This window comes from Pseudomonas palleroniana (assembly GCF_003031675.1).
In the GTDB taxonomy this organism is placed as follows: Bacteria; Pseudomonadota; Gammaproteobacteria; order Pseudomonadales; family Pseudomonadaceae; genus Aquipseudomonas; species Aquipseudomonas palleroniana.
In genome coordinates, this window is the sequence record NZ_PYWX01000048.1 from 112,606 (window position 1) to 170,276 (window position 57,671).

At 61.4% G+C, this 57,671-nt stretch carries 53 protein-coding genes (2 of these 53 only partly in view); 27 read left to right on the forward strand and 26 right to left on the reverse strand.

All coding sequences use genetic code 11. The features are described 5' to 3' along the window. Positions 1-830, reverse strand: the 5' portion of a protein-coding gene (bioB, locus tag C9383_RS16045) for a biotin synthase BioB (RefSeq protein WP_090368395.1). It extends 226 nt beyond the left edge of the window; 830 of the gene's 1,056 nt are visible here — the first part of the coding sequence; the start codon lies at positions 828-830; its stop codon lies beyond the left edge, outside the window. 92 nt (positions 831-922) lie between these two features. On the opposite strand from bioB, the gene C9383_RS16050 reads away from it, so the two are divergent. From C9383_RS16050 to rarD, 5 genes are all read left to right on the forward strand, one after another. Next, positions 923-1,660: a ComFC family protein gene (locus C9383_RS16050; protein WP_090368392.1), complete on the forward strand. Its 738-nt coding sequence runs from the start codon at positions 923-925 to the stop codon at positions 1,658-1,660. Positions 1,661-1,717: 57 nt separating this feature from the next. Continuing rightward, the gene (locus tag C9383_RS16055) at positions 1,718-2,482 is read left to right on the forward strand and encodes a TOBE domain-containing protein (protein WP_090368389.1); all 765 of its coding nucleotides are present in this window, start codon (positions 1,718-1,720) and stop codon (positions 2,480-2,482) included. Between the two features lie 81 nt (positions 2,483-2,563). Beyond that, entirely contained in the window at positions 2,564-4,462 is a 1,899-nt protein-coding gene (locus tag C9383_RS16060; RefSeq protein WP_090368387.1) for a PhoX family protein, read from the forward strand. 166 nt (positions 4,463-4,628) lie between these two features. Continuing rightward, positions 4,629-5,603, forward strand: a complete 975-nt coding sequence (locus C9383_RS16065) for a serine/threonine protein kinase (protein ID WP_090368385.1) — start codon at positions 4,629-4,631, stop codon at positions 5,601-5,603. A 113-nt stretch (positions 5,604-5,716) separates the two neighbouring features. Then, positions 5,717-6,601: an EamA family transporter RarD gene (rarD, locus tag C9383_RS16070; RefSeq protein ID WP_060753338.1), complete on the forward strand. Its 885-nt coding sequence runs from the start codon at positions 5,717-5,719 to the stop codon at positions 6,599-6,601. A gap of 223 nt (positions 6,602-6,824) precedes the next feature. On the opposite strand, the gene C9383_RS16075 is transcribed toward rarD, so the two are convergent. Then, positions 6,825-7,337 (reverse strand): glycine cleavage system transcriptional repressor, encoded by a 513-nt coding sequence (locus C9383_RS16075; protein ID WP_060753339.1) that lies wholly within the window; start codon positions 7,335-7,337, stop codon positions 6,825-6,827. A gap of 267 nt (positions 7,338-7,604) precedes the next feature. Here C9383_RS16075 and C9383_RS16080 point away from each other — a divergent pair, with 267 nt between their 5' ends. Continuing rightward, positions 7,605-9,782: a malate synthase G gene (locus tag C9383_RS16080; protein ID WP_090368383.1), complete on the forward strand. Its 2,178-nt coding sequence runs from the start codon at positions 7,605-7,607 to the stop codon at positions 9,780-9,782. Positions 9,783-9,881: 99 nt separating this feature from the next. Here C9383_RS16080 and C9383_RS16085 read toward each other — a convergent pair whose 3' ends face one another. Then, on the reverse strand, positions 9,882-10,328 hold the full coding sequence (locus C9383_RS16085) for a response regulator (protein WP_060753342.1): 447 nt from the start codon (positions 10,326-10,328) through the stop codon (positions 9,882-9,884). A 246-nt stretch (positions 10,329-10,574) separates the two neighbouring features. On the opposite strand from C9383_RS16085, the gene C9383_RS16090 reads away from it, so the two are divergent. The 8 genes from C9383_RS16090 (at position 10,575) to C9383_RS16120 (ending at position 19,450) form a co-directional block, all read left to right on the forward strand. Further along, complete coding sequence (locus tag C9383_RS16090; RefSeq protein WP_090368380.1) at positions 10,575-12,497, forward strand: putative nucleotidyltransferase substrate binding domain-containing protein; 1,923 nt, start codon at positions 10,575-10,577, stop codon at positions 12,495-12,497. Further along, complete coding sequence (locus tag C9383_RS16095; protein ID WP_090368378.1) at positions 12,494-13,201, forward strand: 3'-5' exonuclease; 708 nt, start codon at positions 12,494-12,496, stop codon at positions 13,199-13,201. Before C9383_RS16090 ends, C9383_RS16095 begins: the two co-directional genes overlap by 4 nt. A gap of 100 nt (positions 13,202-13,301) precedes the next feature. Beyond that, a complete protein-coding gene (locus C9383_RS16100) occupies positions 13,302-13,820 on the forward strand; it encodes an RNA polymerase sigma factor (protein WP_060753345.1) in 519 nt (172 codons plus the stop codon). Further along, the gene (locus tag C9383_RS16105) at positions 13,787-14,779 is read left to right on the forward strand and encodes a FecR domain-containing protein (protein ID WP_090368375.1); all 993 of its coding nucleotides are present in this window, start codon (positions 13,787-13,789) and stop codon (positions 14,777-14,779) included. The genes C9383_RS16100 and C9383_RS16105 overlap by 34 nt, the downstream gene beginning before the upstream one ends. Before the next feature lie 233 nt (positions 14,780-15,012). Beyond that, positions 15,013-17,442 (forward strand): TonB-dependent siderophore receptor, encoded by a 2,430-nt coding sequence (locus C9383_RS16110; RefSeq protein WP_090368373.1) that lies wholly within the window; start codon positions 15,013-15,015, stop codon positions 17,440-17,442. Between the two features lie 62 nt (positions 17,443-17,504). Beyond that, positions 17,505-18,608: a PepSY-associated TM helix domain-containing protein gene (locus tag C9383_RS16115; RefSeq protein WP_090368371.1), complete on the forward strand. Its 1,104-nt coding sequence runs from the start codon at positions 17,505-17,507 to the stop codon at positions 18,606-18,608. Continuing rightward, a complete protein-coding gene (locus tag C9383_RS28020) occupies positions 18,605-18,781 on the forward strand; it encodes a hypothetical protein (RefSeq protein ID WP_090368369.1) in 177 nt (58 codons plus the stop codon). Before C9383_RS16115 ends, C9383_RS28020 begins: the two co-directional genes overlap by 4 nt. 36 nt (positions 18,782-18,817) lie before the next feature. Then, entirely contained in the window at positions 18,818-19,450 is a 633-nt protein-coding gene (locus C9383_RS16120) for a glutathione S-transferase family protein (protein ID WP_090368367.1), read from the forward strand. Between the two features lie 206 nt (positions 19,451-19,656). On the opposite strand, the gene creD is transcribed toward C9383_RS16120, so the two are convergent. Genes creD through rloA2 form a run of 4 tightly spaced genes read right to left on the reverse strand, consistent with a single transcriptional unit; the run spans position 19,657 to position 23,687 of the window. Continuing rightward, positions 19,657-21,018: a cell envelope integrity protein CreD gene (gene creD / locus C9383_RS16125; RefSeq protein ID WP_090368365.1), complete on the reverse strand. Its 1,362-nt coding sequence runs from the start codon at positions 21,016-21,018 to the stop codon at positions 19,657-19,659. A gap of 52 nt (positions 21,019-21,070) precedes the next feature. Then, on the reverse strand, positions 21,071-22,510 hold the full coding sequence (gene creC / locus C9383_RS16130; RefSeq protein ID WP_090368363.1) for a two-component system sensor histidine kinase CreC: 1,440 nt from the start codon (positions 22,508-22,510) through the stop codon (positions 21,071-21,073). After that, complete coding sequence (gene creB, locus C9383_RS16135; protein ID WP_090368361.1) at positions 22,510-23,178, reverse strand: two-component system response regulator CreB; 669 nt, start codon at positions 23,176-23,178, stop codon at positions 22,510-22,512. The genes creC and creB overlap by 1 nt, the downstream gene beginning before the upstream one ends. 8 nt (positions 23,179-23,186) lie before the next feature. Beyond that, complete coding sequence (rloA2, locus tag C9383_RS16140; RefSeq protein ID WP_060753353.1) at positions 23,187-23,687, reverse strand: retropepsin-like aspartic peptidase RloA2; 501 nt, start codon at positions 23,685-23,687, stop codon at positions 23,187-23,189. Between the two features lie 171 nt (positions 23,688-23,858). On the opposite strand from rloA2, the gene C9383_RS16145 reads away from it, so the two are divergent. Then, entirely contained in the window at positions 23,859-24,752 is an 894-nt protein-coding gene (locus C9383_RS16145) for a 1-acylglycerol-3-phosphate O-acyltransferase, YihG family (protein WP_090368359.1), read from the forward strand. On the opposite strand, the gene C9383_RS16150 is transcribed toward C9383_RS16145, so the two are convergent. Then, a complete protein-coding gene (locus C9383_RS16150; RefSeq protein ID WP_090368357.1) occupies positions 24,749-25,108 on the reverse strand; it encodes a hypothetical protein in 360 nt (119 codons plus the stop codon). The genes C9383_RS16145 and C9383_RS16150 overlap by 4 nt on opposite strands. A gap of 145 nt (positions 25,109-25,253) precedes the next feature. Beyond that, positions 25,254-25,817: a DUF2780 domain-containing protein gene (locus C9383_RS16155; RefSeq protein WP_060753356.1), complete on the reverse strand. Its 564-nt coding sequence runs from the start codon at positions 25,815-25,817 to the stop codon at positions 25,254-25,256. 211 nt (positions 25,818-26,028) lie between these two features. Between C9383_RS16155 and C9383_RS16160 the strand changes: the two genes are divergently transcribed. Next, positions 26,029-26,487, forward strand: a complete 459-nt coding sequence (locus tag C9383_RS16160) for an anti-sigma factor domain-containing protein (RefSeq protein ID WP_060753357.1) — start codon at positions 26,029-26,031, stop codon at positions 26,485-26,487. 171 nt (positions 26,488-26,658) lie between these two features. Beyond that, entirely contained in the window at positions 26,659-27,009 is a 351-nt protein-coding gene (locus C9383_RS16165; RefSeq protein WP_235863212.1) for a hypothetical protein, read from the forward strand. Positions 27,010-27,056: 47 nt separating this feature from the next. On the opposite strand, the gene fdhA is transcribed toward C9383_RS16165, so the two are convergent. The 8 genes from fdhA to C9383_RS16210 all read right to left on the reverse strand — a co-directional run bounded on the left by fdhA (position 27,057) and on the right by C9383_RS16210 (position 37,007). After that, positions 27,057-28,256, reverse strand: coding sequence for a formaldehyde dehydrogenase, glutathione-independent (gene fdhA, locus C9383_RS16170; protein ID WP_060753358.1), 1,200 nt, complete (start codon positions 28,254-28,256; stop codon positions 27,057-27,059). Positions 28,257-28,438: 182 nt separating this feature from the next. Beyond that, on the reverse strand, positions 28,439-29,296 hold the full coding sequence (purU, locus tag C9383_RS16175; RefSeq protein ID WP_005792124.1) for a formyltetrahydrofolate deformylase: 858 nt from the start codon (positions 29,294-29,296) through the stop codon (positions 28,439-28,441). 123 nt (positions 29,297-29,419) lie between these two features. Continuing rightward, the gene (locus C9383_RS16180) at positions 29,420-30,052 is read right to left on the reverse strand and encodes a sarcosine oxidase subunit gamma (protein WP_090368355.1); all 633 of its coding nucleotides are present in this window, start codon (positions 30,050-30,052) and stop codon (positions 29,420-29,422) included. Between the two features lie 131 nt (positions 30,053-30,183). After that, a complete protein-coding gene (locus C9383_RS16190; RefSeq protein WP_090368351.1) occupies positions 30,184-33,201 on the reverse strand; it encodes a sarcosine oxidase subunit alpha in 3,018 nt (1,005 codons plus the stop codon). Further along, positions 33,198-33,500: a sarcosine oxidase subunit delta gene (locus C9383_RS16195; protein WP_027605979.1), complete on the reverse strand. Its 303-nt coding sequence runs from the start codon at positions 33,498-33,500 to the stop codon at positions 33,198-33,200. Before C9383_RS16195 ends, C9383_RS16190 begins: the two co-directional genes overlap by 4 nt. Before the next feature lie 15 nt (positions 33,501-33,515). Next, the gene (locus tag C9383_RS16200; RefSeq protein WP_010207084.1) at positions 33,516-34,766 is read right to left on the reverse strand and encodes a sarcosine oxidase subunit beta; all 1,251 of its coding nucleotides are present in this window, start codon (positions 34,764-34,766) and stop codon (positions 33,516-33,518) included. 22 nt (positions 34,767-34,788) lie between these two features. Then, a complete protein-coding gene (gene glyA / locus C9383_RS16205) occupies positions 34,789-36,042 on the reverse strand; it encodes a serine hydroxymethyltransferase (RefSeq protein WP_060753361.1) in 1,254 nt (417 codons plus the stop codon). Between the two features lie 236 nt (positions 36,043-36,278). Then, complete coding sequence (locus C9383_RS16210; RefSeq protein WP_090368349.1) at positions 36,279-37,007, reverse strand: TraX family protein; 729 nt, start codon at positions 37,005-37,007, stop codon at positions 36,279-36,281. A gap of 90 nt (positions 37,008-37,097) precedes the next feature. On the opposite strand from C9383_RS16210, the gene C9383_RS16215 reads away from it, so the two are divergent. The 3 genes from C9383_RS16215 to C9383_RS16225 all read left to right on the forward strand — a co-directional run bounded on the left by C9383_RS16215 (position 37,098) and on the right by C9383_RS16225 (position 39,136). Beyond that, positions 37,098-38,138: a threonine aldolase family protein gene (locus C9383_RS16215; protein ID WP_090368347.1), complete on the forward strand. Its 1,041-nt coding sequence runs from the start codon at positions 37,098-37,100 to the stop codon at positions 38,136-38,138. Between the two features lie 172 nt (positions 38,139-38,310). Next, entirely contained in the window at positions 38,311-38,511 is a 201-nt protein-coding gene (locus tag C9383_RS16220; protein WP_090368345.1) for a hypothetical protein, read from the forward strand. Between the two features lie 91 nt (positions 38,512-38,602). After that, positions 38,603-39,136: an REP-associated tyrosine transposase gene (locus C9383_RS16225; protein WP_090368343.1), complete on the forward strand. Its 534-nt coding sequence runs from the start codon at positions 38,603-38,605 to the stop codon at positions 39,134-39,136. Positions 39,137-39,897: 761 nt separating this feature from the next. Here C9383_RS16225 and gbcB read toward each other — a convergent pair. Beyond that, entirely contained in the window at positions 39,898-40,998 is a 1,101-nt protein-coding gene (gbcB, locus tag C9383_RS16230) for a glycine-betaine demethylase subunit GbcB (RefSeq protein ID WP_060753366.1), read from the reverse strand. A gap of 282 nt (positions 40,999-41,280) precedes the next feature. Here gbcB and gbcA point away from each other — a divergent pair, with 282 nt between their 5' ends. Continuing rightward, positions 41,281-42,576: a glycine-betaine demethylase subunit GbcA gene (gbcA, locus tag C9383_RS16240; RefSeq protein WP_060753367.1), complete on the forward strand. Its 1,296-nt coding sequence runs from the start codon at positions 41,281-41,283 to the stop codon at positions 42,574-42,576. Positions 42,577-43,249: 673 nt separating this feature from the next. On the opposite strand, the gene etfB is transcribed toward gbcA, so the two are convergent. The 6 genes from etfB to C9383_RS16270 all read right to left on the reverse strand — a co-directional run bounded on the left by etfB (position 43,250) and on the right by C9383_RS16270 (position 51,007). Continuing rightward, positions 43,250-44,020, reverse strand: a complete 771-nt coding sequence (etfB, locus tag C9383_RS16245; RefSeq protein WP_090368341.1) for an electron transfer flavoprotein subunit beta — start codon at positions 44,018-44,020, stop codon at positions 43,250-43,252. Between the two features lie 10 nt (positions 44,021-44,030). Beyond that, positions 44,031-45,251 (reverse strand): electron transfer flavoprotein subunit alpha, encoded by a 1,221-nt coding sequence (etfA, locus tag C9383_RS16250; protein ID WP_090368339.1) that lies wholly within the window; start codon positions 45,249-45,251, stop codon positions 44,031-44,033. Next, complete coding sequence (gene dgcB, locus C9383_RS16255) at positions 45,251-47,194, reverse strand: dimethylglycine demethylation protein DgcB (protein ID WP_090368337.1); 1,944 nt, start codon at positions 47,192-47,194, stop codon at positions 45,251-45,253. Before dgcB ends, etfA begins: the two co-directional genes overlap by 1 nt. 153 nt (positions 47,195-47,347) lie before the next feature. Further along, complete coding sequence (dgcA, locus tag C9383_RS16260; RefSeq protein WP_060753371.1) at positions 47,348-49,408, reverse strand: dimethylglycine demethylation protein DgcA; 2,061 nt, start codon at positions 49,406-49,408, stop codon at positions 47,348-47,350. A 15-nt stretch (positions 49,409-49,423) separates the two neighbouring features. Next, a complete protein-coding gene (locus C9383_RS16265) occupies positions 49,424-49,954 on the reverse strand; it encodes a DUF5943 domain-containing protein (protein WP_027606002.1) in 531 nt (176 codons plus the stop codon). Positions 49,955-50,029: 75 nt separating this feature from the next. Further along, positions 50,030-51,007, reverse strand: a complete 978-nt coding sequence (locus C9383_RS16270) for a dipeptidase (RefSeq protein WP_060753372.1) — start codon at positions 51,005-51,007, stop codon at positions 50,030-50,032. Between the two features lie 218 nt (positions 51,008-51,225). On the opposite strand from C9383_RS16270, the gene C9383_RS16275 reads away from it, so the two are divergent. Continuing rightward, positions 51,226-51,627 carry a lysozyme inhibitor LprI family protein gene (locus C9383_RS16275; RefSeq protein WP_090368335.1) on the forward strand — a complete coding sequence of 134 codons (402 nt, stop codon included), beginning with the start codon at positions 51,226-51,228 and terminating at the stop codon, positions 51,625-51,627. 40 nt (positions 51,628-51,667) lie between these two features. Next, positions 51,668-52,084: a DUF3010 family protein gene (locus C9383_RS16280; protein WP_090368333.1), complete on the forward strand. Its 417-nt coding sequence runs from the start codon at positions 51,668-51,670 to the stop codon at positions 52,082-52,084. Positions 52,085-52,196: 112 nt separating this feature from the next. On the opposite strand, the gene C9383_RS16285 is transcribed toward C9383_RS16280, so the two are convergent. Further along, positions 52,197-53,375 (reverse strand): ATP-binding protein, encoded by a 1,179-nt coding sequence (locus C9383_RS16285; protein WP_090368331.1) that lies wholly within the window; start codon positions 53,373-53,375, stop codon positions 52,197-52,199. A 68-nt stretch (positions 53,376-53,443) separates the two neighbouring features. Then, positions 53,444-54,388, reverse strand: coding sequence for a GlxA family transcriptional regulator (locus C9383_RS16290; protein WP_060753676.1), 945 nt, complete (start codon positions 54,386-54,388; stop codon positions 53,444-53,446). 194 nt (positions 54,389-54,582) lie between these two features. Here C9383_RS16290 and C9383_RS16295 point away from each other — a divergent pair, with 194 nt between their 5' ends. From C9383_RS16295 to C9383_RS16310, 4 genes are all read left to right on the forward strand, one after another. After that, the gene (locus C9383_RS16295; protein WP_060753376.1) at positions 54,583-55,527 is read left to right on the forward strand and encodes a choline ABC transporter substrate-binding protein; all 945 of its coding nucleotides are present in this window, start codon (positions 54,583-54,585) and stop codon (positions 55,525-55,527) included. Positions 55,528-55,614: 87 nt separating this feature from the next. Then, positions 55,615-56,502 carry a 3-dehydrocarnitine:acetyl-CoA trimethylamine transferase CdhC gene (gene cdhC / locus C9383_RS16300; protein WP_060753377.1) on the forward strand — a complete coding sequence of 296 codons (888 nt, stop codon included), beginning with the start codon at positions 55,615-55,617 and terminating at the stop codon, positions 56,500-56,502. Positions 56,503-56,627: 125 nt separating this feature from the next. Next, on the forward strand, positions 56,628-57,593 hold the full coding sequence (locus C9383_RS16305) for an L-carnitine dehydrogenase (RefSeq protein WP_090368329.1): 966 nt from the start codon (positions 56,628-56,630) through the stop codon (positions 57,591-57,593). 14 nt (positions 57,594-57,607) lie between these two features. Continuing rightward, positions 57,608-57,671, forward strand: the 5' portion of a protein-coding gene (locus C9383_RS16310; RefSeq protein ID WP_090368326.1) for a thioesterase family protein. 416 nt of this gene lie beyond the right edge of the window; 64 of the gene's 480 nt are visible here — the first part of the coding sequence; it begins with the start codon at positions 57,608-57,610; its stop codon lies off the right edge, out of view.

Sequence of the window (57,671 nt, forward strand, 5' to 3'; positions counted from 1 at the left end):
TGCTCGTTCATCGCCTCACGCCCGGCCGACAGCCGCACATGGGACTGCGGCATGAGGATGCGTGCCACGGCGAGCATGCGGATGAAGTCGAACGGGTCGACGTCCTCAGCGTTTTCCAACGGCGTACCGGCCACCTTCACCAGCATGTTGATCGGCACCGACTCCGGGTGCTCCGGCAGGTTGGCCAGTTGGATCAACAGGTTGGCACGATCATCGAGGGACTCGCCCATGCCGAGGATGCCGCCCGAGCAGATCTTCATCCCCGAATCACGTACATAGGCCAGGGTTTGCAGGCGCTCGCTGTAGGTGCGGGTGGTGATGATCGAGCCGTAGAACTCCGGCGAGGTATCGAGGTTGTGGTTGTAGTAGTCAAGGCCGGCCTGGGCCAGGGCTTGGGTCTGGTCCTGGTCGAGACGACCGAGGGTCATGCAGGTTTCCAGGCCCATGGCCTTCACGCCTTTGACCATCTGCAGCACGTAGGGCATGTCTTTGGCCGACGGGTGCTTCCACGCGGCGCCCATGCAGAAGCGCGTGGAACCGATGGCCTTGGCGCGGGCGGCCTCTTCAAGGACCTTCTGCACCTCCATCAGTTTTTCTTTTTCCAGGCCGGTGTTGTAGTGGCCCGACTGCGGACAATATTTGCAATCTTCCGGGCAGGCGCCGGTCTTGATCGACAGCAGGGTCGACACCTGCACGCGGTTGGCATCGAAATGCGCGCGGTGCACGGTCTGCGCCTGGAACAACAGGTCATTGAATGGTTGCACGAACAGTGCTTTGACTTCGGCTAAAGACCAGTCGTGACGCAGGGTGGCAGAGGTGCTGGCGCTCATGGGCGATTCCTTGATTATGCTTTGGCAAGCGCTGCGGGAAGGGCAATACCCACAGGCGCGACACGGATGCTCGGCATATTTAAGGAAGAATCATGCACTGTCAACCAGACCACAAACACCAAGTTTACATCTGGTCAAAAAACATACACACCTGTTTAATCTGCGATGAGGCGACCCAATCAGCCGATTGTGTGTGCAACGCCTGCGAAACCGAGCTGCCGTGGCTGATGGAACAGTGCAACGTGTGCGCCCTGCCGCTGTCGATGGAGGGGCTGACCTGCGGCCAATGCCAGACACATCCGCCCGCCTTTAAACAGGTGATTGCGCCTTGGACCTACGGCTTTCCGGTAGACACCTTGATCAGCCGCTTCAAGCACCAGTCGCGATGGCCACTGGGCCATATGCTTGCGCGCTTGCTGGGGCACCACGTGCAACATCGTCTCGACAACGCTGAAATCATCCGGCCCGACTGCCTGCTGCCCGTGCCGATGGCACGTCACCGCTTGCGCGAGCGAGGTTTCAATCAGGCGTTGATGCTGGCCCGCTGGCTCGGTAACGCCCTCAACCTCAGCTGCGACGAACACCTGTTGTTGCGCCCCCATGAAACCGTGGCGCAACAGGCGCTCGACGCCAAGGCGCGCAAGCGCAACCTGTTTCGCGCCTTCGCCTTGGCCGCCGACGCCCAGGTGCAAGGCCGGCATTTCGCCCTGGTGGACGACGTACTGACGACCGGCGCTACCGCGCACAGCCTCGCACAATTGTTGAGGGACGCCGGTGCGCGCCAGGTTGACGTGTACTGCCTGGCCCGCACACCCAAACCGGGCGCGTAACTTGACTCCCTGGCACCGGGGCGGCAACGTCCACTCATTCCATCGAAGTGTGTTCCCATGTCGCTACCCACCCTGCTCAGCCAACACATTGTCCGCCGTCCACAGCGCATTGCCTTGCTGGCGCATATCGCCGAGCAAGGCTCAATCACCCGCGCCGCCAAGAGCGCCGGCCTGAGTTACAAGGGCGCCTGGGACGCCATCGATGAGCTGAACAACCTGGCGCAAAAGCCGCTGGTGGAACGCAGCGTCGGCGGTAAAGGCGGCGGCGGAGCCAAGTTGACGGCCGAAGGTGAACGCGTATTGCGCCTCTACCAGCGCTTGCAGGCGCTGCAGGCCGAAGTGCTCGGCTCCGACGAGGATGCCAGTGACTTCAATCTGCTGGGACGCTTGATGCTGCGCACCAGCGCGCGTAACCAATTGCATGGCCAGGTGGTCGCCATTGAACAGCATGGCCGCAACGACACCATTCGCCTGCAACTGGCCGCTGGCTTGAATATTGACGCGCAAATCACTCACGACAGTACCCGGCGGCTGGAACTGGCAGTGGGTGTGGAAGTGGTCGCGTTGATCAAGGCCGGTTGGCTGGAACTGCTCGCTATCGGACAAGCTGCAACACCTGGACACAATTGCATGAGCGGCATTATCGACACGATTCTCGCCGCCGATGACGGCCCCAGCGAAGTGCGCATCACCTTGCCCAACGGCCTGGTGTTATGTGCCCTGGCGCAGCCTGCCGCGCTCGAAGCGCTGGGCGCTTCCGAGAACCAGCCTATCCAGGTGCAGTTCGCCCCGCACAATGTATTGCTGGGCACGCCGGTATAACGCGGCCGCGCCTTCAAACTGCAACAAATTCGTCACGAGGGCTCCTTAAGGTGTCTGCAAAAACCGCAGAGGGAGCCTGAAATGAGCCTGTTACAAGAAAACCAAGCCACCGACCTGGAACAGATGGTCGGCCTCACCCGCCGCCGCTTCATCGGTGCCGGTGCCCTCTGCGGTGCCGCGATGTTCCTGGGCGGCAACCTGCTCAGCCGCAGTGCCCTGGCCATTAACGCGACCACCGCCAGCCCGTTGCTGGGGTTCACCGGCATCGCTGCTGCCAGCAGCGACACCATCACCTTGCCGCCGGGCTACAGCGCGTCGGTGCTGATCAGTTGGGGCCAGCCGTTGCACAAGGGCGCGCCGGCTTTCGACCCGTCCGGCAACGGGACCGCCAAAGCCCAGGAGCAACAGTTCGGTGACAACAACGATGGCATGAGCCTGTTCGCCTTCCCCGGCGACAACAACCGTGCGCTCATGGCGATCAACAACGAATACACCAACTATCGCTACCTCTACGCCCACGGCGGCGCGCCGCAATCGGCTGAAGAGGTGCGCAAGGCCCAGGCCAGCGAAGGCGTTTCGGTCATCGAAGTGCGGCGCAAAGGTGACACCTGGCAGTTCGTCCAGGACTCGCGCTATAACCGCCGCATCCACGGCAACTCGCCAATCCGCCTGAGCGGCCCGGCCGCGGGTCATGCCTGGTTGCAAACCAGTGCCGACAAGTCGGGCAAAAAAGTCCTCGGTACCTTTCAGAACTGCGCCAACGGCAAGACACCGTGGGGCACTTATCTGACGTGCGAAGAGAACTTCACCGACTGCTTCGGCAGCAGCAACCCACAACAAAGCTTCGACGCCGGGCAAAAACGCTATGGCGTGGCAGCGGCCAGCAAAGACATCAACTGGCATCAGCATGACCCGCGCTTCGACATGGCCAAGAACCCCAACGAACTCAACCGTCACGGCTGGGTGGTGGAAATCGACCCGTTCGACCCGCAATCCACCCCAGTCAAGCGCACCGCCCTGGGCCGTTTCAAACACGAGAACGCGGCGCTGGCTGAAACCCGCGACGGCCGCGCCGTGGTGTACATGGGCGACGATGAGCGCGGTGAATTCATCTACAAGTTCGTCAGCCGTGACCCGATCAACCACAACAACCCCAAGGCCAACAAAAACCTGCTCGACCACGGCACCTTATATGTGGCGATCTTCGACGCGGGCGATGGCAACGCCGACCACCCCAAGGGCAAGGGCCAATGGGTGGAGCTGACCCATGGCAAAAACGGTATTGATGCCGGCAGCGGTTTCGCCAGCCAAGCCGAGGTGCTGATCCATGCGCGCCTGGCCGCCAGCGTGGTGAAAGCCACCCGCATGGACCGCCCGGAGTGGATTGTGGTCAGCCCCACTGATGGCCAGGTCTATTGCACACTCACCAACAATGCCAAACGCGGGGAAGACGGCCAACCGGTGGGCGGGCCCAACCCACGGGAGAAAAACGTCTACGGTCAGATCCTGCGCTGGAAAGCTGATCAGGATAACCACGGCGCCCACGAATTCACCTGGGACCTGTTTGTGGTCGCCGGTAACCCAGGCGTGCACGCCGGTACGCCCAAGGGCGGTTCCTCCAACATCAACCCGCAGAACATGTTCAACAGCCCCGACGGCCTGGGGTTCGACCAGGCCGGGCGCTTGTGGATCCTGACCGACGGCGACTACAGCAATGCCGGTGACTTCGCGGGCATGGGCAATAACCAGATGCTGTGTGCCGACCCGGCCACCGGAGAAATCCGCCGGTTCATGGTCGGGCCGGTGGCGTGTGAAGTCACCGGGATCAGCTTTTCGCCGGACCAGAAGACGCTGTTTGTGGGGATCCAGCATCCCGGCGAAACCGGCGGTTCGACCTGGCCGGAGCATCTGCCCAATGGCAAGCCGAGGTCTTCGGTGATGGCGATTCGGCGGGATGACGGCGGCATTATCGGCGCTTGATAAAATGTCATCGGGAGCAAGCCCCCTCCCACAGTTGACCGCGTGTACGCCGGCAATTGTGGGAGGGGGCTTGCTCCCGATAGCGATGGCACAGGCGCCCTATCTCAAGCCTGGTGCGTTACCATACCCGGCCGGACGCGGCGCCCTGCTGCGCGCAGGAGTTCGCATGGCCCACCCGTTTGAAACACTCACCCCTGACCTGGTCCTCGACGCGGTCGAGAGCATCGGTTTCCTCAGCGACGCCCGTGTGCTGGCGCTCAACAGCTACGAAAACCGCGTGTATCAGGTGGGCATCGAAGGCTCTGAGCCGCTGATCGCCAAGTTTTATCGCCCCCAGCGCTGGAGCAACGAGGCCATCCTCGAAGAGCATCGCTTCACCTTCGAACTGGCCGAGTGCGAGGTGCCGGTGGTCGCCCCATTGATCCACAACGGTGAAAGCCTGTTCGAACATGCAGGCTTCCGTTTCACCCTGTTTCCCCGGCGGGGTGGCCGCGCGCCGGAGCCGGGCAATCTCGACCAACTCTATCGCCTCGGGCAACTGCTCGGCCGTTTGCATGCCGTAGGCTCCACCCGCCCGTTCGAACACCGCGAAGCCCTGAGTGTGAAGAACTTCGGCCACGACTCCCTCACCACGCTGCTCGAAGGCAATTTCATTCCCAAAAGCCTGCTGCCGGCCTATGAGTCCGTCGCCCGCGACCTGCTCAAGCGCGTGGAAGAGGTATACAAAGCCACCCCGCACACGAACATCCGCATGCACGGGGATTGCCACCCCGGCAACATGATGTGCCGCGATGAGATGTTCCATATCGTCGACCTCGACGACTGCCGTATGGGCCCGGCGGTGCAGGACCTGTGGATGATGCTCGCCGGTGACCGGCAAGAATGCCTTGGCCAACTGTCGGAACTGATGGACGGCTACCAGGAGTTCCACGACTTCGACCCACGGGAACTGGCCCTGATCGAACCCCTGCGTGCCCTGCGCCTGATGCATTACAGCGCCTGGCTCGCACGGCGCTGGGATGACCCGGCGTTCCCCCACAGCTTCCCCTGGTTTGGCAGTGAACGGTATTGGGGCGATCAGGTGCTGGCGTTGCGCGAGCAACTGGCCGCCCTCAACGAAGAACCCCTGAAACTGTTCTGACCGCCTTATGTGGGAGGGGGCTTGCCCCTCCCACATAAGCAAAGCCAATCCCATTGGCAGGCAAATGTCCTTACAATCACGCCTTTGTTAGCTGCCTAAGCAAGGATTCCGCAATGCAAGCCGCCAACCCCCGCAAGGGGTACATCCTGGGCCTGAGCGCCTATGTCATCTGGGGTCTGTTCCCGCTCTACTTCAAAGCCATCGCCAGCGTCCCCGCTGCTGAAATCATCGTGCACCGCGTGTTGTGGTCGGCGCTGTTCGGTGGCTTGCTGTTGATGGTGTGGAAACATCCGGGGTGGCTGCGTGAGCTGCGCGACAATCCCAAACGCCTGGCTATCCTGGCACTCAGCGGCTCATTGATTGCGGCCAACTGGCTGACTTACGTATGGTCGGTGAACAGCGGGCGCATGCTGGAAGCGAGCCTGGGCTACTACATCAACCCGCTGGTCAATGTACTGCTGGGCATGTTGATCCTGGGCGAGCGCTTGCGCCGCCTGCAGTGGGTCGCCGTCGGGCTGGCGGCGGTGGGTGTGGCGCAACAGGTGTGGCAGGTGGGCAGTTTGCCGTGGGTGTCCTTGGCGCTGGCGCTGACCTTCGGCTTCTACGGGCTGATCCGCAAACAGGCGCCCGTCAAAGCGCTGCCTGGGCTGGTCGTAGAGACATGGATGCTGGTGCCGATCGCCATCGCATGGCTGCTGTTCAACCCCTCGGCCCACAGCGCACAACTGGAGTTCTGGGGCACCTCCGAAGCCTGGTGGCTGGTGGCGGCCGGCCCGGTGACGCTGATCCCGCTGGTATGTTTCAACGCTGCCGCTCGGCATTTGCCCTACACCGCACTGGGCTTTTTACAGTACGTGGCACCGACTCTCGTGCTGCTGGAAGCCGTGCTGCTGTTTGGCGAACACCTGGCGTCGAGCACCCTGCTTGCCTTCGCCTTTATCTGGGCGGGGCTGGTGGTGTACAGCCTGGATGCCTGGATGAGCGTGCGCAAGCGCTGATCAAATAACGTACAAACCTCTGCAAGCCACGCAGCACGTGGCTTGCAGCCATCAACCCCAAGGTTATCCACAACCTGATCCCCGCCATTTGTGCACAAGCCCTTGAAACTGCTCGTTTTTTGCGCAGAAGGCGGAGAGCCAACGCCGGCGCGGCCTGGCGTCGAGTCTCTACAGGTTATCCACAAGCCCATGCAAGTTTTCCATGCATAACCCTGTGGGTTGATCATTCCTCGTTGTGCAATTCCACCATCAAGTCATCCGCCAAGGTTTCCAGCGACGCCTGCAAGGTATCCAGGGATAACGTCGACGGCACCTGCAACAGCGCCTCGGCCGTGAACAACGGGTCACCGCTCATGGGGGCCGGGCGTACGTCCGTGCTCAGGCTCTCCAGGTTCACGCCCTGCCGGCTCAACAACGCTGTGATCTCGCGCACGATGCCCGAGCGGTCATTGCCCACCAGGGTCATCACGATCGACTTGGACGTCGCTGCCTGCCCGCTACTGCCCTCACCCACCAGCACGCGAATGCCGTGTGTGGATAAGTCCTCCAGCGCATTGATCAGGTGCTGACGGTTTTCAGCAGGCACACTGACCCGCAGGATACCGGCGAATTGCCCGGCCATATGCGCCATTCGGCTTTCCTGCCAGCTACCGCCGTGGGTGGCGATGGTATGCGCGATGCGTTCCACGACGCCGGGTTTGTCGGCGGCGATAATTGTGAGTACAAGATGGTCCATGGCGAAGCCCTCAGGAATTCAATCTACAAGGTGGACGCAGGCGCCCTCGAAAACAAATCGTGTACCATTTTTATATTTATCTGGAACAATCCAATCGTTTTTTGAGAACATCACGTTCTCCGCTGTGACCGTACGACCAAAGTGGGTCGCTAAACGACGTATTTAGTCTAATTTTCACAACCGCAAGTCATCATGTAGTATGCAAACCCGTGCACTACATAATGAAAATCTGAAAAAGCGCATAAGCTCCGCAGAGTGAGGCAAGCAATGACTGAACACGTTCAAGTCGGTGGCCTGCAGGTCGCCAAAGTCCTGTTCGACTTCGTGAACAACGAAGCCATTCCCGGTACCGGCATCACTGCCGACCAGTTCTGGGCCGGTGCCGACAAGGTTATCCACGACCTGGCACCGAAGAACAAAGCCCTACTCGCCAAACGCGATGATTTCCAAGCGCGGATCGACACCTGGCACCAGACCCACGCCGGCCAGGCCCACGACCCGGTGGCTTACAAAGCCTTCCTGCAAGACATCGGATACCTGCTGCCAGAAGCCGCAGACTTCCAGGCCACGACCCAAAACGTCGATGACGAAATCGCCCGCATGGCCGGCCCGCAGTTGGTCGTGCCGGTGATGAACGCCCGCTTCGCCCTCAACGCCTCCAATGCGCGTTGGGGCTCGCTGTATGACGCGCTGTACGGCACCGACGCCATCAGCGAAGCCAATGGCGCCGAGAAGGGCCAGGGCTACAACAAAGTGCGGGGCGACAAGGTGATTGCCTTTGCCCGCGCGTTCCTCGACGAAGCCGCGCCGCTCTCGGCGGGCAGCCATGTCGACTCCACCGGCTACAAAATCGTCGATGGCAAGCTGATCGTCAGCCTCAAGGGCGGTAGCAACAGCGGTCTGCGCGACGACTCGCAACTCATCGGTTTCCAGGGCGACAGCGCCCAGCCGATTGCCGTGCTGCTCAAACACCACGGCCTGCACTTCGAGATCCAGATCGACGCCAGCACGCCGGTCGGCCAGACCGACGCCGCCGGCGTCAAAGACGTGCTGATGGAAGCTGCGCTGACCACCATCATGGACTGCGAAGACTCCGTCGCCGCCGTCGATGCCGATGACAAAGTGGTGATCTACCGCAACTGGCTCGGCCTGATGAAGGGCGACCTGGCCGAAGAAGTGGCCAAGGGCGGCAAGACCTTCACCCGTACCATGAACCCTGACCGCGTCTATACCGGCGTGAATGGCCAGGACGTGACCTTGCACGGCCGTTCACTGCTGTTCGTGCGCAACGTCGGCCATCTGATGACCATTGACGCGATTCTCGACAACGCCGGCAATGAAGTACCCGAAGGCATCCTCGACGGGCTGATCACCAGCCTGGCGGCGATCCACAGCCTCAACGGCAACAGCAGCCGCAAGAACAGCCGCACCGGTTCGGTCTATATCGTGAAGCCGAAGATGCACGGCCCGGAAGAAGCCGCGTTCACCAACGAGCTGTTCGGCCGTATCGAAGACGTGCTGAACCTGCCGCGCAACACCCTTAAAGTCGGGATCATGGACGAGGAGCGCCGCACCACGGTCAACCTCAAGGCCTGCATCAAGGCGGCCAGCGAGCGTGTGGTATTCATCAACACCGGCTTCCTCGACCGTACCGGCGACGAAATCCACACCTCCATGGAAGCTGGCGCGATGGTGCGCAAGGCAGCCATGAAGGCGGAAAAATGGATCGGCGCCTATGAGAACTGGAACGTCGATATCGGCCTGAGCACCGGCCTTCAAGGGCGTGCGCAGATCGGTAAAGGCATGTGGGCGATGCCCGACCTGATGGCGGCCATGCTCGAACAGAAAATCGCCCACCCACTGGCCGGTGCCAACACCGCCTGGGTGCCGTCGCCGACGGCGGCGGCGCTGCACGCGCTGCACTATCACAAGGTTGATGTGTTCGCACGCCAGGCCGAACTGGCCAAGCGCGAGCGCGCTTCGGTGGACGATATCCTGACCATTCCTCTGGCAGCCAATACCGATTGGTCCGACGAAGAAATCCGCAACGAGCTGGACAACAACGCCCAGGGCATCCTGGGTTATGTAGTCCGCTGGATCGACCAGGGCGTCGGTTGTTCGAAAGTGCCGGACATCAACGATGTGGGCCTGATGGAAGACCGCGCCACCCTGCGTATCTCCAGCCAGCACATCGCCAACTGGTTGCGCCACGGCATCGTCAATGAAGCCCAGGTGCTGGAAAGCCTCAAGCGCATGGCGCCGGTGGTAGACCGCCAGAACGCCGGGGATGCGCTGTACCGCCCACTGGCGCCGGACTTCGACAGCAACATCGCGTTCCAGGCGGCGGTGGAGTTGGTGATTGAAGGGACCAAACAGCCGAATGGCTATACCGAGCCGGTGTTGCACCGCAGGCGTCGGGAGTTCAAGGCTAAAAACGCTCTTTAAACGCAGAAAAAAACCCTGGTCGAAATACCAGGGTTTTTTATGAGCTGTCGAATTTTATGATGGATCAAATCCGTCAGTCGCTGAAAGTACTATCGGCGCCTACTGCACCATCCCCAACTCCCGCTTCACCATCTTCGCCAACTTCACGCTATCGATCGGCTTGAGCAGAAAGTCCACCACGCTCAAATGCATGGCGTCGATCACATCGGGAGCTTCCGCGTCCCCTGACATGATGATGATCGGCAATGCCGCCCGAGAGGATTCGCGCACCTGGCGGATCAGTTCCAGGCCACTGCTGGGCGTCATGCGCAAATCGGTAATCAGCAAGCCGATGGAGGTGTTGGAGTTCAGCAGATTCCACGCCGCCTCACCGCTCTCGGCGGTCATGCAGCGAATACCGTCCAGACCCAGGATTTGCGCCAGCAGCTCACGCGCGTCCTTGTCGTCGTCAACAATCAGCACACGTTGCGGCGGTAAATCAGGTTCCAGCATCACGGCGCTCAGCGCCTCGCGCTCCGCATCGCTCAAAATATCGTTGTCGGTCATACATTTCTCAGCAGTTCTCATCACTCTTTCAGCACACTCGTCAGACATCTGCCGAAAGGTGAACAATGTGCACTTCGTCGGAAAGTTTGCCTAGTGGGTGTTCTACGGGTTTTGCACCATAGCCTTGTAAGGTTTTTCCCTAGTCATGCATCGTTTAACCGCTACCTAGACTTACGTCCAATGGGCACCCACGGCACGGGAGTTGACCATGAAGGACGATAACGACAAAAAACTGCGGTCACTGTTATGAGTAAAGCTGATGCTTTCACGCAGGCGGGAAAAACCGCCGTGTTGCAGAACATCCACGGCACCCTGCAATTCCTGCAACGCTTCCCCCCGTTCAACCAGATGGAAAATGCCCATTTGGCGTTTCTGGTTGAACAATGCCAATTGCGCTTCTATGCCCCCGGCGACAGCATCCTCAAACCGTCGGGCGGCCCGGTCGAGCACTTCTATATCGTCAAGCAGGGCCGCGTCGTGGGTGAGCGGCCGGACAGCACCGAAACCACCTTCGAAATCACCACGGGCGAATGCTTCCCCCTCGCCGCCTTGCTCGGCGAACGAGCCACCCGCACCGAACACAAGGCCGCCGAAGACACCTTCTGCCTGCAATTGAACAAGCCGGCCTTTATCAAGCTGTTCGCGCTTTCCAGCCCGTTCCGCGACTTTTCCCTACGCGGGGTCAGTAGCCTGCTGGACCAGGTCAACCAACAAGTCCAGCAAAAAGCCGTCGAGACCCTCGGCACTCAATATTCGCTGAACACCCGTCTTGGCGAGTTGGCCATGCGCCACCCGGTCACCTGCCAACCCGGCACGCCGCTACGCGAGGCGGTGACGCTGATGCACGAGCAGCAGGTAGGCAGCATTGTGATCGTGGATGAGCATAAAGCGCCCCTGGGGATTTTTACCCTGCGCGACCTGCGCCAGGTGGTGGCCGACGGCACCAGCGACTTCAACCAGGCCATCGAAGGGCATATGACCCAGGCGCCGTTCTTCTTGACCCCGGACCACAGCGCCTTTGACGCCGCCATCGCCATGACCGAGCGGCATATCGCCCATGTGTGCCTGGTCAAAGACCAGCGCCTGTGTGGCGTGGTGTCCGAGCGCGACCTGTTTTCCTTGCAACGGGTGGACCTGGTGCACCTGGCCCGCACCATCCGCAATGCGCCCCGCGTGGAAAACCTGGTGGCGATTCGCGGCGAAATCGGCCAACTGGTCGAACGCATGCTGGCCCACGGCGCCTCGTCTACGCAGATCACCCACATCATTACCCTGCTTAACGATCACACCGTGTGCCGGGTGATCGAGCTGACGCTTGCCGAAAAAGGCGACCCTGGCGTGCCGTTCAGCTGGTTGTGTTTCGGCAGCGAAGGTCGCCGTGAACAAACCCTGTTCACCGACCAGGACAACGGTATTTTGTTCGAAGCCAAGGACGCCGCCGAAGCCGCGTCGATCCGGGCGCGGTTACTGCCCCTGGCGCAGCAGATCAACCAGAGCCTGGCGTTGTGCGGCTTCAGCCTGTGCAAGGGCAATATCATGGCGGGCACCCCCGAGCTGTGCCTGTCACGGGCCGAATGGGCGCGACGCTTTGCAGCGTTCATACGCGAGGCGACGCCGGAGAATCTGCTGGGGTCGAGCATCTATTTCGATCTGCGGGTAGTCTGGGGCGATGAGCGCGGTTGCGAACAATTGCGCCAGGGCATCCTGGATCAGGTTGCGGATAACCGGCTGTTCCAACGCATGCTGGCCGAGAACGCCCTGCGCCAGCGTCCGCCAGTCGGACGTTTCCGGGAGTTTGTGCTGACGCGCAAAGGCGGCGAAAAGGCCACGCTCGATCTCAAGGTGCAAGGCCTGACCCCTTTTGTCGATGGTGCGCGCCTGCTGGCCCTGGCCAATGGCATCCACGCCAACAACACCCTGGAGCGCCTGCGCCAGTTGGTACTCAAGGAAGTCATCGACGCGCTGGACGGTGCCGCCTATGAAGAGGCGTATCACTTTATCCAGCAAACCCGCATGCAGCAGCACCAGTTGCAAACCCGCGAGAACCAGCCCTATTCCAACCGCGTCGACCCCGACAGCCTCAACCACCTGGACCGGCGCATCCTGCGTGAATCCCTGCGTCAGGCGCAACGCCTGCAAAGCAGCCTGACCTTGCGGTATCAGCTGTGAGCTGGCTCGGTTGGCTACGCCCGAAAAAGCCTGGGCTCGACACGGCGCAACAACAGCGCCTGGACCAACTGCCCAAAGCCGTGGAGCTGGGCGACGGCCTCTTGCGCAGCCAGCGTTGGGTGGTGGTGGACCTGGAAACCAGCGGCCTGAACCTCAACCGTGACCAGGTCCTGTCCATCGGCGCCGTGGTGATCGAAGACGGTGCGATAGACTTCTCACAACTGTTCGAGCGGACCCTGCAACGCAGCGCAACCAAACTCAGCCCCAGCGTGCTGATCCATGGCCTGGGGCCTAGTGCGATCGCCGCCGGCAGCGACCCGGTCGACGCCCTGCTGGATTTTATGGATTTCGTCGGCGACAGCCCCCTGCTGGCGTTCCACGCCCCCTTCGATCAACACATGCTGTGCCGGGCACTCAAGGACAGCCTGGGGTATCGCCTGGCTCATCCGTTTCTCGACGTCGCCGACATCGCCCCGCTGCTGTGCCCCGAGGCGAATATTCGCGAAGCCGGGCTCGACGATTGGATCAACCACTTTCACCTTCAGGTCGGCGAGCGCCATCACGCCAGCGCCGATGCCTTGGCCACGGCGGAACTGATGCTCATCCTGTTCAGCCGCGCACGCCAGCAACACCTCGACTCCCCCCAGCAATTGCAAGAACGCTTGAGCCAATGGAAACGGCGTAAACAAGCGCCATCGTTTTAATAGCACCGCCCGACAGACGCCAATTGCGCCCATCTGACGCCTCTGACACAATCGCGAATAATTCTCGTTAGTTTAAACCTCTTGTTTATTCGGTGATGCCTTGTCGTCGGTCCCAAACCCACACAGTGAGCTGGTTGGCGCGTTGTATCGCGACCATCGCGGCTGGCTGTTGGCATGGCTTCGCCGCAACGTGGCCTGCCCGAGCCGCGCCGAGGACCTCAGCCAGGACACCTTCATGCGCCTGCTGGGCCGTGACGAGCTGCGCGAACCTCGCGAGCCGCGGGCGTTCCTGGTAGCCATCGCCAAGGGTTTGCTGTTCGACTACTTCCGGCGCGCCGCGTTGGAACAGGCCTACCTCACCGAACTGATGCTGCTTCCGGAAAGCGAACACCCGTCGCCGCAAGCCCAGCAAATGATCCTCGAAGACCTCAAGGCCATCGACCGCCTGCTCGGCAAGCTGTCGAGCAAGGCCCGCGCCGCCTTCCTCTATAACCGCCTCGATGGCCTGGGCCACGCCGAAATCGCCCGGCGCCTCGGTGTGTCGGTGCCCCGTGTGCGCCAATACCTGGCCCAGGGCATTCGCCAATGCTACATCGCCCTGTATGGCGAACCGCTGTGACCGGTTCCAGACCGGTTTCAGCCCGCGTGCTGGATGCGGCGATCGCCTGGCAACTGTCCCTCGACTCCGGCGACGGCAGTGCGGTGGAGCAGGAAGAGTTCGCCAAGTGGCTGGCCAGCGATGAAGAACATGCGCGGGCCTGGCGCCAGTTGGGCATGCTCGACCAGCGCTTCAGCGTAGCCTCTGGCCCGGCGCGGGCGGCGCTGTTGCAGTCACGCGAAGGGATTCGCCAGCGCGTGCGCAAGTTGGGCACGGGCCTCGCTAGCATCGCACTGGTGTGCGGCCTGGCGCTGTTGGCCGGTGAGCGTTACGTGCCCATCCACTATTGGCTGGCCGACCAACGCACCGCCACCGGCGAGCAGCGCACGCTGAAATTGGCCGACGGCACGCTGATCAACCTCAACACCCACAGCGCCATCGACGTGCGTTTCGATGAAAAACGCCGGCTGATCGTGCTGCAGGCAGGTGAGATTCTGATCGAGACCGGGCACAACGATGGCCGCCCGTTCTACGTGCAAACCCGCGACGGCAGCCTGCGCGCACTGGGCACGCGGTTTATCGTCAAGCGCGAAGACGGCGCTACGCGCCTGAGCGTGCTGCAGTCTGCCGTGGCGGCCCAGCCCGAAGCGCTGCACCAGGAACAGATCTTCAAAGAGGGCCAGCAGGTGCTCATGCGCAGTGATGGCCTCGGCCCGCTGCTGGCCGTCGCCCCCGCCACCGACGCCTGGACCCGCGGCATGCTGGTGGTGGACAACGCCCGCCTGGGCGATGTGATCGAGGAACTGAGCCGTTACCGCACCGGGCACCTGGGTGTGGATAAAGACGTGGCCGACCTGCGCATCACCGGCAGTTTCCCGCTGCACGACACCACCCTGGCGCTCAATGCGCTGTTGCCGACGCTGCCGGTGCAGATCGAGCAGCACACGCCGTGGTGGGTGACGGTGAAAAGCAAGCCGTAGGTTCTGCTGTGGCCGGGCGACTGCTATCGGGAGCAAGCCCCCTCCCACACTGACTGTGTTTGCAAATCAAGGTGTGTGAATGCAGTCAGTGTGGGAGGGGGCTTGCTCCCGATAGGGCCCCGAAGAACACCTCGAAAACCTCAGCGCAAAAATATTTTCATCCTCCCCTATCACTTTTCGATTCTCGTCCGGCACCTAGGCAATTGAGAAATATTTCCATTCAGGAGCCACCTATGTCCCGCACGCTAGACACCTTGTTGCGCCCCAGCCTGTTAGCCATCGCCATCGCGCTCAGCGCCCCGCTGGCCAGCACCCCGCTGATCGCTGCCGAGCAAGCGTCCAGCGTTCGCGCCTACAACCTGCCGGCCGCGCCGTTGGCCACGACCCTGAACCAGATCGCCAGCCAGGCGGGGCTGGCATTGACCCTCGATCCGACGCTGGCGTCGGGCAAGACCTCGGCGCCGGTCAAAGGCCAGTTCGATGCCCAAGGCGCGTTGCGGGAGGCGTTGCGTGGCACCGGCTTGCAGCTGGAGCAGAGCAGCGCAGGCACCTTTACCCTGGTGGCCATTGCCGAAGGCGTCGTGGCGTTGCCGCAGACCAGCATCATCGCCCAAGGCAACACTGAAAGCGCTTGGGGCCCCGTGACCGGTTACCTGGCCACACGTACCGCCGCCGGCACCAAGACCGACACCGCACTGGTCGAAGCCCCGCGCTCGATCTCCGTGGCCACCCGCGAGCAGATGCAGGATCGTAACGTCCAGAACCTGGATGACGCCGTCAAGTACATGCCCGGCATCGTGTCCGCCAGCTACGGCAGCGACACCCGTTATGACTGGATGCGTGTACGCGGTTTCGAACCCACCCAATTCCTCGACGGCCTGCCATTGCCGCGTGGCGTCTACGCCAACCCCAAGGCCGAAACCTGGAACCTCGACCGCCTCGCGCTGCTGCGTGGCCCGGCGTCCTCGGTGTATGGCCAGACCCCTCCTGGCGGCCTGCTGGACATGGTCAGCCGTCGCCCGAGTGCGGAGTCGAGCAACGCCATCCAAGTGCAATACGGCAGCGACAACTACCGCCAACTCAACTTCGCCAGCACCGGCAAGCTCGATGATGAAGGCCGGTTCCTCTATGGCCTCAGCGGCGTGGTGCGCGATGCCGGCACCCAGGTCGACCACATCGACAACCAGCGCTACAACATTGCGCCGAGCCTGACCTGGAACATCGACACCGACACCAAGCTGACTTTCCTGTCGCAGTTCACACGCGACGATACCGGCGCCACCAGCCAGTTCCTGCCGATCGTAGGCACCAAGATCAAATCGCCGCTGGGGGACGTGTCACATCACAAGAACCTGGGCGACCCGGACTACGAATTCTACGACCGCACTTATTACGCACTGGGCTATGCGTTCGAGCATCGTTTCAACGATACCTGGCAGTTCAAGCAGAACCTGCGTTACACCAAGTCGGAATTGGCGTTCCAGCAGTTGACCGTGGGCGCCTACAGCTATTTCCCGGTTGATGCCGCCGGCAATATCGGCCGTACCTCAACCAACGTTGACGAGAACATCGGCCAATTCGCGCTCGACAACAACTTCCAGGCCGACTTCGCCACAGGCGACGTCACCCACACCTTGCTGCTCGGCCTGGACCATCAGCGTACCGATACGTCTTATCTGTCGATTTTTGGTTCCGCCGGGACCGTCAACATCTTCAACCCGGTCAATACCCGCCCCGTGGAACGCCCGGCGCGCTCCACGGCGTACTACGACTACAACCAGAAAACCATCCAGACCGGCCTCTACATGCAAGACCAGATGGCGTTGGACAACTGGCGCCTGACCCTCGGCGGGCGTGAAGACTGGGTGCACCAAGGCACCACCTACTTCAACAAGAACGATGCGACCAACACCGACCGCAGCAAGAACTTCAGCGGTAACGCGGCGCTGAGCTATGTGTTCGACTCAGGCTTTGTGCCTTACCTGTCATACGCCGAGTCCTTCCAGCCGGCGAGCAACGCCAGCGTCGACCCACTGCAGTCGTACAAACCCACAGAGGGCAAGCAATGGGAGCTGGGGATCAAGTATCAGCCGCCGGGCTCCAACACCTTATTGAGCGCCGCGGTCTACGACCTGACCCAGAAAAACGTGCTGGTTGCCAGCACCGGGGCCGGTGGCCAGTCGGTCACGGACCAGACCGGCGAGGTGAAAGTCAAAGGCCTGGAGCTGGAAGCCGTGTCTGACGTCACCGAGAACCTCAAAGTGATTGCCGCGTACACCCTGGCCAAATCCGAAGTACAGAAGGGCAACTTCAAAGGCAACCGCCTGCAACTGATGCCAAACCAGCAAGCCTCCCTATGGACCGACTACACCTGGCACACCGGCGTACTCGACGGTTTCGGTATCGGCTTCGGTGCCCGCTATACCGGCAACACCTACGGCGACCAGGCCAACACCTGGCTGGGCAAGGCCAACGCCTACACCGTGTTCGACGGCGCCGTGCATTACGACCTGGGCCGCCTGGACAACAGCCTCAAAGGCGCATCGCTGAAGTTGAACGCCACCAACCTGTTCAACAAGGACTACATCTCCACCTGTGACGCTTCCTACTGCTACTTCGGCGACCAACGCAGCGTCGTCGCCAGTGCCACCTACCAGTGGTGATCGGCTGAGTTAACCACCAGGCCGTCCTTCGGGGCGGCTTTGGCGTGTCTGAAGGCTAGAACATGAAAAGCACAACCATCCGCCGCTGGTCCTTCATCCACACCTGGACCAGCCTGATCTGCACGGTATTCCTGCTGATGCTCGCCCTCACCGGATTGCCGCTGGTGTTTCACCATGAGATCGATCATCTGCTGGGCAACGAGCCGCAATTGGCGCAAATGCCTGCCGACACGCCGCAGCTCAACCTGGAGCAACTGGTCAGCGCAGCGCAAGCCCATCGCCCCGGCGACGCCATGCAATACCTGGCCTGGGACGAAGACGACAAAAATGGCGTGATTGCGATCATGGCCGCCACGGCCGGCACCGAGCCCAATGCGTCCCACACCTTCATGCTCGACGCCCGCACCGGCGAAGCCGTGGAAACCCCGGCGGCCAATGGGGGGTTCACCCTGTTCCTGCTGCGCCTGCACGTAGACATGTTCGCCGGCCTGCCGGGCAAGCTGATGTTGGCGTTCATGGGCGTGCTGTTTGTGTTGGCGATTATCTCGGGCACGGTGTTGTACCTGCCGTTCATGCGCCGCTTGAAATTCGCCACCGTGCGCAACGATAAATCCACGCGCCTGCGCTGGCTGGACCTGCACAACCTGATCGGCGTAGTCACCCTGACCTGGGCGCTGGTGGTGGGCGTGACCGGGGTGATCAGCGCCTGCGCCGACCTGATCATCGCCGCCTGGCGCCAGGACAGCCTCAGCGCCATGATCGAGCCCTACCAAAACGCCCCGCCGCTGGCCCAACGCGCGCCCGCCACTGAACTGCTGAACATTGCCGCCAAGGCCGCGCCCGGCATGACGCCGGACTTCATCGCCTTCCCCGGCACGCGTTTTTCCAGCGAGCACCATTACGCGGTGTTCATGAAAGGCAGCACCCACCTGACCTCGCACCTGCTCACGCCGGTACTGATCGATGCCAGCACCCTGGCCGTCACCGCCATCGCCGAACGGCCGTGGTACATGGACGCCATGGGCATGTCCCAACCGTTGCACTTCGGCGACTACGGCGGCATGCCGATGAAAGTCCTCTGGGCCGTGTTGGATGTGCTGACCATCATCGTGCTGGGCAGTGGGGTTTACCTGTGGATCGTGCGGCGCAAGGCGGCTCGGCCATGAAGCCGCGTCAATCGAATTTCTGGAAGGTGTTTGCCATGCCGCTGGGGATTGGCCTGCTCAGTGCCGCCGGGTTGTTTGCCGCATTGCTGGGGGACGGGTGGTGGGATTCGTTGAGCTGGGCAGGGCTGGGGGTTCCTGCTGCAATCGGTGCTTGGGCTTTGATCAAACGCTGAGCTAGATTAGCGCTGCCCTTTTTCGAGGAATGCCCAATGTCCGCGCCCAGCCTGACCTTGTTCCACAACCCTGCCTCACCGTTTGTACGCAAAGTCCGCGTGTTACTGAGCGAGACCGGTCAACAAGACCGCGTCACCCTGCAAGGCTGCCTGCCGACACCGGTCAACCCCGATGCGCAACTGGTGCAAGATAACCCCGTGGGCAAGATCCCGGCCCTGCGCCTGGCCGACGGCTCGGTGCTGCACGACAGCCGAGTGATCCTCGACTACTTCGACCACCAGCACAGTGGCACCCCGCTGATCCCTCGCGAGGGCGCCGCTCGCTGGCGTCGCCTGACCCTGGCCTCGATGGCCGACGCCGTCATGGACGCCGCCGTGCTGGTGCGCTACGAAACCGCCCTGCGGCCGGTCGAGAAGCATTGGGACCAATGGCTCGATGAGCAACGCAAAAAAATCCGCCGCACCCTCGCCGAATGGGAGGCGAATGCGCTTGGCGAACTCGCCGGCCACTTCGACATCGCCGCCATCAGCGTGGCCTGCGCCTTGGGTTATCTGGACTTCCGCCACCCAGACCTGCAATGGCGCCTGGACAACCCGAAACTTGCCCAATGGTACGCCGAGGTCAGCCAGCGCCCTTCGCTGCAACAAACCCAGCCCCCCGCCGGCTGACCTTGTAGTGAGCGGGCTTGCCCCGCGCTGGGTGGCGCAGCCGCCCCAAAACCAGGCGCCTGAGATCTATCTGGAAGACCGCGTTGGCCGAATTGGGGCGGCTGCGCCCCCCAGCGCGGGGCAAGCCCGCTCACTACAAACAGGGAACAACAGGTTGATCCTGGCAACCAATTTGGCCCTGATTTGCTGATCCTCGCGCAGGCCCATCATTGCAGCGACTCCAAAGGCTCCACCGCCTTGCGCTTGCCCACGCCATACCAATCCAGTTTGCGTGTCAGCACCATCACCGTCCCCAACAACCCGAACAGCAGCAGCGAGCCCATCAGCAACGCGTAATCCTCGGCGCTCAACAGCCCGTACAACAAGCCGTACAAGGCTGCGAGCCCCGCCGAAAAACCCAGGCCGTGACTGACGCTGCGCAGCACATGACACACGTAGAAGCCGATCAGCAACACGCAGGCGCCAGCAGAGCACAGATAGGCCATGGCGAAGCCTATGTGCTCGGACAATGACAACAGCAGCAGGTAAAAGAACGCCAGCGCAAAGCCCACCAAGGCGTATTGAACCGGGTGCACCGCCAGGCTCTTGAGCACTTCGAACAGGAAGAACCCGGCAAACGTCAGCGCAATAAACAGCAGCGCATATTTGATCGCGCGATCGCTCTTGAGGTACTGGTCCACCGGGTCGATGAAGTTCACGCCAAAGCTGCGATTGTTGAAGTCGTTACACCCCCGCTCGTCCAGGCAGGTTTGCAGGGCTTGTTCCAGGTTGGTGGAGAAGAACGAGGTCTGCCAGTTGGCGGTGAACCCCGTGTCGGTGACCTCGCGTTGGGCCGGCAGGAAATTGCCGATAAAGCTCGGATGCGGCCAGTTGGAAGCCAGGGATACTTGGCTGGTCTTGCCCACCGGAACCACTTGCAGTTGCTCGGTGCCTTGCAGGCGCAGGTCAAAAGCGATATCCACCACGCTGGTTTTTTTGCTGTCCAGCTCAGGCAGTGTCACGTGCACGCCCTCCCCCAACCAGTCCACTTGGGAGCCAGGTTCGAAGTCCAGGCGCTGGCCACCCAGCTCAAGCTTCAGCGCGTTTTCGATGCCGCGAATATCGCTGATACCGACCGCCAGAAACGCCGCTTCAAAGCGGTAATCGGCAAAGTCCTCGGTGATGCCCAGTTGTGCAGGCAGTTCGAAACGCCCATTGATACGACTGTCGGCATGGAACAGCCGCGCCTGATAGATGCCCCGTGCGCGCAGTTCGGTCTGTACCTTGCCGTCGAGTTCAAAACGGTCCGGCAGGAAATACAGACGACCGCGCTCTTCACGGACTTCCTCGTAGCGCTTGTTGAGCTTTTCATTGAGCTTCCACTCGCGCACGGTCTTGCGATAGGGCACCACCATCACCGGGCCCGTGAGGCGCTGGCTGTAGCTGGAGCTACGGGCAATGTCCATCAAGACGCCGTCGCGCAGCTGCTGGCGGTCGCTGATGATGCCGTTGATCATCAGCAGCGGAATCAGCAACAACACGATCAGCAGCGCAATCGCGCCCAGTTTGAAAAGCAGACTGCGGTTCATGGGTCTCTCCCTGTGTTTGATAGGCAGAGACTGCGCGGCGCGTGTGGGAGATTTATGTGGGCAGTGTGGAGACTGTGTGGAGATGCAGCACCACTTGCACACCGCCCGGCACATTGCCGATCTGCAACGCACCGCCATGCAGCTTCATCACTTCTTCAACAAAGTTCAGACCCAGGCCGGTGCTTTTGCGCCCGCTGCCCGGGCGTGGCAACGAGTAGAAGCGCTCGCTCAAACGTGGCAGCGCATAGTCGGGAATCGGCGCCGCCTGGTTGAACAGGCTCACCTGCACGTCGTTGTGTCGCGTTTGAGCGCTGAACCGTAGAGCGCCACCGGGTGGCGTGAAGTCCAAGGCGTTATCCAGCAGATTGCCCAGGGCCTGGCGCAACAGGAAGGGCTCACCGAACACCTTCACATCCGTGGCAATCCCTTGCTCGACGTGCAAGCCTGCGCCCTCGATGCGCGCGCATTGCGCCTTGAGCACTTCGTCGACCATCGCCGCCAGCGCGATGCTTGCCTGCTCTTCCAGGCCCTGGCGTTGCTCGACTTGCGCCAGGTTCAGCAGGCGTTCGATCAGTTGCTGCAGGCGCGCACTTTCACTGTCGATATTGCCAACGAAGCGCTGCTGCTGCTCGCGGGTCATATCGCCCTGCAGCAACTCCGCCGCACCACGAATCGCCGCCAAGGGGCTTTTCAATTCATGGGTCAGGGTGTGTACGTAATGTTCGACATAGGCCTTGCCTTCCAACTGCGTGCGCATGTGTTCCACCGCCGTGGACAACTGCTTGAGCTCGCCACCGCGGTAATGCGGCAGTTCGGCACGCCGCCCTTCGCTGACCGCCTCTGCGTAAGCGGTCAGTCGTCTTAACGCCGCGCTCACCCACCACGACAGCAATGCGCCCAGTAGTAGGCCGAGGACCACCAACCCGGCGCCGTACCACAGCAGGCGGCGTTCGGTGCGGTCGACATAGGGCTGCAACGAGCTGTTAGGTTTGGCCACCGTGACCACGCCGATGATCTGGCCGTTGTCGCGGATCGGCGCGCCGACGTGCATCACCGAAGAGGTCGGATCGCCCGCATCGCTGCGGGTGGAACGGGCGCCATACTCACCGCGCAGGGTCAGGTACACGTCGTTCCATTGCGAATAATCCTGGCCCACCGCTTCGCCGCTGGAGTCGAGCAGCACGATGCCCTTGGCGTCGGTCACGTAGATACGGTGGTTGACCTGATTCTTCGGCAGCCCCCAGATGGTCGCGCCCGGCTGGCGATTGCCATAAGCCTTGAGCAGTTGCGGCCAATGGCTGTCGCCGAGCGTGCCGTTCTTCACGTCATCGCGCAGGATCTCGGCCAGCAGGTTGGCGGTGTCCACCAGGGTTTCTTCGGTGGACTGGCGCACGCCGGGGCGGATTTCCTTCATCACCGTGTTGAGCACAAAGTAGCCGGTCAGGCCGATGAACAACGCGTACACCAGGAAGATCCGCAGCCCCAGGCGCATCAGCTATGGCTCGGGCTATAGCTGTAGCCCAGGCCGCGATGGGTCTGGATCGGTTCGGCATCCGCCGCAATATTACGCAACTTGCTGCGCAGGCTTTTGATATGGCTGTCGATATTGCGCTCGTAGCCGGCATCGGCGGGGACGCCCACCGCATCGAGCAACTGCTCGCGGCTGAAGACGCGTTCGGGTTGCTCCAGCAGGCTTTGCAAGAGGCGAAATTCGTGGCGCGTCAGGCTCAACGGCTGGCCGCGATACTGAATCTGCATACGCTCCAGGTCGATCAGGAATGACGTTGGCGCCACGCTGGGGCCGACCCGTTTGAGAATCGCCTTGACCCGCGCGGCTACTTCCCGAGGGCTGAACGGCTTGACCACATAATCGTCGGCGCCGATCTCCAGCCCCACTACCCGGTCGATTTCAGCATCCCGGGCACTGAGAAACATCACCGGCACTTCCGTGAAGCGGCGCAGTTGCTTGCAGGTTTCAAAGCCGCTGATGTCCGGCAGCCCGATGTCGAGGATGATCAAGTCCGCCGGGGTCTGGCGTTGATGAACCAATGCCTCCTGGCCGAGGCTCAGCCAGGTAGTGCCGAACCCCTCGCCTTGCAAGGCGAATATCAGCGTATCGGCAATCGCCGCTTCGTCTTCGACAATCAGGATGTGGGGCATGGGCTCGATCAGCAGTCGGGTTTGTCGGCAGTGTAACGGCGCGCCGGGTTTACCGCTGCGCCGAATTCACGCAGCGCCTTGGCGCCGATCAACAGCGGGTAGTTGAAGCTGCTGCGGTCGGTCAGGTTGACCTCGACCGTGCGCTTGACGTTGCCCAGGCACATTTCCAGGTCGATAACCGGGCGCTTGGCCACGGTGGCTTCGTCCTTGTCCTCGTCCTCATCGGCGCGGCTCTTGATCTTGCTGATGCGCGACACCTTGTGTTCATAGACCTTGTCGCTCGCATCCTTGCCACCGAGGCGGAAACGCACCCAGTCGTCGCCGTCGCGCTGGAAGGTCTCGATGTTGCGCGCCGACAGCGACGCGGTCAGTGCACCGGTGTCCATCTTGGCCTTGAAGGTTTGGCCGATCTCCGGCAACTGGATGTATTCGTAGCGACCGTAGAGGGTCGGTTCGGCGGCCATGACAGGCAAGGCGACCAGGGCAAGCGAGGCAAGGAGCAATTTCACGGAGTGATTTCCTCGAAAGAAGTAGGCGGATTCTAGACCGCAAAAGCGCTGCTTAGTTAGCTCGCTCAACCATACCCGGCACATTGTGAAACATTCGTCCGGCAATTTGCGATTTGGCCTCTAGACTCAGCTTGCTTATCATGGCCCGCCAAACCCTCCCAAGAGTTGCTTATGCGCCGCCTGCTCACCGGCTGTTTTGTCACATTGCTGCTACTGCTCAACACCCTGGTGCTGTTCGGGCCATTGATGGTGTTTGCCCTGCTCAAACTGGTGGCCCCCGGTCGCTTTCGCGACTACGCCTCATGGGCGGTGATGTGGATTGCCGAAACCTGGGCCGAGATCGACAAACTGATCTTTTCGCTGTGCATCCCGACCCAATGGGATATTCGCGGCGGCGCCGACCTGCGCGGTGACACTTCCTACCTGGTCATCAGCAATCACCAATCCTGGGTCGATATTCCGGCGTTGATCCAGACATTGAACCGGCGCACGCCGTTCTTCAAATTCTTCCTTAAAAAAGAACTGATCTGGGTGCCCTTCCTGGGCCTGGCGTGGTGGGCGCTGGACTACCCGTTCATGAAACGCTACACCAAGGCGTTCCTGGCCAAGCATCCGGAACTGGCGGGGCAGGACTTGAAAATTACCCGGCAGGCTTGCGAACTGTTCAAGCGCCAACCGGTGACGGTGGTCAACTATCTGGAAGGTACGCGCTTCAGCGAGGCCAAACGCAAGCAGCAGGACTCACCCTTCACCCGGTTGCTCAAGCCCAAGGCGGGCGGCGTGGCGTTTGTCTTGGCCGCCATGGGCGAACAACTGGACGCGATCCTCGACGTGACCGTGGTCTATCCGCAGCAGAAGATTCCGGGCTTCTGGGACTTGATCAGCGGCTCGGTACCGAAGGTGATCATCGATATCCGCACGCGCGAACTGGACCCGGCGTTATGGCAGGGCGATTACGAGAACGATCCGGCTTTTCGCCAGACCGTCCAGAACTGGGTGAACCAGCTCTGGAGGGAGAAGGACCAGCGCATACAGCAACTGTTGTCAGATCAGGCAGCGCCTTAGCGCAGAAGCGACCTGATCTCCAGCATCGTCTGGCCAAGGGATGCAGGCTTTTCAGTCAGCTTACTGGGATGAATGGACTCCGGGTTCAACGAGGCAATCACCTCTTCGTCCGACATAGGCTTGTAAATATCCACCTGTAACCCGCCGCCCCGCACGGCCTGTGCCAGCTCATCCGCTGAAGGGGTGTCGCTCAAGCGCTGCCCCAGGGGCTGGTGGTGCTTGCGAACCATGGTGTCTTGCTTGGCGACAGCATCCGCCTGAGCCTGTGTTCCCTGATACCGCGCGGATGCAAGTGCGGTGTCCCTGGCGATCAGTTGCAAGGCGTTATTGAGGCTCGATGCATGGGCAATGTTCATATGAGATGTTCTACCTGAATGAATTGAAGAATCCGCTCCGGGCAACGCTGTGCCGCTGAACGGTCTCCCTGGTTGGTAAAACATCCCATACGGTTCAAAGAAAAATGTTGCACCACATTCTCAAAACACCTCGGATCTGATCGCGTCAGCCGCCCCAGACACTGCCCAGGCTTTGCAGCAAGGAACCGCCCACGCCTTGGTCGCCCAGGTATTTGAGGATCACCGGTGCAAACTGGCCGACCATCCCACTGTCCATGCCCAAGGCGCTGAACGCGGTGTTCAGGTCGTTGGTGTCTTTCACGTTACCCAGCAGACCGTCCAGGCCGCTGGTCTTGCTGCCGCCGCTCTGGCCGAGCATGCCGCTCAACGCGCCCAGGCTGCCCAGGGAGTTGGTGCCGGCCAGCTTATCCAGGCCGGGAACGCTCTTGCCCAGTTGCGAATAGTCAGTGCCGCTCAATTGGTTCTTGGCCAGGCCCAGCATGGCGCCGGTGCCACCAATCGCTTGTTCCGGAGTGACATTCAGTTGCGAGGTCAGCGCCTGCAGCAGGCCGGCGGTCTGGGAACTTGGCGCTGCGGCAGCCGCCTTGTTGTTGCCCTGGGCGCCGGAAACGGCATTGGCCACATCACCCAAGCTGAAGCCTGCGGCAAACACCGGGCTGGCGGCCACGGTCAACAGGCAGGACAGGGCAAAACCGCGTGAAATCTTCATCAAGACAACCTCAGAATGTAAGAGCTAAAAAGCAGGCGTTTGACTGACACTCCTAAAGGAATGTTCCCACCCTCAGATTAGTTCAGAAAATATTGCATCCGCAGTTGTGGAGAATTCCGACGAGGTGCGCCGCCCATATTGCTGGGTTCAGGAACCCATCGCCCTTGGCAAGGTCCATGAACTGACTACAAATTTTGTCAGGAACAGACTTATGACTGCGAACCAACCCCAAGTCATTGAGCACAAACCCTCATTCTGGAGCGGCCCTCGCCTGTTCATCGGCGCCTGCGCAGTGGTGGTTGCCGGTATCGGCGGCGCCCTTTATACCCAGGACAGCGTCAAATCCGCTGCAACCCTGGTCACCACCGAACAACAACCGGCCGCGCAGATCATGGCGCACAAGGATTACCTGGAAGTGCAGCCGATCGCTGCGACCGCCCCTGCGCCGGACCACAGCCTGGAGCTGTGGGCGATCCCCGAGGGCGGCACACCTGTTTCACTGGGCCTGTTGCCGGAAGACGGCAAAGGCATTATCGGACTCAACCCTCGCCAACAGGAATCCATCAGCAAGCCGGTGGAATTGATGGTGAGCGCAGAAACCAAAGGTGGCTCGCTCAGCAAGCAGCCGACGGGGCCGACGGTGTACCAGGGGGCGCTGGCGGCTCGATAACGCCATAGTTCAAGCAAACGCATAAGGGCGGTCTTCGGACCGCCCTTATGCGTTCCAGGTAACCTCCAGTAGCAGCTTGCAAAGGAACGAAAGCCCAGAGACTCCCACTCAGGTTGGCCTCCCGCGTACCGACGACCCGCGAGGTTTACCCGTTAACAAGGAGTTAGAACTATGGTAATCGGCCTTCTGCTTTATGCGGCGCGCACCCAGCTGCTGCCACCCCCGCCTCCCGGCATCGACCAATGCCCTGCCACAAAAACTATCCACTCAACGGCCTACACGGATCCTGGCCTGCCACCGCCTTACGGCGAGGGTTATCAATACACGGCCGCTGCCAACGGCAGGACATGGACAGGGCAAACGGCGGGAACCGACGATGATTACCTGGCCGCTGAATACGCGCTGCGACCCGAAGCCATCCATCAACGCAACGGCACGCTGCTGTGTGATTACGGTGGCAATCGCGTGGTCAAAAACGGGGAAGTGGCCGACCCCTACCTGAGGCTGTCGACACTTAAATGATCAAAAAAAATGGCGACCTGTGAGGGTCGCCATTTTTTCACTGCGCTTTATGCCGCACTGAACAGTTTGTGCGGGTCAATCACAAATTTCTTCGGCACGCCCGCATCGAACTCGCCATACCCACGCGGCGCGTCATCCAGGCTGATCACCTGCACGCCGACGATTTCGGCAATGTTGATACGGTCCCACATGATCGCCTGCATCAGTTGGCGGTTGTACTTCATCACCGGCGTTTGCCCAGTGTGGAAGCTGTGGGATTTGGCCCAGCCCAGGCCGAAGCGAATGCTCAGGCTGCCCATTTTCGCAGCGGCATCCACCGCACCTGGGTCTTCGGTGACGTACAGCCCCGGAATCCCGATCTTGCCCGCCACCCGCACGACACCCATCAACGAGTTGAGCACGGTAGCCGGGGCTTCGGCTTTCACGCCTTCGTGGCCGTGACCGCGGGCTTCGAAACCTACGGCATCGACGGCGCAGTCCACTTCGGGCTCGCCCAACAGTGCGGCGATTTGCTCGTGCAGAGGCGTGTCTTTGGACAGGTCGGCAATTTCGAACCCCTGGGCCTTGGCGTGAGCCAGGCGGATCGGGTTGACGTCGCCGATGATCACCACCGCCGCGCCCAGCAGGCGAGCGGAGGCGGCAGCGGCCAGACCGACTGGGCCGGCACCCGCGATGTATACGGTGCTGCCCGGCCCAACGCCCGCCGTGACGGCACCGTGGTAGCCGGTCGGCAGAATGTCGGAGAGGCAAGTCAGGTCGCGGATTTTCTCCATGGCCTTGTCACGGTCCGGCAGTTTCAGCAGGTTGAAATCGGCATACGGCACCAGCACGTATTCGGCCTGGCCGCCGGTCCAGTCGCCCATGTCGACATAACCGTAGGCGCCGCCGGCACGCGCCGGGTTGACGGTCAGGCACACGCCGGTGTGCTGCTCTTTGCAGGAACGGCAACGGCCGCAGGCAACGTTGAAGGGGACGGAAACCAGGTCGCCGATTTTCAGGTTTTCGACGTCGTTGCCCTTCTCGATCACTTCGCCGGTGATCTCGTGACCGAGCACCAGGCCGGTCTGGGCAGTGGTACGGCCACGCACCATGTGTTGGTCGGAGCCGCAGATATTGGTGGAAACCACGCGCAGGATGACGCCGTGCTCAATCTTCCTGCCACGGGGGTCCTGCATTTTGGGATAGTCGATTTTCTGTACTTCGACCTTGCCGTTGCCGAGATACACGACACCACGATTACCAGACATGCTTTCACCTCGCTGTTGTTTTTATGGAACCACGTTGCCCAGGCAGGCAGCGCGTTAAGTGCTCGGGTACAGATGCTGTTTTTGCGTTGTTAGTGAGGGCCTCATCGGGGGCAAGCCCCCTCCCACATTTGAAGGTATTCACAATTCCAGGGTGGGAGGGGGCTTGCTCCCGATAGCGTCAGTCAGAGCACCACCGTTCTATTGGCGTTCAAAAACACCCGCCGCTCAATGTGATACCCCACCGCACGGGCCAGGGTCAGCCCTTCGATATCCCGCCCTTTGGCAATCAAGTCCTCGGGATAATGGCTGTGATCCACCACCTCCACGCCCTGGGCGATGATCGGCCCTTCATCCAGATCGTTGTTGATGTAATGCGCCGTAGCCCCCACCAACTTCACCCCTTTGTTGTACGCCTGGTGATACGGCTTGGCGCCCTTGAACCCGGGTAGCAACGAGTGGTGGATGTTGATGGCCTTGCCGTCCAGCTTGCGGCACAGCTCCGGCGACAGCACTTGCATGTAGCGCGCAAGGATCACCAGTTCAGCGCCGGTGTCTTCCACCACTTGCCACACCTGACGCTCCTGGGACGGCTTGTCGTTGGGGTCGAGGGGGAAATGGTAGTAGGGAATCTGGTGCCAGTCGGCCAGGGGTTTCAAATCGGGATGGTTGGACACCACCGCCACCACGTCCATCGACAGCTGGCCGATGCGCTGGCGATACAACAGGTCGTTGAGGCAGTGATCGGCCTTGGACACCATGATCACCACTTTGGGCCGATAGTTCGGCGCCGTCAGCTCGAAGATCATGCCGAAGGCTTCACCGCGTGTGGCCAGGCCATCGCGGAAAGCCTGTTCGTCAAAACCGTCGGGCTGGCGGAATTCCACGCGGATGAAGAACCGGCCCGAGAGCCGGTCATCGAACGAGTGGTGCTCGGTAACATAGCAGCCCTGTTCGAACAGGTAGCGGGTGACCGCGTCCACCGTGCCGAGCACGCTGGGGCAGTCGGCGGTCAAAATCCATGTATCGGGTGCGCGGCTCATAACAGGTAACTCCTTGATCGTTCCCAGGCTCTGCGTGGGAATGCCGTCATGGACGCTCGGCGTCCGCTGTTGGGACGCGGAGCGTCCCGGGGTGCATTCCCACGCAGAGCGTGGGAACGATCATCATGCAACTACGCTGAGGCCGAATTCGGCCGAGGCATCCTGCAACCACAACCACCAGTAATCCGAGAAGCTGCGACGAATCACCAGTTCCCAGGTGTCTTCAGCGGTGTGGCGGATCACCAGTTGCGACTTGGCGAACACCGTGCCCACGGCCTTGCCCACCGGGAAGTTGTTGGGGTGCACGTCATAGCTGGTGGACTTCATCAACACATCACGCACATTCGGGCCGCTGAGCTCGAGGATCTGCTGGCCGCCACTGACGTTGACGACTTGGATATGCAGGTCACCCAGGGCGGCGCGCAGGTTCTGCTCGGCGGCGAACTCTTCACCGCTGGGCACCACCAGCAACCACTCATCCGGGCCGAGCCATTGCAGGCTGGTTTCGCCCTTGACGATGACTTGCAGGGCACCGGGCAACTCGATGCCAAGCGCCTTGTGCACGCCGGCGGCGAAGGCGGCGTCATGCCCATCGCCACGAAGGGTCAGGTGGCCCAGGAGTTTTTTCTCGCGGACGGTAACGCCTGCGTTTTTACGGCCCTTGCCGACCAGGCTGGCGAGGTCGGCATGGTGCAGCGACGACTCGGCCTTGGCGCCGTTAGTAGGGCGTTGTTGGTAAACATTGGCTGCTGTCATATAGCACCTGTTCTGAATTGATCGTTCCCACGCTCTGCGTGGGAATGCCGCGATGGACGCTCGGCGTCCGCTCTTGGGACGCCGCGCGTCCCGGGATGCATCCCCACGCAGCGCGTGGGAACGATCAGGTGTCAAATGTTCTGGCGATCGCCTTTCGGGTCAAAGAACACCGAAGACACAATCTCCGCTTCGATCACGCTGCCATCGGCCTGCGGTGAGAACACCCGCTCGCCGATACGCTTCAGGCCGCCCTTGACCACCGCCATCGCGAACGAATAACCGAGGGAGTTATGGGCATAGCTGGAGGTCACGTGACCGACCATCTTCATCGGGATCGACTGCTTCGGATCGAACACCAACTGCGCGCCTTCCGGCAGCCACACTTTTGGATCGACCGGCCTCAAGCCCACCAGTTGCTTGCGTTCTTCACGCACGCAGTCTTCACGGTTCATGCCGCGCCAGCCGATCCACGAGAACGGCTTGGTACGCCCGACACACCAGCCCATGTTCAGGTCGTCAGGGGTCATCGAGCCATCGGTGTCCTGGCCGACGATGATGAAGCCCTTCTCGGCCCGCAGGACGTGCATGGTCTCGGTGCCGTACGGGGTCAGGTTGTACTTTTTGCCGGCCTCGACGATTTTTTCCAGCACGCCCATCGCGTAGTCGGCCTGTACGTTGACTTCGTACGAAAGCTCGCCGGTAAACGAGATGCGGAACACCCGCGCCGGCACCCCACCCACCAGACCTTCTTTCCAGGTCATGAACGGGAAGCCGTCCTTGTCCAGGTCGATGTCGGTGACTTCGGCCAGCAGCTTGCGGCTGTTGGGGCCGGACAGGGTCATGGTCGCCCAGTGGTCGGTGACCGAGGTGAAGTACACCTTGAGGTCCGGCCATTCGGTCTGTTGGTAGATTTCCAGCCACTGGAGAACGCGCGCGGCGCCGCCGGTGGTGGTGGTCATCAGGAAGTGGTTGTCGGCCAGACAGGCGGTAACGCCGTCGTCGAAGACCATACCGTCTTCCTTGCACATCAGGCCGTAGCGCGCCTTGCCCACGTCGAGCTTGGTCCAGGCGTTGCTGTAGATGCGGTTGAGGAACTCGCGGGCATCCGGGCCTTGAATGTCGATCTTGCCGAGGGTGGAGGCATCCAGCAGGCCGACGCTGTCGCGCACGGCCAGGCATTCGCGTTTCACCGCAGCGTGCAGGTCTTCGCCATTGCGTGGGAAGTACCACGGGCGTTTCCATTGGCCGACGTCTTCAAACTCGGCGCCGTTCTTGACGTGCCAGGCGTGCAGCGCGGTGTAGCGAACCGGTTCGAAGATGTGCCCACAGTGACGGCCCGCCACCGCGCCGAATGTCACCGGCGTGTAGTTGGGACGGAACATGGTGGTGCCCATCTGCGGGATGGTCACGTTCAGGGAGCGCGCCGCAATCGCCAGGCCGTTGACGTTACCCAGCTTGCCCTGGTCGGTGCCGAAGCCCAGCGCGGTGTAGCGTTTGACGTGCTCGACCGACTCGAAACCTTCGCGGGTCGCCAGTTCGATGGCGGCGGCGGTCACGTCGTTCTGCAGGTCGACAAATTGCTTGGGCGCCCGTGCGGTGGCTTTTTCGTGAGGCACCTGGAACAGCGCCAGGGTCGGCTCTTCCAGACGGCTCAAAGCCTTGGGCAGAGTGCCTTCCACGGGTGCAAACCCGGCTTCGCTGGCGGCGCGCACGCCCCCTTCAAAACCATCGGCCAGGGAATCGCCAAGGCTGTAGACGCCGTTGATGCCGCCGACACACACACGTTTCTGCGGGGCTTCGCCCGGTACAAAACCGAGGATGTCTTCACGCCAGGTCGGCTTGCCGCCCAAGTGCGAGGCCAAGTGAACCACAGGGCTGTAGCCACCGGAGCTGGCGACCAGGTCGCAGTCCAGCCACTCGCCGGGGCTGGTGACTTTATGCGCCTTGACGTCGATGGCCGCCACACGTGCGCCGGTCACATGCTTACTGCCACGCGCTTCAATCACGGCGCTGCCGGTGAGAATGCGGATACCTTTGGCGCGGGCCTCTTCAACCAGGGCGCCGCGTGGGTTGTGGCGTGCATCGGCCACGGCCACCACTTGCAGGCCTGCGTCGAACCAGTCCAGCGCCACGCGGTAGGCGTGGTCGTTGTTGGTCGACAGCACCAGTTTTTTGCCCGGTGCCACGCCGTAGCGGCGCACATAGGTGGAGACCGCCCCGGCGAGCATGTTGCCCGGCACGTCGTTGTTGCCGTACACCAGCGGACGCTCGCAGGCACCGGTCGCGAGGACGACACGCTTGGCCCGTACGCGATGGATACGCTGACGCACTACCCCCACCGGCGCACGGTCACCGAGGTGGTCGGTGAGGCGTTCGTGAATGGTCAGGAAGTTATGGTCGTGGTAGCCGTTGACGGTAGCGCGAGGCAGCAGCACCACGTCCGGCAGGGCTTTCAATTCGGCGATCACGCTGGCGACCCATTCCATGGCCGGCTTGCCGTCGAGGCTTTCGCGGGAGTCGAGCAGCGAACCGCCGAACTCTTCCTGCTCATCGGCAATGATCACCCGCGCCCCGCTGCGCGCAGCGGCCAGTGCAGCGGCCAGGCCGGCAGGGCCTGCGCCCACCACCAGCACGTCGCAGTGACGGTTCATGTTGTCGTAGGTGTCCGGGTCGTTCTCGGTCGGCGAGCGCCCCAGGCCGGCAGCCTTGCGGATGTACTTCTCGTAAGTCATCCAGAACGATTGCGGGTACATGAAGGTTTTGTAGTAGAAGCCCGGCGGCATCAGCTTGCCGCCGACCTTGCCGAGGATGCCCATCATGTCGTTGTTCACGCTCGGCCAACCGTTGGTGCTGGTGGCGACGAGGCCCTGGTACAGCGCCTGTTGCGTGGCGCGCACGTTGGGAATCTGGGTGGCTTCGGTAGCACCGATCTGCAGCACCGCGTTCGGCTCTTCGGCGCCGGCGGCGAAGATGCCGCGTGGACGCGAATATTTGAAACTGCGGCCGATGATGTCGACGCCATTGGCCAGCAGTGCAGCGGCCAGGGTGTCACCTTCGAAGCCCTTGTAGCTCTGGCCATTGAAGGTAAACGTCAGGACTTTATTACGGTCGATGCGGCCACCGTTGGACAGGCGATTGGTCTGGCTCATACCTTCTCTCCAGAGGCCTTGGCGGTGAATTGTGGCTTCTCACCGATCTTGTAGGTTTCAAGAATTTCGTAAGTCACGGTATCGCGGGTGGCGTTGAAATACTGACGGCAACCGGCGGCGTGAATCCACAGCTCATGGTGCAGGCCGCGCGGGTTGTCGCGGAAGAACATGTAGTCGCCCCACTCTTCATCGGTGCAGGCATTCGGGTCCAGCGGGCGCGGGATATGCGCTTGGCCGGAAGCATGGAATTCCTCTTCGGAGCGCAGTTCGCCACAGTGAGGACAGAAGATATGCAACATAGGGAGTTTCTCCTGTTAGTGGGCGACGGCCGCAGCGCCGTGTTCGTCGATCAACGCACCGTTGTGGAAACGGTCGATGGAGAATGGCGCGGCCAGCGGGTGCATTTCCCCCTTGGCCAGGCTTGCGGCGAACACGTTGCCTGAGCCTGGGGTGGCCTTGAAGCCGCCGGTGCCCCAGCCGCAGTTGAAGAACATGTTCGGTACCGGGGTTTTCGAAATGATCGGGCACGCATCCGGCGTGGTGTCGACGATGCCGCCCCACTGACGGTTCATGCGCACGCGCGACAGCACCGGGAACATCTCGACGATGGCCTGGATGGTGTGTTCGATCACCGGGTACGAACCGCGCTGGCCGTAGCCGTTGTAGCCGTCGATGCCGGCGCCGATCACCAGGTCGCCCTTGTCGGACTGGCTGATGTAACCGTGCACGGCGTTGGACATGATCACGCTGTCGATAATCGGCTTGATCGGCTCCGACACCAGTGCCTGCAGTGGGTGGGATTCGATCGGCAGGCGGAAACCGGCGAGCGACGCCATGTGCCCGGAGTTACCGGCGGTGACCACACCGACGCGCTTGGCGCCGATGAAGCCCTTGTTGGTTTCCACGCCGATGCACACACCGTTTTCCTTGCGGAAACCGATGACTTCGGTCTGCTGGATCAAGTCCACGCCGAGTGCGTCAGCCGCACGGGCAAAGCCCCAGGCCACGGCATCGTGACGGGCCACGCCGCCACGCCGTTGCACGGTGGCGCCGAGTACCGGGTAACGGGTGTTTTTCGAGCAGTCGAGGTACGGGATCTCGTCGGCCACTTGCTTGGCGTTGAGCAGTTCGCCGTCCACGCCGTTAAGGCGGTTGGCGCTCACACGACGTTCGGAATCACGGATGTCCTGCAGGGTATGGCACAGGTTGTACACGCCGCGCTGGGAGAACATCACGTTGTAGTTCAGGTCCTGGGACAAACCTTCCCACAGCTTCATCGCGTGTTCGTACAGGTGCGCCGACTCGTCCCACAGATAGTTGGAACGCACGATGGTGGTGTTGCGCGCGGTGTTGCCGCCGCCCAACCAACCTTTCTCGACCACGGCCACATTGGTGATGCCGTGTTCCTTGGCCAGGTAGTAGGCGGTCGCCAGACCATGCCCGCCACCGCCGACGATGACCACGTCGTAGACCTTTTTCGGGGTCGGCGTGCGCCACATCTTCTGCCAGTTTTCGTGGTGGCTGAGGGAGTGCTTGAAGAGGCCGAAGCCCGAGTAGCGTTGCATAGTCATTACTCCAAAACCGCGCTCAGCGATAAACCGGGAAATCAGCGCACAGGGCAGACACGTGCTTGGCCACGTTGGCCTCGACATCGGCATCGCCGAGGTTGTCGAGGATGTCGCAGATCCAGCCGGCCAGCTCGATGCACTGCGGCACTTTGAAACCACGCGTGGTCACCGCCGGGGTGCCGATGCGCAGGCCCGAGGTCACGAAGGGCGACTGCGGGTCGTTCGGCACGGCGTTCTTGTTGACGGTGATGTGGGCGCGGCCCAGGGCGGCGTCCGCCTCTTTGCCGGTAAGGCCCTGACGGATCAGGCTGACCAGGAACAGGTGGTTATCGGTACCGCCGGACACTACATCGTAGCCGCGTTTGATAAACACGCTGGCCATGGCCTGTGCGTTGTCGATCACTTGTTGCTGATAAGCCTTGAAACCAGGTTCCAGCGCTTCCTTGAAGCACACTGCCTTGCCGGCGATGACGTGCATCAGCGGGCCGCCCTGGGCGCCGGGGAATACGGCAGCGTTGAGTTTCTTTTCGATTTCTTCGTTGGACTTGGCCAGGATCAGACCGCCCCGTGGACCGCGCAGGGTCTTGTGGGTAGTGGTGGTCACCACGTCAGCGTACGGCAGCGGGTTGGGGTACAGGCCAGCGGCAACCAGGCCGGCAACGTGCGCCATATCGACGAACAGCAACGCGCCGACCTTGTCGGCGATCTGACGAAAACGTGGGAAATCCAGAGTCTTGGAGTAGGCGGAAAAGCCTGCAACGATCATCTTCGGCTTGTGCTCAACCGCCAGACGCTCGACTTCGTCGTAGTCGATCAGGCCGGTGTCGGTGTTGATGCCGTATTGCACCGCGTTGTACAGCTTGCCCGAGGACGACACCTTGGCACCGTGGGTCAGGTGACCGCCGTGGGCCAGGCTCATGCCCAGAATGGTATCGCCCGCTTGCAGCAGGGCCAGGTACACCGCGCTGTTGGCGGACGAACCGGAGTGCGGCTGTACGTTGGCGTAATCGGCACCGAACAGTTGCTTGGCGCGCTCGATGGCCAGGGCTTCCACCTTGTCCACATGCTCGCAGCCGCCGTAGTAGCGCTTGCCCGGGTAGCCTTCGGCGTATTTGTTGGTCAAGCCACTGCCTTGGGCTTGCATCACGCGTTTGCTGGTGTAGTTCTCTGACGCGATCAGCTCGATATGATCTTCCTGGCGCTGCTCCTCGGCATTCATGGCCGCCAGCAGTGCGTCGTCATATCCCTGGATCTGGTCTTGTTTGCTGAACATCGCGTCTCTCCCAGCCTTTCGTATTGGTGAGGCCCATACAGGCCCTTTGATGCGATGGTAGGGCTGGCGCAGACAGGTCAAATGCCTACGCACGCCACGCAAAGGTGCGTTTACGACATGGCCCGAACAACACAGAACAAATGTGGGAGGGGGCTTGCTCCCGATAGCGGTGGGCCAGCTTGCAAATGCAGTGGCTGACACACCGCTATCGGGAGCAAGCCCCCTCCCACAAGGGGTTAGGCGATAGCTTGACGAACGAGTAGCAGCAGCAGGAAATGCACGGGATAGAGGCTATAGGCCCAGCGGCGCATGGCGGGCGGCGAGGCGTTTTTGGCGTGTCGCAATAAGACCAGGCCCGCCAGTGGCGCAATCAGGCAGGCAACCAATCCCATCAGCGCAACCGGCGTGCCGTTATCGAGCAATATCTGCCATTGGTTGGCGGCCACGCAGACCAAGCCCGGCAACACACTGAAATACCAACGGCGACGGAACACCAGCAGCATCACCAATGGCAGCAATACACCAAAAAAACCGAACATTAAGTGGTTTGAAAACAGGGCGGCTATCGTGACGGCGATCAGCGCCATGCCTCGATCAATCAGGGCCTTTTGCTGCCATCCTCGGGCAACCAGCAAACCCAGCGCCAAGGTTGGCAGCACATTCAACGTATCGGCATCCTCGATAAACAACCGGTACGGCACTTCGCTGATCACGCTGAACAGCAACAACCAGCCCAAGTAGCGCCAGCGGCCCCTTGCCGGCAGGTCGCGGCCCCGATGCAGATTCGCCGCAATCGCCAGGCAAAACCACGGGAACGCCAGGCGCCCCGGCACATACAAGCCATCCAGGCTTAAGCCGACATAGCGCAGGTGATCCAGCACCATGCTCAGCAGCGCCAGCCACTTGAGCAGGTCCAGAGCGCCATCGCGGACACGTCCGACAGCCATCGTTTCAGTACCGTGCATAATTCCCCAGTGACTCTGCATTTACAGCGCGTGCGTATGCCCGACAATCTTGGTTACAGTGCGCACCAACATCGACCACAGGAATGGGCCATGACCGACAAGAGCCAACAATTCGCCAGCGACAACTACTCCGGCATCTGCCCGGAAGCCTGGGCCGCCATGGAACAAGCCAACCAGGGGCATCAACGCGCCTACGGCGATGATGAATGGACCCACCGCGCCGCCGACGGTTTCCGCAATCTGTTCGAAACCGACTGTGAAGTGTTCTTCGCCTTCAACGGCACCGCAGCCAACTCACTGGCACTGTCTTCACTGTGCCAGAGCTACCATAGCGTGATTTGCTCGGAAACCGCCCACGTCGAAACCGACGAATGCGGTGCACCGGAGTTTTTCTCCAACGGCTCGAAGCTGCTCATCGCCCGCACCGAAAATGGCAAGCTGACCCCGGAATCCATCCGCGAGATCGCCCTCAAGCGCCAGGACATCCACTACCCCAAACCCCGCGTGGTAACCCTGACCCAGGCCACCGAAGTCGGCAGCGTGTACACCCCGGATGAAATCAGCGCCATCAGCGCCACCTGCAAGGAACTGGGCCTGAACCTGCACATGGACGGCGCGCGCTTCTCCAACGCCTGCGCCTTCCTCGGTTGCTCCCCCGCCGACCTGACCTGGAAAGCCGGTGTGGACGTATTGTGCTTTGGCGGCACCAAGAACGGCATGGCCGTAGGCGAGGCGATCCTGTTCTTCAATCACAAACTGGCTGAAGACTTCGACTACCGCTGCAAACAGGCCGGCCAACTGGCGTCAAAAATGCGCTTTCTCTCCGCCCCCTGGGTGGGCCTGCTGGAAAACGACGCCTGGCTCAAGCATGCCCGGCACGCCAACCACTGCGCACAATTGCTGAGCAGCCTGGTGGCGGATATTCCAGGGGTTGAACTGATGTTCCCGGTGCAGGCCAACGGCGTCTTCCTGCAGCTCTCGGAACCAGCCATTGCCGCACTGACGGCCAAGGGCTGGCGCTTCTACACCTTCATCGGCAAAGGCGGCGCACGCTTCATGTGTGCGTGGGATACCGAGGAGGAGCGTGTAAGAGAATTAGCCGCGGATATTCGAACAGTGATGGGTGCCTGATACTGGCGTAACGCCGAGTCTGTTATTTGATATTTCTGACAGCTACACACTGGAATTTCATTGACTAACCTCTTGGAACCCGAAAGGAAAAGGCCGCTGCACAGCCCGCCTTTCGGGCCAACCGCCTGCCGCATATCCGGCTGGAAACGGAAATCCAGAAGAGAGACAAACCATGGAATACCAAAGCAACGGCGACACTCTGCAAAGCGACGGCACTATCAGCACCACCGTCATCGATTGGGATGAATTCAGGAAGTACGCAAAAGTCGGTGACACCATCCGAGAGCCATCGCGCACATTGCGGATTTACGACAAAGTCTATGAATTGACAGCATCAGGCCAGCACTTCGTCGTCCACATCTACGCCCAATAACCCTCCTTGATTGATCGTTCCCACGCTCCGCGTGGGAATGCATGCCCCGGGCGCTCTGCGCCCAAGCCGCCCCCGATGCAAGGACGACCCCATGGGCAGAAGCCGCTACGTCATCACCGAACCCGAAAAGCCACACTTCCTGACCTGTACCGTCATGGAATGGCTACCGTTGTTTACCCGTGATTACATCGTCGGCCATCTTCTGGATTGCTGGCGATACCAACAGAGCCATGAAGCCTTGAACCTTTACGGCTATGTCATCCTCGAGAACCATCTGCATTTCGTCGCCCAGGCGCCTGACCTTGGCAAATGCGTCAGCCGATTCAAGTCCTTCACTGCCCGAACCATCATTGATGACCTGCAGAGCAAAGGCGCAGAACGGGTTTTGCAACGCCTTCGCTTCAGTAAACGCGCGCACAAGGCGGATCGGGCTTATCAGCTTTGGCAGGAGGGCTCACACGCGGAGTTGGTGTACAGCGAGGCTGTGATGTACCAGAAGCTCGATTACATCCACCATAACCCGGTCAAACGGGGTTACGTGGATCTGGCTGAACACTGGAGGTATTCGAGTGCCCGCAACTATGCCGGAATGCCAGGGCTGATCGACATCCAACGCTGGTACTGACAGCTCGCGAGCCGATGATCGTGCCCACGCTCCGCGTGGGCATGCAGCCCGTGACGCTCTGCGTCACACCGCAAGCCTTGCGTGAAAGCGGAACGCAGAGCGTCCCTGGCGGCGTTACCACGCGGAGCGTGGGAACGAGTTGGGCCGGTGATCGTGCCCACGCTCTGCGTGGGCATGCAGCCCGTGACGCTCTGCGTCACACCGTGAGTCTTGCGTGAAAGCGGAACGCAGAGCGTCCCTGGCGGCGTTACCACGCGGAGCGTGGGAACGAGCTGGACCGGTGATCGTGCCCATGCTCCGCGTGGGCATGCAGCCCGTGACGCTCCGCGTCACACCGCAAGCCTTGCGTGAAAGCGGAACGCAGAGCGTCCCTGGCGGCGTTACCACGCGGAGCGTGGGAACGAGCTGGGCCGGTGATCGTGCCCACGCTCCGCGTGGGCATGCAGCCCGTGACGCTCCGCGTCACATCGCAAGCCGTGCGTGAAAGCGGAACGCAGAGCGTCCCTGGCGGCGTTACCACGCGGAGCGTGGGAACGAGCTGCGCCGGTGATCGTGCCCACGCTCCGCGTGGGCATGCAGCCCGTGACGCTCTGCGTCACACCGTGAGCCTTGCGTGAAGGCGGGACGCAGAGCGTCCCTGGCGGCGTTACCACGCGGAGCGTGGGAACGAGCTGGGCCGGTGATGATCGTGCCCACGCTCTGCGTGGGCATGCAGCCCGTGACGCTCCGCGTCACACCGTAAGCCTTGCGTGAAAAGTGGATCAGAACTCGATTCGCACATCACCTTTAGGCACGCTGCAGCACGACAGGATGTAACCCTCGGCTTCGTCTTCCTCAGTAATCCCGCCGTTGTGGTCCATCTCGACCTCTCCACCCAGCTTCATCACCTTGCACGTTCCGCAGATGCCCATGCCACACGCCTTTGGAATCAACAGCCCAAGCTTGGCCGCTGCGGCATGCACCGTTTCACCCGGTGCCACGCGAATGCTCTTGCCTGAAGCAATGAACTCCACTTGATGCAAATCCGCCAGATCGATTTCCGGCGCCTCGGCGGCTTGCTCGGCCTGCTCCACCGCGTCGGCGCGGGCTTCCGGCGGCGTAGCCCCGAAGGATTCTTCGTGATAGCGCGCCATGTCGAAGCCTGCGGCCTCCAACAGGCGTTTCACGGCGTTCATATAGGGCGTTGGGCCACAGCAGAACACTTCGCGCTCCAGGAAGTCCGGCACCATCAGTTCGAGCATCTTGTGATTCAGGTAACCGCGATACCCCGCCCAGGGCTCACCCAAGCCGTGCTTCTCACAAATCAGGTGCAGGCTGAAGTTATCGATGCGCGACGCCATGTGTTCCAGCTCGCGGTGATAGATGATGTCCTTGGGCGAGCGGGCGCTGTGGATAAAGGTCATGTCGACGTTGGCGTTGGTGTCGTAGAACCAACGGGCCATGGACATCACCGGCGTGATACCGACACCGCCGCTGAGGTACAACACTTTCGGGCTCGGGAAGTCGATGGCATTGAACAGCCCGACCGGCCCGTGCACCGCCAACTCCTGGCCTTCATGCAGGGTGTCGTGCAACCAGTTGGAAACCCGGCCGCCCGGGACGCGCTTGATCGTCACCGAGAAGCTGTACGGCACCGATGGCGAACTGGAAATGGTGTACGAGCGCATGATTGGCTGGCCGTCGATTTCCAACTCCAGGGTGACGAATTGCCCCGGCTTGAAAAAGAACAGGATCGGCTGGTCGGCCATGAAGCAAAAGGTGCGCACGTCCCAGGTTTCCTGGATGACTTTGACGCAACGGACGATATGCCGACCATTGGCCCAGGTCTGGGTAGTTACCGGGTTCAGGAAGTTATTGGACATGCTGTTCTCCGTAGCCGTAGGTCGGCCTGATGATGGCGATTTTGCGTAACGCCGAATGCGCCCATTTACCTATCTGCGACATTCACATACTTATCGCGACCAGCCCCCATACCACGGGGGTTGCGCGTCGGGATCAGAGTGGGCCATGTCGCTAATGGACAAGGTTCTGGCAGTCGGCGGCCCCACACTCACCCCCAACAACGACGCTTTCTTTACGCCTTGCGTAGTACAACCGTAGCCACTATTCGCCGGCCACACTGAATGGCCATGAGGACACATACGATGGACGTCACCGCAACCTTAAGCTTGGGCGATCCGCTGGAACCCGCACGCAAGGCCACCGCGCAAATGTTGCAAGAACGCGAGCGCACCTTTTCGCTGCCACAACCGTTCTATTCGGATGACCGGCTGTTCGATATCGACATGCAGGAGATCTTCCAGAAAGAGTGGCTGATCGCCGGCATGACCTGCGAGATCCCCACCAAGGGCAACTACCTGACCCTGCAAGTGGGCAAGAACCCGATCATCGTGATCCGTGGCGCCGAAGGTGTGGTGCATGCGTTCCACAACGTATGCCGCCACCGTGGCTCACGCCTGTGCACCAGCGACAAGGGCAAGGTCGCCAAGCTGGTCTGCCACTACCATCAGTGGACCTACGAACTGGACGGTCGCCTGCTGTTCGCCGGTACCGAGATGGGCGCCGACTTCGACATGAAGCAGTACGGCCTGAAACCGGTGAATGTGAAGACCGCCGGCGGCTACATCTTCATCAGCCTGGCCGAAAACCCGCCGGCCATCGACGACTTCCTGTCGACCCTGAATCACTACATGGAACCCTACGACATGGAGAACACCAAGGTGGCGGTGCAAACCACCTTGATGGAAAAAGCCAACTGGAAGCTGGTGCTGGAGAACAACCGCGAGTGCTACCACTGCAACGCCTCGCACCCCGAACTACTGAAAACCCTGCTGGAATGGGACGACGTCACCGACCCCCGCGCCGACCAGGCGTTCAAGGACCATGTAGCCGCCTCCGCCGCTGCCTGGGATGCCGAGAAAATCCCTTACGCCCATGCCAGCTTTGGCTTGCGTAACCGCATCGTGCGCATGCCGCTGCTCAAGGGCACCGTGTCGATGACCATGGACGGCAAGCAGGGCTGCGCCAAACTCATGGGGCGCATCAAGAACCCGGACCTGGGCTCGATGCGTATCCTGCACCTGCCCCACTCATGGAACCACTGCATGGGCGACCACATCATCGTGTTCACCGTGTGGCCGATCAGCGCCCAGGAAACCATGGTCACCACCAAGTGGATCGTGCACAAGGACGCCGTAGAGGGTGTGGACTACGACGTAGAACGTATGCGCCAGGTGTGGGACGCCACCAACGACCAGGACCGTCGCCTGGCCGAAGAAAACCAGCGCGGTATCAACTCCACCGCCTACCAGCCAGGCCCATACTCCAAGACCTATGAGTTCGGCGTAGTCAACTTCGTGGATTGGTACAGCGAGCGCATGTTGAGCAACCTGGGGGCCGCTCCGGCGCCGTACCTCAAGGGTGTTGCGGTTCACGAATAACGCGTTGATCCTCCAGGGGCTGGTTTGTACAAAAAACATCCAGCCCCCGGATGCCTCTTGATTCCCCTGCCCTCCAGCCTTCGCCCAACAACTTATCCACAAAGCCACCCACAGCAATTGTGGGCAACTGCGCTTCCCCTCAGAAATTAACTGAAGAAAATCCGTGACTTATTCAAGTTGACGATATCAAGCAGGCACTGATCATTTTTTAACCATAACTCTACAAGCTACGTAAAACGTGGCCTGTATTAGTACGCGAACACCTTATCCACAGAACCACCAACAGACTTTGGGGGCAACTTCAGCTGCGCTGTGGAAAACCACTCCAAACCTTCACAAAACACGGCATTCAGGATTTTCAGAGCACAAAAAGCCGAAATAGATCAAATTTTGACCAACCCCTTGAAAGCCTTTATTCATAAGGGTTCCAGCCAATAGCGAACATCTTATCCACAGAAGCGCCAACAGACTTTGGGGGAAAGTCTGCACAATGAAATGCATGAAGTCAGGAAAAAACCTATAAAAAACCGCCAGTTAGACTGGTTGTTTTTCGTACAGAGGGCTACAGGGCTTGATCTGTATGGGGTGTGGACAACCGCGAACAGGTTATCCACAGACGGTTCAACAGGGATTGTGGGTAATGCAGGAGCGAGCCGGCTCGCTCCTACCAGGATCAGCGAACCACGCCTTCCTCAACCAGCAGCTTGAGAATGGCTTCGGCGCCCGCTTGGGGGCTGAGGCCCTTGAGCACCTGACCACCGCCGCCACTGGCTTTGGCGGTTGCCGCCTTCATCCGGTCGGCACCGCTCTTGGCCTTGATCACCTTGAGGCGTTTGGGCCGAGGCTTGGCCGGTTGCAGCACGGCGCCTGTGAATAACTCATCCTCCAGCACTTCAACCTCATGCGCCTCCAGCTCACCGCGCTGCGCGGGGCCATAGGCACTCTGCCGAGGCTTGGGCGCCGCGTTATCCACCGTGGCGAGGAACGGCAGGCGCACCTTCAGGCGCCGCCTCTGGCCACGCGGCAAGGCTTGCAGCACATGGGCGACGCCGCCGTCGATAGACTCCACCTGGGCGAGCCCCACGATCAGCGGCCAGCCCAATTGCTCAGCCAGCAGGAACGGCAACATGCCCGAGCCTTCACCGGTTTCCGCCTGGCTGCCGGCGAGCACCACCTGGGCCCCCGCATCGCGCAGATACTCACCGAGCACCGGCAAGGCATCGCTGCCGGCCGGTTGTTCCAGCACATGCAGTTGCGGCAAGCCCATGCCGAGATAACTGCGCAACGTCGGTTCGGCAACATTGCCGGCGTGCAACACCTGCAACTTATCCCCAGCCATTTGCAGGCCCAGTTCGACCGCACGCGCATCCTGCTCCGCACGACGCGGGCGCCCGGAGGTGGGATGGGCGCCAATGGAAACCAGGCTGATTACATTCGTCGTCATGGTCATAGTCCTAAGCTGCATCGCGCTTGGCGCCGTTGCGGTAGGCCGCCACCGCCTCGATCAAGGCTTGCAATATCGCGGCACTCTCGCCGATCACCGACAGGTCGGCACGCTTGATCATGTCGCAACCGGGGTCGAGGTTGATCGCCACCACCTTGTCGCAGGCACCGATGCCTTGCAGGTGCTGGATCGCCCCGGAAATACCCACGGCCACATACACACGGGCAGTGACCCAGGTGCCGCTGGCGCCGACCTGGCGATCGCGCGCCATGAAGCCGTCGTCCACTGCCACCCGCGACGCGCCTTCAGTGGCGCCCAGGGCGGCAGCGGTCTGGTGGAACAGCGCCCAATCCTTCACGCCGTTGCCGCCAGAGAAGATGAATTCGGCTTCGGCCATGGGAATCGCCGCCGGGTCCACCGCCACCGCACCGAGGTCTTCGATTCGCGGCAGGCTGCGAGCCAGGGTTGTGGATAACTCCACGGGCAACACTTCGTGACGGGTCTCGCTGACCGGGTCGGCACATTCGGCGGCCGCCAGAATCAAGCGTGGCAGCGGCCGGGCCAAGTCTTCCTGGCCGGCGCCGGCACGGCCGATGCACTCCTCGCCCTTGATCTGCCAGACCCGCGTGGCCGGGCGCTCCTTGAGGCTGGCGGCAAACCGCCGGCCCAACTCACCGCCGCCACTGCGGCTATCGGGCAGCAGCCAGTGACGCGGGTTGAACTGGTTATCCACAGCGCGCAAACCTTGCACGCGTTGCTCCGGTGAATAACCGTCGAACTCATGCCCTTCCAGCACCAGCAGGCGATCGACACCGGCCGTGGCAAAGGTACTTTCCTTGTGCTCGCCAAATACCACGACCAGCACGGCGCCGTCGCTGCCGGCGAGTTGTCGGGCCAGGCCGAGCAAGTCGCGGTCGTGGCTGCTCAATCGGCCGCCGACCATGTCCGGCACCACGTTGATATAGAACGCAGGCGCTGCTACCTGATGCAGTGGCAACTGCACTTCGGCGGCAGCCGTACGTTTGCTCGCGCCGCCCTGCTGGGCGCCGCTGCGGTCGATGCGCTTGATGCCATTGGGGCCGATGAAACCGACGCCATGCACGTTCTTGCGCAGGATGCCGTTGGGCCCCATCCAGCTGTGTTGCACTGGCTGCATCGCCGCATGCAGCGGGTGCAGGCGGTTACGTGCAATCCATTCGGCCCGTGGGTCGCGGCGGATAATGTCGCTCATCAGTGCACCTCCGCAGGTTCACGTTTCAAGGGGGCTTTGGCCGGTGCGGCGTCTTCGAGCAACGCGTCGGCGACCAGTTCAGCGATGTCCTTGATCAAGGGCCGAGGCTCGACCACCCCTTCAAGCATCGCCGTGCACTGTGGGCACCCTACCGCCACCAGCTCGGCGCCGGTTTCACGGATGTCTTCCATGCGCATATCCGGGATACGTTGCTTGCCGGGAATGTCGGTGATCGGCGCGCCGCCACCGCCGCCGCAGCAGCGCGAACGGAAACCGGAGCGTTGCATCTCCTTGACCTCGATCCCCAGCGCCCGCAGCACCTGGCGCGGGGCTTCGTATTCGCCGTTGTAGCGGCCCAGGTAACAAGGGTCGTGGTAGGTCACGCTGTTGCCCTTGTGCTGGCCCAGGTTCAGCGCGCCCTCGCCGATCAGCTCGGCCATGAAGGTGCTGTGGTGCTGCACGAGGTAGTTACCGTTGAAGGCGCCATATTCGTTTTTCAGCACATGGAAACTGTGCGGGTCGCAGGTGACGATGCGCTTGAAGGTGTATTTGGCCAGGGTCTGGATGTTGCGCGTGGCCAGCAGCTGGAAGGTCGCTTCATCGCCCAGGCGGCGTGCCACATCACCGCTGTCACGTTCTTCCAGGCCGAGTACGGCGAAGTCGACCTTGGCGGCCTTGAGTACTTTGACGAAGGCGCGCAGGGTGCGTTGGTTGCGCATGTCGAAAGCGCCATCACCGACCCAGAACAGCACTTCGCAGTTGCCCTTGTCACTGAGCAACGGCAGGTTCAGATCCGCCGCCCAGTTCAGTCGGCCGCCCGGTGCGAAACCGCCAGGGTTGTCGGTGGCGATCAGGTTTTCCAGGACTTCGGCACCTTTGTTCGGCGTAGCGCCTTTTTCCAGCGTCAGGTGGCGACGCATGTCGACGATGGCGTCCACGTGCTCGATCATCATCGGGCACTCTTCCACGCACGCGCGACAAGTGGTGCACGACCACAAGGTCTCGGCGTCCACCAGGCCGTTGACGATCGGCTGATGCGGGTTGCCACCATGCTCGCCAATGGCTTTGCCGGGATACGGGCTGCCGGCAAACTTGGCATCGGTACCGCCGGCCAGGCCGACCACCATGTCTTGAATGAGCTTTTTCGGGTTCAGCGGCTGGCCGGCGGCAAAGGCGGGGCAGGCGGCCTCGCACTTGCCGCACTGTACGCAGGCGTCGAAGCCGAGCAGTTGGTTCCAGGTGAAATCCTTGGGTTTTTCCACACCCAATGGCGCGGTTTTATCGCGCAGGTCCAGCGGTTTCAAACCGGTCGAACGCCCGCCGCCGAAGCGTTCGGCGCGACGGTGCCAGGCCAGGTGCAGGGCACCGGCAAAGGCGTGCTTCATCGGCCCCCCCCAGGTCATGCCGAAGAACATCTCCGAGACGCCCCACAGCACCCCCACGCTCAAGATCGCCGCGAGCAGCCAGCCGCCGAAGTCGGCGGGCAGAATCCCGGCCACCGGCAAGGTCACCAGGAAGAAGCTCACCGAGAACGCCATCAGGCTTTTCGGCAGGCGCATCCATGGGCCTTTCGACAGGCGCGACGGTGGCTTGCGCCGACGCAGGTAGACGAAGGTGGCGCCAACAAACATCAGCACCGAGGCCAGCAGCAAGGCGTAGCCCAGGATGCGGCTCTGCAGGCCGAAGCCATGCACCAGGATGGCGAGCAACGCCGACAGCACGAAGCCCAGCGCCGTGGCGACGTGGGTGTTGGCAATGTATTTGTCGCGGGCGACCACATGGTGCAGGTCGACCATGTAGCGCTTGGGCATGGCCAGCAGGCCGCCCAGCAGGTCGACTTTCGAGGCACGACCACGGCGCCACATGTTCACCCGGCGCAGGGCGCCGAGGACCGCGAGGCCCAGAGCGGCAAATAACAGGATAGGCAGCAAGGTGTTCAACATGGTGAAGCTCCCACAGACCACACAGGTCTAATGTGGGAGGGGGCTTGCTCCCGAAGGCGGACTGTCAGTCGATACATCTGTAGCTGACCCACCGCTATCGGGAGCAAGCCCCCTCCCACATTCAGACCGAGTCCACATTGGTTCGGTGTCGGGTCAGAAATCCTTGCACAAGCGCAGGGCGTCATAGATCGCAGCGTGGGTATTACGCTGGGCCACACAGTCACCAATGCGGAACAGCAAGTACCCCTCACCCGACTCGCTCAAGCACGGCTGCGGCTTGATCGCGAACAAGGCTTCGACGTCGATCTGGCCCTTGTTGCGCGAGCCTTCCTTGAGCGCATAGTAGATGGCTTCGTCCGGGCGTACGCCGTTCTCCACCACCACTTGGTCGACCACCCGCTCCTCTTTGGCGCCGGTGTATTCGTTCTCCAGCACCGCCACCAGCTTGTCGCCCTCGCGGTAGACCTTTTCCAGCATCATGTCGCCGGTCATGATCACTTCCTTGGGGTACATGCTGCGGTAGTAGGTCGGGAACGACGTACCGCCGATGGCCACGCCCGGCTTGATGTCGTCGGTGACGATCTCGACCTGGCTGCCTTTGTCCGCAAGGAAATCCGCCACCGACATACCGGTGAACTCGCAGATGGTGTCGTAGACCAACACGTTCTTGCCCGGTGCGACTTTGCCGTCGAGCACATCCCAGCTGCTCACGACCAAACCTTCGGCGGCGCCCCAGTGTTCGTTCTGCTCCACATTCGGCTGCCCGCCCACCGCCAGCACCACCACATCGGGGCGCAGGTCGAGAATGGTGTCGGCATCGGCCGCCACCCCCAGGCGCAGGTCGACTTTCAAGCGCGCCAGTTCCAGTTGGTACCAGCGGGTGATACCGGCAATCTGGTCACGCTGCGGTGCCTTGGAGGCCGTGGTGATTTGCCCGCCGATGAATTCTTTTTTCTCGAACAGGGTCACGTCGTGGCCCCGCTCGGCGGCCACCCGCGCCGCTTCCATCCCGGCAGGGCCGGCACCGACCACCACGACTTTGCGCTTGGGCCCGGTGGACTTCTCGATGATGTGCGGCACGCCCATGTATTCACGGGAAGTCGCGGCGTTCTGGATGCACAGCACGTCCAGGCCCTGGTACTGACGGTCGATGCAGTAGTTGGCACCCACGCACTGCTTGATCTGGTCGATCTGGCCCATCTTGATCTTGGCGATCAGGTGCGGGTCGGCGATGTGCGCACGGGTCATGCCGACCATGTCCACATAGCCACCTTCCAGAATACGTGTGGCCTGGTTCGGGTCCTTGATGTTCTGCGCGTGCAGCACCGGAACCTTGACCACTTCCTTGATACCGGCCGCCAGATGCAAAAACGGCTCCGGCGGGTAGCTCATGTTGGGGATCACGTTGGCCAGGGTGTTATGGGTGTCGCAGCCTGAACCCACCACGCCGATGAAATCGAGCATGCCGGTGTCGTCGTAATACTTGGCGATCTGTTTCATGTCCTCGTGGGACAAGCCATCCGGGTGGAACTCGTCGCCGCACAGGCGCATGCCCACGCAGAAGTCGTCACCCACTTCGGCACGCACGGCTTTCAACACTTCCAGGCCGAACTTCATGCGGCCTTCGAAGGTGCCGCCCCATTCGTCGGTACGCTTGTTGACCCGTGGGCTCCAGAACTGGTCGATCATGTGCTGGTGCACGGCGGACAGTTCTACCCCGTCCAGGCCACCGGCCTTGGCCCGACGCGCAGCCTGGGCGTAGTTGCCGATCACGCGCCAGATTTCTTCCGGCTCGATGGTCTTGCAGGTGGCGCGGTGCACCGGCTCACGCACGCCGGACGGCGACATCAGGGTCGGCCAGTTGAAGCCGTCCCAGCGCGAGCGACGACCCATGTGGGTAATCTGGATCATGATCTTGGCGCCATGCTTGTGCATGGCGTCGGCCAGGTTCTGGAAGTGCGGGATGATGCGGTCGGTGGACAGGTTCACCGAGCTCCACCATTCCTGCGGGCTGTCGATGGCCACCACCGAGGAGCCGCCGCAGATCGCCAGGCCGATACCGCCCTTGGCTTTCTCTTCGTAGTACTTCACATAGCGGTCAGTGGTCATCCCACCATCGGTGGCATACACCTCGGCGTGGGCGGTACTGAGCACGCGGTTGCGGATAGTCAGTTTGCCGATCTGGATCGGCTGGAACATTGCTTCGAAAGCCATGGCACGGTCCTCGGCTTACAACGGCTTGACGGTGAACAAGCCGTCATCGTGGCCCTCTTCGGAGCCTCCGTAGACTTGCTCGGCCACAGTGCGAATCTGGCTGCCACGCGCCTGCAGGATCTGGTCCATGGCGCCGGCAAACCAGCCGGTGAACATGTAGTCGACCTTGCGTCCGACCTTGCCATACACGTAGACGAAAGCGGAGTGTTCGAGCTTGACGCTGGCGGTGCCTTTGTCGAGGTCGATGTCCTGGATCTTGAACAGGCCCCAGCCACGTTGCGACAGGCGCTTCATGTAATGCTCGAACACCGCGACGCCTTCCAGGCCGTGGCATTCGGCTTCTTTTTCACACCAGTGCCAAGCGGATTTGTAGCCGGCCTTGTAGAGGATCTCGGCATAGGCTTCGGCGCCCAATACTTCTTCGATACCCATGTGGTTGTTGACGAAGAAATGGCGCGGCACATACAGCATCGGCAGGGCGTCGGAGGTCCAGACACCGGTCTCGCTGTCGACTTCGATTGGCAATTGCGGGGCGATCTTGGCCATGGAAACTCAACTCCAGAAAATTCGTTTGGATGCCCCCGACACGGATGGCCGAGGGAAAAATGCGTGGGCGGTGACTTATTCGCCCCAGACGTCCTTGAGAACGTTGACCCAGTTTTCGCCCATGATCTTGCGCACCACACGCTCAGGGTGACCGCGCTTGAGCAGGGTCTCGGTGAGGTTGGGGAACTCGCCCACGGTGCGGATGCCCAGCGGGTTGATGATCTTGCCGAAGTTGGTCAGGCGGCGGGCGTAGCCCTTGTCATGGGTCAGCATTTCGAAGAAATCCTGGCCATGGCCCTGGGTGAAGTCGGTGCCGATGCCGATGGCGTCTTCACCAACGATATTCATGGTGTACTCGATGGCTTCGGCGTAGTCGTCGATGGTCGAATCGATGCCCTTGGCCAGGAACGGCGCGAACATGGTCACACCGACAAAACCACCGTGGTCGGCGATGAACTTCAGCTCTTCATCGGACTTGTTGCGCGGGTGCTCTTTGAGGCCCGATGGCAGGCAGTGGGAGTAGCACACCGGCTTTTTCGATTCGAGAATGACTTCTTCAGAGGTCTTGGAGCCCACGTGGGACAGGTCGCACATGATGCCGACGCGGTTCATCTCGCCGACAATCTCACGACCAAAGCCCGACAGGCCGCCGTCGCGCTCGTAGCAGCCGGTGCCGACCAGGTTCTGGGTGTTGTAGCACATCTGCACGACGCCCACGCCGAGCTGCTTGAAGATCTCGACATAGCCAAGCTGGTCTTCGAACGCATGGGCGTTCTGGAAGCCGAAGATGATGCCGGTCTTGCCCAGCTCTTTGGCACGACGGATATCGGCAGTGGTTTTCACCGGGATTACCAGGTCACTGTTCTCACGGATCAGGGTCTGGCTGGCCACGATGTTATTGATAGTGGCCTGGAAGCCTTCCCACACCGACACGGTGCAGTTGGCGGCGGTGAGGCCGCCTTTGCGCATGTCCTCGAACAGGTCGCGATTCCACTTGGCAATAATCAGCCCGTCGATAACGATGCTGTCGGCGTGCAATTCGGCTGGGCTCATCAGGCGTCCCCTTATTGGCAATTCATGCGCCGAATCGTCTGCCGGCGCTTTGGGCCAGCATATGCCCAGGGGCCGACGGAACCGGGTGCAAAAACGACAGGGGAATTGCCGAAAGCGTCAATCCGCGACAAAGGCTGTTAAGACAGGCCTGACTGGTGGCTGTTCTTTGTCTTACGCTTGAGCCAGAATTCGGCCATTACTTGATATGAGACGGCGCAATGAAATCGATTTTCCTGGCTTTGGCACTCATCGCAACCACCGCCCACGCGGCTGAAGACACCGACAACACGCCGTGCGATGGCATCGAAAACGACAAACAAACCCTGGAATGCGCCACTTTCAACAAAACCACTGCCGAGCAATTGCTCAAGGATAACTACCAGGGCCTTCTGGAACGCATGGGTTCGACCTATGGCAGCAACAAGACGCAGCTCGCCGACATTACCGCTCGTCTGAAGGACGCCCAGCAGAAATGGGAAAAGCTGCGTGACGCCGATTGCGCGGTGGACACTTTCCCGGCAGTGGCGGGCACCAAGGGCTATGCCATCCAACACAATGATTGCCTGGCGCGAATGAGTGATGAGCGGTCGGAGTTTTTGGAGTCGATCGGCCAGGAATAAGCGACAATCCCTGCGACCTACCTTCTAGACAAGGCTATCCATGAAGACCTGCGGCATCGAAATCAAAGGCAGCGAAGCCATCATCGCCGTCGCCTCCCTGGACAATCAGGCGCTGAGCCACATCCCCTTGGCGACCAAGAAAATCGCGCTTGAAGACGATGATGAGGCGGCCAACGTCAAGGCGTTCGCCGCCCAGGTGCAGGCCTTTGTGCGGGAAAACGCCATCACGCGCATCGCCATCAAGAAACGCAGCAAGAAAGGTGAATTTGCCGGCGGGCCGACCACGTTCAAGATTGAAGGGGTGTTTCAGTTGCTGGACGGGGTTGAGGTGACGCTGCTGTCGCCACAGACCCTCAACGCGCAGAACAAGAAGCACAACTTTGATCTACCGACGACGCTGAACAAATACCAGCATGAAGCCTACAAGGCGGCGTGCGCGGCACTGCTCAAGAAATAAACCCCATGTGGGAGGGGGCTTGCTCCCGATGGCGGACTGTCAGTCGATACATCTGTAGCTGACCCACCGCTATCGGGAGCAAGCCCCCTCCCACATCTACCCTGCGTTGTCTTTAGTTGGGTGTACGGGCCTTGTGCTGCAGCCAATCTCCAAACGTTTTGTCTTCCAGCGCATAGCCGCCCCGGCTCGACTTCCACACCAGTTCCTTGTCGCGCAGGGCATCGATGCAGGCCTGAATCGTCTGGGTGCCCGGCACCACATCGCTGCCCATCGCCTCCAACGTCTTGCTGACCGCGGTAATCGTGGTGTCGGTAAAGGGTGCAAAGGGTTCATTGCTTTGCAAACGCTCCACCATCACCTGCAGCACCGCGCGCTGCGGGAGGGTCAGGGCATTCCAGGCGCTTTCGAATTCGCTCCACACACCGGCGCGCAGCAATTCGGCGCGACTGTGCAGCAGTTGGCCAAGATTGCTCGCCGCGCCCAACTCCAGTGCCACTTCACCGATGATCGTGCGCAGCATCTCGGGGCGCCGGCCTACCAGCTCGAAGGCTTCATCAATATCGGCAGCATTAAATTGGTTGGTCTGGGCCAGGTGCGCATTGAGGTGTGCGGTGTACGCCTGGGTGAACTCTTTACCCAGCAGCGGAAACGGCGTGATGCTCGACCCGAAAAACGGTTGGCTCTTGCCCAACACTAAATGGGCCAGCTTGTCGCGGTTGGAACCGGTGAACACCAGGAGCAAACCGCTGCCCTCCTCGTCACGGCCCTGGTTGAGCTGATCCCGGGCAGCCTTCAAAGCGAACATCGCATTGAGGCCCGACTCACTGGTCAGCGCGTGCTGCGCCTCGTCGATCACCAGCACGACGGGTTTTTCTGCGGCGCTGTGGAGCAATTCCAGGGCCTGGGTCAGCGTCGCACCAGCAGGCAGTTGTGGCTGGGTGAAGTCCCAGGAAAGGGTACGCAGAAAGCTCAGTTTCTCGATGCCAATGTTCTTGGCCAGTTTACGAATGCCTTTTTCGTAGGGCGCCAGGGCCGCCGCAATAGCGCTGGCGATCAACTGCGCAGGGTCTTTCTCCTTGTCGGCCCACAGATCGACGTAGACGGCCAGCCAACCCCGCAACTGACACTCCGGGATCAGGTCTTCGCGCAAGAACGTACTTTTTCCGGTGCGCCGAGGGGCCGCGAGAAACAGCCCCGACGTGAAGTCCTGAATACCCACCCCCACCAGTCCGTCGGCAATGCTGCTCGCCAGGGCGGGACGGCGAAACACAAAGCCGCTGTTCTTGGACATGCTTTTATACCAAATTATGGATTCAACTATAAATTATAGTCTTGAGTATAATTAACTATAATTGCCCGTCAAACCGCCTCCCGTCGACGATCCTCCCGTGGACATTTCGCAAACCGCGCACGGTAGCTGCGGGTGAAATACGACGGCGACTCAAACCCGCAGGCAATGCTCACCTCCAGCACACTCATACCGCTCTGGCGCAACAGCTGCCGGGCCTTTTCCAGGCGCAGGCCGAGGTAGAAATTGCTCGGCGTATCATTCAAGTGCAGGCGAAACAGCCGCTCCAACTGCCGCCGGGTCACCTTGATCGCGTCGGCCAAGGCCAGGGTGCTCAGCGGCGGCTCCGTGTGTTGTTCCATCTCGCCGATCACGTGCACCAACTTCTTGTTGTTGATGCCGTAACGCGTTGCGATCTGCATGCGCTGGTGGTCTTTGCGTGGGCGGATACGGCCGAGCACGAACTGTTCGGACACCTGGATCGCCAGGTCAGGGCCGTGGGCCTGGGCGATCAGGTCGAGCATCAGGTCGATGGAGGCCGTGCCTCCGGCGCAGGTAATGCGGCGCCGGTCGATCTCGAACAGTTCCTGGGTCACGCTCAAGTGTGGATACGATTCCTTGAAGGCGTCGATGGCCTCCCAGTGCAGGGTCAGGCGGTAGCCGTCGAGCAAGCCTGCTTCAGCAAGCACGCAGGCCCCGGTGTCGATGGCCCCCAGCGTCACGCCGTCGTGGTCGAGACGGCGCAGCCAGTGCTCCAGTGCCGGCGTGGCGAACTGCAACGGTTCAAAGCCGGCGACCACCAGCAACGTCGCGCCTTTTTTCAGGGGTTCCAGCGCGGCGTCGGCATTCACCGACATGCCATTGCTGGCCAACACCGCTCCGCCATCGGCACTCAATACGTGCCAGCGGTACAGCTCGCCCCGAAAGCGGTTGGCCACCCGCAGCGGTTCCAGCGCGGAGATAAAGCCAATGGCCGAGAAACCCGGCATCAGCAAAAAGTAGAAATCCTGGGACATGGTGGCGCACTCGTCATACGGGCAGCGTGGCACTGTGATACTCCCGTTCATGCACGGATTCAAGGGGGCAGGTCGCTGCAGTGCAAGAGCTGGTCGCCGCCGTGCGCTTTGCCGCCCCCTGGCTTGCGTAACTTGGCCTCACGGCGCACAAAGACGCCGGAACCCCACAATAACGACCTGCCGAGGGATCCACCATGAACCGACTGATCAGCCGCTGTGTGCTTGCACTCAGCGCCAGCGCCATCTTGAGCACGAACGTACTGGCTGCCGACGCGGCGTCTTGCCAGAACGTGCGCATGGGCGTGGTGAACTGGACCGACGTAATCGCCACCAGCGCCATGACCCAAGTGCTGCTCGACGGCCTCGGCTACAAGACCAAACAAACCAGCGCCTCCCAGCAAATCATCTTCGCCGGTATCCGCGACCAGCGCCTGGACCTGTTCCTGGGGTACTGGAACCCGCTGATGACCCAGACCATCACCCCATTCGTCGACGCCAAGCAAGTCAAGGTGCTCGAAAAGCCCAGCCTGGAAGATGCCCGCGCCACCCTCGCCGTACCGACTTACCTGGCGGACAAGGGCCTGAAAACCTTCGCCGACATCGCCAAGTTCGAGAAAGAGCTGGGCGGCAAGATCTACGGCATCGAGCCAGGCTCGGGGGCCAATACCCAGATCAAAGCCATGATTGCCAAGAACCAGTTCGGCCTGGGTAAATTCCAGTTGGTGGAATCCAGCGAGGCCGGCATGCTCGCCGCCGTCGACCGGGCGGTACGCCGCAAGGAGGCTGTGGTGTTCTTCGGCTGGGCGCCGCACCCGATGAACGTCAACGTCGCCATGACCTACCTCACCGGCAGCGACGACGCCCTCGGCCCGAACGAAGGTATGGCCACGGTGTGGAGCGTGACTTCACCCAACTACGCCCAACAGTGCCCCAACGTTCACAAGCTGCTGACCAACCTGACCTTCACCGCCGCCGATGAGAGCCGAATGATGCAGCCGTTGCTGGATCACAAGGACCCCATCGAGTCCGCCAAGCAGTGGCTCAAGGACCACCCGCAAGACCAGGCGCGCTGGCTGGAAGGTGTCACCACCTTCGACGGCAAGCCGGCGGCGGCGAACCTGCAATTGACCAGTAAGTAAACCTGTTTCGAACACCGTTTCGCGGTCACTTCCGACCGCGAGCGGCATCGCCACGCCCTTGAAATCACGCCTGTAAGGAACCGCCTCATGAACCACGACGTCATCATCACCTGCGCACTCACCGGTGCTGGCGACACGACCGCCAAAAGCCCGCACGTGCCGGTCACCCCCAAACAAATCGCCGCCGCAGCCGTTGAAGCCGCCAAGGCCGGCGCGACCGTGGTGCACTGCCACGTGCGTGACCCGCAAACCGGCAAGTTCAGCCGCGACGTTGCCCTGTACCGCGAAGTGATGGAGCGGATCCGTGAGGCCGACATCGACATTATCGTCAACCTCACCGCCGGCATGGGCGGCGACCTGGAAATCGGCGGCGGCGAAAGCCCGATGGACTTCGGCCCCAACACTGACCTGGTCGGCCCGCTGACCCGCCTGGCCCACGTGGAAGAGCTGCTGCCGGAAATCTGCACCCTGGACTGCGGCACCCTGAACTTCGGCGATGGCGACACTATTTACGTGTCCACTCCGGCGCAACTGCGTGCAGGCGCCAAACGCATCCAGGAGCTGGGCGTCAAGGCCGAACTGGAAATCTTCGACACCGGCCACCTGTGGTTCGCCAAGCAGATGATTAAAGAGGGCCTGCTCGACAACCCGCTGTTTCAACTGTGCCTGGGCATCCCATGGGGCGCACCGGCCGATACCACCACCATGAAAGCCATGGTCGACAACCTGCCCGCTGATGCGGTGTGGGCCGGCTTCGGCATCGGCCGCATGCAAATGCCAATGGCGGCGCAAGCGGTGCTGCTGGGCGGCAACGTACGGGTCGGCCTGGAAGACAACCTGTGGCTGGACAAAGGCGTGCTCGCCACCAACGGCCAACTGGTGGAGCGCGCCGGTGAAATCCTCAGCCGCCTGGGCGCACGGGTTCTGACCCCGGCCGAAGGTCGGGCAAAAATGGGCCTTGCCAAACGCCATTAATCAAACTGTGGGAGGGGGCTTGCTCCCGATGGCGGTGGATCTGTTGCAGGGTTCGTTGACTGACTTACCGCTATCGGGAGCAAGCCCCCTCCCACATGAATCACCGAACTCTTTAGGAATTTGCCATGAGCTTTATCACTGAAATCAAAACCTTCGCCGCCCTCGGCAGTGGCGTCATCGGCAGCGGCTGGGTGTCCCGCGCCCTCGCCCACGGCCTGGATGTGGTCGCCTGGGACCCGGCGCCCGGGGCCGAAGCCGCCCTGCGCAAGCGCGTCGCCAATGCCTGGGGCGCCCTGGAGAAACAGGGCCTGGCACCGGGTGCGTCGCAGGACCGCCTGCGCTTTGTTGCCACCATTGAAGAGTGCGTTAAAGACGCCGACTTCATCCAGGAAAGCGCGCCGGAACGGCTGGAATTGAAGCTGGAGTTGCACAGCAAGATCAGCGCGGCGGCCAAGCCGAATGCGTTGATTGGTTCGAGCACGTCCGGCCTGTTGCCAAGTGAGTTCTACGAGGGCTCGACCCACCCTGAGCGGTGCGTGGTCGGTCACCCGTTCAACCCGGTTTACCTGTTGCCGCTGGTGGAAGTCGTTGGCGGCAAGAACACCGCGCCGCAAGCGATTCAAGCGGCCATCACGGTGTATGAGTCCCTCGGCATGCGCCCCTTGCACGTGCGCAAGGAAGTCCCCGGGTTTATCGCCGACCGCCTGCTCGAAGCGTTGTGGCGTGAGGCACTGCACCTGGTCAATGACGGCGTGGCCACCACCGGCGAGATCGACGACGCCATCCGCTTTGGCGCAGGCTTGCGCTGGTCGTTCATGGGCACCTTCCTCACCTACACCTTGGCGGGCGGCGATGCCGGGATGCGGCATTTCATGGCGCAGTTCGGCCCGGCGCTGCAATTGCCGTGGACCTACCTGCCGGCGCCGGAACTGACCGACAAGCTGATCGACGACGTGGTCGATGGCACCAGCGATCAACTGGGCAAACACAGCATTTCGGCGCTGGAGCGCTATCGTGATGACTGCCTGCTGGCGGTGCTGGAAGCGGTGAAAACCACCAAAGCCAAGCACGGCATGACTTTCGCCGAATAACGGGAAACCCTGACATGCCCGCACTGACCACCTACACCACCCAGGTCCACCCCGACTGGGTGGACTACAACGGCCACC

Coding starts and splice junctions, on each gene's coding strand:
- creC (WP_090368363.1), bottom strand. CDS start 22,510: ATGCGCCTGGGGCTGCGGATCTTCCTGGTGTACGCGTTGTTCATCGGC.
- C9383_RS16080 (WP_090368383.1), top strand. CDS start 7,605: ATGACTGAACACGTTCAAGTCGGTGGCCTGCAGGTCGCCAAAGTCCTG.
- C9383_RS16270 (WP_060753372.1), bottom strand. CDS start 51,007: ATGAGCCCAGCCGAATTGCACGCCGACAGCATCGTTATCGACGGGCTG.
- C9383_RS16145 (WP_090368359.1), top strand. CDS start 23,859: ATGCGCCGCCTGCTCACCGGCTGTTTTGTCACATTGCTGCTACTGCTC.
- dgcB (WP_090368337.1), bottom strand. CDS start 47,194: ATGTTGAACACCTTGCTGCCTATCCTGTTATTTGCCGCTCTGGGCCTC.
- C9383_RS16155 (WP_060753356.1), bottom strand. CDS start 25,817: ATGAAGATTTCACGCGGTTTTGCCCTGTCCTGCCTGTTGACCGTGGCC.
- C9383_RS16285 (WP_090368331.1), bottom strand. CDS start 53,375: ATGTCCAAGAACAGCGGCTTTGTGTTTCGCCGTCCCGCCCTGGCGAGC.
- creB (WP_090368361.1), bottom strand. CDS start 23,178: ATGCCCCACATCCTGATTGTCGAAGACGAAGCGGCGATTGCCGATACG.
- fdhA (WP_060753358.1), bottom strand. CDS start 28,256: ATGTCTGGTAATCGTGGTGTCGTGTATCTCGGCAACGGCAAGGTCGAA.
- C9383_RS16210 (WP_090368349.1), bottom strand. CDS start 37,007: ATGCACGGTACTGAAACGATGGCTGTCGGACGTGTCCGCGATGGCGCT.
- C9383_RS16085 (WP_060753342.1), bottom strand. CDS start 10,328: ATGACCGACAACGATATTTTGAGCGATGCGGAGCGCGAGGCGCTGAGC.
- C9383_RS16190 (WP_090368351.1), bottom strand. CDS start 33,201: ATGAGCCAGACCAATCGCCTGTCCAACGGTGGCCGCATCGACCGTAAT.
- C9383_RS16290 (WP_060753676.1), bottom strand. CDS start 54,388: ATGTCCCAGGATTTCTACTTTTTGCTGATGCCGGGTTTCTCGGCCATT.
- etfB (WP_090368341.1), bottom strand. CDS start 44,020: ATGACGACGAATGTAATCAGCCTGGTTTCCATTGGCGCCCATCCCACC.
- C9383_RS16280 (WP_090368333.1), top strand. CDS start 51,668: ATGAAGACCTGCGGCATCGAAATCAAAGGCAGCGAAGCCATCATCGCC.
- C9383_RS16120 (WP_090368367.1), top strand. CDS start 18,818: ATGTCCGCGCCCAGCCTGACCTTGTTCCACAACCCTGCCTCACCGTTT.
- C9383_RS28020 (WP_090368369.1), top strand. CDS start 18,605: ATGAAGCCGCGTCAATCGAATTTCTGGAAGGTGTTTGCCATGCCGCTG.
- creD (WP_090368365.1), bottom strand. CDS start 21,018: ATGAACCGCAGTCTGCTTTTCAAACTGGGCGCGATTGCGCTGCTGATC.
- cdhC (WP_060753377.1), top strand. CDS start 55,615: ATGAACCACGACGTCATCATCACCTGCGCACTCACCGGTGCTGGCGAC.
- C9383_RS16305 (WP_090368329.1), top strand. CDS start 56,628: ATGAGCTTTATCACTGAAATCAAAACCTTCGCCGCCCTCGGCAGTGGC.
- C9383_RS16105 (WP_090368375.1), top strand. CDS start 13,787: ATGCTACATCGCCCTGTATGGCGAACCGCTGTGACCGGTTCCAGACCG.
- C9383_RS16090 (WP_090368380.1), top strand. CDS start 10,575: ATGAGTAAAGCTGATGCTTTCACGCAGGCGGGAAAAACCGCCGTGTTG.
- rarD (WP_060753338.1), top strand. CDS start 5,717: ATGCAAGCCGCCAACCCCCGCAAGGGGTACATCCTGGGCCTGAGCGCC.
- etfA (WP_090368339.1), bottom strand. CDS start 45,251: ATGAGCGACATTATCCGCCGCGACCCACGGGCCGAATGGATTGCACGT.
- C9383_RS16275 (WP_090368335.1), top strand. CDS start 51,226: ATGAAATCGATTTTCCTGGCTTTGGCACTCATCGCAACCACCGCCCAC.
- C9383_RS16225 (WP_090368343.1), top strand. CDS start 38,603: ATGGGCAGAAGCCGCTACGTCATCACCGAACCCGAAAAGCCACACTTC.
- C9383_RS16220 (WP_090368345.1), top strand. CDS start 38,311: ATGGAATACCAAAGCAACGGCGACACTCTGCAAAGCGACGGCACTATC.
- C9383_RS16115 (WP_090368371.1), top strand. CDS start 17,505: ATGAAAAGCACAACCATCCGCCGCTGGTCCTTCATCCACACCTGGACC.
- C9383_RS16050 (WP_090368392.1), top strand. CDS start 923: ATGCACTGTCAACCAGACCACAAACACCAAGTTTACATCTGGTCAAAA.
- purU (WP_005792124.1), bottom strand. CDS start 29,296: ATGAGCCGCGCACCCGATACATGGATTTTGACCGCCGACTGCCCCAGC.
- glyA (WP_060753361.1), bottom strand. CDS start 36,042: ATGTTCAGCAAACAAGACCAGATCCAGGGATATGACGACGCACTGCTG.
- gbcA (WP_060753367.1), top strand. CDS start 41,281: ATGGACGTCACCGCAACCTTAAGCTTGGGCGATCCGCTGGAACCCGCA.
- C9383_RS16060 (WP_090368387.1), top strand. CDS start 2,564: ATGAGCCTGTTACAAGAAAACCAAGCCACCGACCTGGAACAGATGGTC.
- C9383_RS16075 (WP_060753339.1), bottom strand. CDS start 7,337: ATGGACCATCTTGTACTCACAATTATCGCCGCCGACAAACCCGGCGTC.
- C9383_RS16215 (WP_090368347.1), top strand. CDS start 37,098: ATGACCGACAAGAGCCAACAATTCGCCAGCGACAACTACTCCGGCATC.
- C9383_RS16065 (WP_090368385.1), top strand. CDS start 4,629: ATGGCCCACCCGTTTGAAACACTCACCCCTGACCTGGTCCTCGACGCG.
- C9383_RS16110 (WP_090368373.1), top strand. CDS start 15,013: ATGTCCCGCACGCTAGACACCTTGTTGCGCCCCAGCCTGTTAGCCATC.
- C9383_RS16160 (WP_060753357.1), top strand. CDS start 26,029: ATGACTGCGAACCAACCCCAAGTCATTGAGCACAAACCCTCATTCTGG.
- gbcB (WP_060753366.1), bottom strand. CDS start 40,998: ATGTCCAATAACTTCCTGAACCCGGTAACTACCCAGACCTGGGCCAAT.
- C9383_RS16295 (WP_060753376.1), top strand. CDS start 54,583: ATGAACCGACTGATCAGCCGCTGTGTGCTTGCACTCAGCGCCAGCGCC.
- C9383_RS16265 (WP_027606002.1), bottom strand. CDS start 49,954: ATGGCCAAGATCGCCCCGCAATTGCCAATCGAAGTCGACAGCGAGACC.
- C9383_RS16055 (WP_090368389.1), top strand. CDS start 1,718: ATGTCGCTACCCACCCTGCTCAGCCAACACATTGTCCGCCGTCCACAG.
- C9383_RS16150 (WP_090368357.1), bottom strand. CDS start 25,108: ATGAACATTGCCCATGCATCGAGCCTCAATAACGCCTTGCAACTGATC.
- C9383_RS16180 (WP_090368355.1), bottom strand. CDS start 30,052: ATGACAGCAGCCAATGTTTACCAACAACGCCCTACTAACGGCGCCAAG.
- C9383_RS16165 (WP_235863212.1), top strand. CDS start 26,659: ATGGTAATCGGCCTTCTGCTTTATGCGGCGCGCACCCAGCTGCTGCCA.
- C9383_RS16195 (WP_027605979.1), bottom strand. CDS start 33,500: ATGTTGCATATCTTCTGTCCTCACTGTGGCGAACTGCGCTCCGAAGAG.
- C9383_RS16200 (WP_010207084.1), bottom strand. CDS start 34,766: ATGCAACGCTACTCGGGCTTCGGCCTCTTCAAGCACTCCCTCAGCCAC.
- dgcA (WP_060753371.1), bottom strand. CDS start 49,408: ATGGCTTTCGAAGCAATGTTCCAGCCGATCCAGATCGGCAAACTGACT.